This is a genomic window from Paraburkholderia sp. Ac-20342, from assembly GCF_017104985.1.
Classification (GTDB): domain Bacteria; phylum Pseudomonadota; class Gammaproteobacteria; order Burkholderiales; family Burkholderiaceae; genus Paraburkholderia.
Genome location: NZ_JAAGPQ010000060.1, coordinates 1 through 53,947, shown reverse-complemented (window position 1 = coordinate 53,947; position 53,947 = coordinate 1). Strand labels below are relative to the sequence as shown.

The 53,947-nt window shown below is 58.9% G+C and carries 44 protein-coding genes and 1 pseudogene; 11 read left to right on the top strand and 34 right to left on the bottom strand.

What is annotated here, in order from left to right; genetic code table 11:
• Positions 1-187 precede the first annotated feature (187 nt).
• The 3 genes from G3N58_RS22715 (at position 188) to G3N58_RS22705 (ending at position 6,524) form a co-directional block, all read left to right on the top strand.
• Positions 188-1,321 (top strand): porin, encoded by a 1,134-nt coding sequence (locus G3N58_RS22715; RefSeq protein WP_206000278.1) that lies wholly within the window; start codon positions 188-190, stop codon positions 1,319-1,321.
• 1,046 nt (positions 1,322-2,367) lie between these two features.
• On the top strand, positions 2,368-3,291 hold the full coding sequence (locus G3N58_RS22710; RefSeq protein WP_206000277.1) for a LysR family transcriptional regulator: 924 nt from the start codon (positions 2,368-2,370) through the stop codon (positions 3,289-3,291).
• Positions 3,292-5,315: 2,024 nt separating this feature from the next.
• Complete coding sequence (locus tag G3N58_RS22705; protein WP_206000282.1) at positions 5,316-6,524, top strand: porin; 1,209 nt, start codon at positions 5,316-5,318, stop codon at positions 6,522-6,524.
• A gap of 93 nt (positions 6,525-6,617) precedes the next feature.
• Here G3N58_RS22705 and G3N58_RS22700 read toward each other — a convergent pair whose 3' ends face one another.
• The 9 genes from G3N58_RS22700 to G3N58_RS22660 form a co-directional block, all read right to left on the bottom strand.
• Positions 6,618-8,048, bottom strand: coding sequence for an MFS transporter (locus G3N58_RS22700; protein WP_206000276.1), 1,431 nt, complete (start codon positions 8,046-8,048; stop codon positions 6,618-6,620).
• Between the two features lie 64 nt (positions 8,049-8,112).
• A complete protein-coding gene (locus G3N58_RS22695; RefSeq protein ID WP_206000275.1) occupies positions 8,113-9,114 on the bottom strand; it encodes a 3-hydroxyacyl-CoA dehydrogenase NAD-binding domain-containing protein in 1,002 nt (333 codons plus the stop codon).
• 14 nt (positions 9,115-9,128) lie between these two features.
• Positions 9,129-10,118: an ABC transporter substrate-binding protein gene (locus G3N58_RS22690; RefSeq protein ID WP_206000274.1), complete on the bottom strand. Its 990-nt coding sequence runs from the start codon at positions 10,116-10,118 to the stop codon at positions 9,129-9,131.
• Between the two features lie 65 nt (positions 10,119-10,183).
• Positions 10,184-10,960, bottom strand: a complete 777-nt coding sequence (locus tag G3N58_RS22685) for an ABC transporter ATP-binding protein (RefSeq protein WP_206000281.1) — start codon at positions 10,958-10,960, stop codon at positions 10,184-10,186.
• A gap of 67 nt (positions 10,961-11,027) precedes the next feature.
• The gene (locus G3N58_RS22680; protein ID WP_206000273.1) at positions 11,028-11,804 is read right to left on the bottom strand and encodes an ABC transporter permease; all 777 of its coding nucleotides are present in this window, start codon (positions 11,802-11,804) and stop codon (positions 11,028-11,030) included.
• A gap of 133 nt (positions 11,805-11,937) precedes the next feature.
• Positions 11,938-13,044: a Gfo/Idh/MocA family oxidoreductase gene (locus G3N58_RS22675; RefSeq protein WP_206000272.1), complete on the bottom strand. Its 1,107-nt coding sequence runs from the start codon at positions 13,042-13,044 to the stop codon at positions 11,938-11,940.
• The gene (locus G3N58_RS22670) at positions 13,044-13,853 is read right to left on the bottom strand and encodes an enoyl-CoA hydratase-related protein (protein ID WP_206000271.1); all 810 of its coding nucleotides are present in this window, start codon (positions 13,851-13,853) and stop codon (positions 13,044-13,046) included. The genes G3N58_RS22675 and G3N58_RS22670 overlap by 1 nt, the downstream gene beginning before the upstream one ends.
• A gap of 59 nt (positions 13,854-13,912) precedes the next feature.
• Positions 13,913-14,839 carry a dihydrodipicolinate synthase family protein gene (locus G3N58_RS22665; protein ID WP_241017208.1) on the bottom strand — a complete coding sequence of 309 codons (927 nt, stop codon included), beginning with the start codon at positions 14,837-14,839 and terminating at the stop codon, positions 13,913-13,915.
• Positions 14,840-14,968: 129 nt separating this feature from the next.
• The gene (locus tag G3N58_RS22660; protein WP_206000269.1) at positions 14,969-16,093 is read right to left on the bottom strand and encodes a mandelate racemase/muconate lactonizing enzyme family protein; all 1,125 of its coding nucleotides are present in this window, start codon (positions 16,091-16,093) and stop codon (positions 14,969-14,971) included.
• A 267-nt stretch (positions 16,094-16,360) separates the two neighbouring features.
• On the opposite strand from G3N58_RS22660, the gene G3N58_RS22655 reads away from it, so the two are divergent.
• Positions 16,361-17,272, top strand: a complete 912-nt coding sequence (locus G3N58_RS22655; protein ID WP_206000280.1) for a LysR family transcriptional regulator — start codon at positions 16,361-16,363, stop codon at positions 17,270-17,272.
• A gap of 21 nt (positions 17,273-17,293) precedes the next feature.
• Here the strand turns inward: G3N58_RS22655 and G3N58_RS22650 are convergent, their stop codons facing one another.
• The 11 genes from G3N58_RS22650 to G3N58_RS22600 form a co-directional block, all read right to left on the bottom strand.
• Positions 17,294-18,667 carry an MmgE/PrpD family protein gene (locus G3N58_RS22650; protein ID WP_206000268.1) on the bottom strand — a complete coding sequence of 458 codons (1,374 nt, stop codon included), beginning with the start codon at positions 18,665-18,667 and terminating at the stop codon, positions 17,294-17,296.
• 37 nt (positions 18,668-18,704) lie between these two features.
• Positions 18,705-19,727, bottom strand: a complete 1,023-nt coding sequence (locus G3N58_RS22645) for a fumarylacetoacetate hydrolase family protein (protein WP_206000267.1) — start codon at positions 19,725-19,727, stop codon at positions 18,705-18,707.
• Positions 19,728-19,764: 37 nt separating this feature from the next.
• On the bottom strand, positions 19,765-20,760 hold the full coding sequence (locus G3N58_RS22640) for an ABC transporter substrate-binding protein (RefSeq protein WP_277396982.1): 996 nt from the start codon (positions 20,758-20,760) through the stop codon (positions 19,765-19,767).
• Between the two features lie 147 nt (positions 20,761-20,907).
• Entirely contained in the window at positions 20,908-21,987 is a 1,080-nt protein-coding gene (locus G3N58_RS22635) for a LacI family DNA-binding transcriptional regulator (protein WP_206000265.1), read from the bottom strand.
• 159 nt (positions 21,988-22,146) lie between these two features.
• Positions 22,147-23,736 (bottom strand): tripartite tricarboxylate transporter permease, encoded by a 1,590-nt coding sequence (locus G3N58_RS22630; RefSeq protein ID WP_206000264.1) that lies wholly within the window; start codon positions 23,734-23,736, stop codon positions 22,147-22,149.
• 4 nt (positions 23,737-23,740) lie between these two features.
• Positions 23,741-24,202, bottom strand: coding sequence for a tripartite tricarboxylate transporter TctB family protein (locus G3N58_RS22625; protein WP_206000263.1), 462 nt, complete (start codon positions 24,200-24,202; stop codon positions 23,741-23,743).
• A 39-nt stretch (positions 24,203-24,241) separates the two neighbouring features.
• Entirely contained in the window at positions 24,242-25,318 is a 1,077-nt protein-coding gene (locus tag G3N58_RS22620; RefSeq protein WP_206000262.1) for a Gfo/Idh/MocA family oxidoreductase, read from the bottom strand.
• A gap of 57 nt (positions 25,319-25,375) precedes the next feature.
• A complete protein-coding gene (locus tag G3N58_RS22615) occupies positions 25,376-26,350 on the bottom strand; it encodes a tripartite tricarboxylate transporter substrate binding protein (RefSeq protein WP_206000261.1) in 975 nt (324 codons plus the stop codon).
• A gap of 34 nt (positions 26,351-26,384) precedes the next feature.
• Complete coding sequence (locus tag G3N58_RS22610) at positions 26,385-27,566, bottom strand: CaiB/BaiF CoA-transferase family protein (RefSeq protein ID WP_206000260.1); 1,182 nt, start codon at positions 27,564-27,566, stop codon at positions 26,385-26,387.
• 41 nt (positions 27,567-27,607) lie between these two features.
• Positions 27,608-28,405 (bottom strand): enoyl-CoA hydratase-related protein, encoded by a 798-nt coding sequence (locus G3N58_RS22605; RefSeq protein WP_206000259.1) that lies wholly within the window; start codon positions 28,403-28,405, stop codon positions 27,608-27,610.
• Positions 28,406-28,425: 20 nt separating this feature from the next.
• A complete protein-coding gene (locus G3N58_RS22600) occupies positions 28,426-29,373 on the bottom strand; it encodes a dihydrodipicolinate synthase family protein (RefSeq protein ID WP_206000258.1) in 948 nt (315 codons plus the stop codon).
• Positions 29,374-29,630: 257 nt separating this feature from the next.
• Between G3N58_RS22600 and leuC the strand changes: the two genes are divergently transcribed.
• The 3 genes from leuC to G3N58_RS22585 all read left to right on the top strand — a co-directional run bounded on the left by leuC (position 29,631) and on the right by G3N58_RS22585 (position 32,760).
• Positions 29,631-31,034, top strand: coding sequence for a 3-isopropylmalate dehydratase large subunit (gene leuC, locus G3N58_RS22595; protein ID WP_206000257.1), 1,404 nt, complete (start codon positions 29,631-29,633; stop codon positions 31,032-31,034).
• 1 nt (position 31,035) lies between these two features.
• Positions 31,036-31,722: a 3-isopropylmalate dehydratase small subunit gene (gene leuD / locus G3N58_RS22590; protein ID WP_206000256.1), complete on the top strand. Its 687-nt coding sequence runs from the start codon at positions 31,036-31,038 to the stop codon at positions 31,720-31,722.
• Positions 31,723-31,821: 99 nt separating this feature from the next.
• A complete protein-coding gene (locus tag G3N58_RS22585) occupies positions 31,822-32,760 on the top strand; it encodes a dihydrodipicolinate synthase family protein (protein ID WP_206000255.1) in 939 nt (312 codons plus the stop codon).
• 108 nt (positions 32,761-32,868) lie between these two features.
• Here G3N58_RS22585 and G3N58_RS22580 read toward each other — a convergent pair whose 3' ends face one another.
• The 12 genes and pseudogenes from G3N58_RS22580 to G3N58_RS22525 form a co-directional block, all read right to left on the bottom strand.
• Positions 32,869-33,636: a 3-ketoacyl-ACP reductase gene (locus G3N58_RS22580; protein ID WP_206000254.1), complete on the bottom strand. Its 768-nt coding sequence runs from the start codon at positions 33,634-33,636 to the stop codon at positions 32,869-32,871.
• Positions 33,637-33,728: 92 nt separating this feature from the next.
• Complete coding sequence (locus G3N58_RS22575) at positions 33,729-34,742, bottom strand: Gfo/Idh/MocA family oxidoreductase (RefSeq protein ID WP_206000253.1); 1,014 nt, start codon at positions 34,740-34,742, stop codon at positions 33,729-33,731.
• A gap of 136 nt (positions 34,743-34,878) precedes the next feature.
• Positions 34,879-35,835: a D-erythronate dehydrogenase gene (gene denD / locus G3N58_RS22570; protein WP_206000252.1), complete on the bottom strand. Its 957-nt coding sequence runs from the start codon at positions 35,833-35,835 to the stop codon at positions 34,879-34,881.
• A gap of 137 nt (positions 35,836-35,972) precedes the next feature.
• Positions 35,973-37,253 carry a 3-oxo-tetronate kinase gene (gene otnK, locus G3N58_RS22565; RefSeq protein ID WP_206000251.1) on the bottom strand — a complete coding sequence of 427 codons (1,281 nt, stop codon included), beginning with the start codon at positions 37,251-37,253 and terminating at the stop codon, positions 35,973-35,975.
• Positions 37,254-37,257: 4 nt separating this feature from the next.
• Positions 37,258-38,373 carry a sn-glycerol-3-phosphate ABC transporter ATP-binding protein UgpC gene (gene ugpC / locus G3N58_RS22560; RefSeq protein WP_206000250.1) on the bottom strand — a complete coding sequence of 372 codons (1,116 nt, stop codon included), beginning with the start codon at positions 38,371-38,373 and terminating at the stop codon, positions 37,258-37,260.
• A 10-nt stretch (positions 38,374-38,383) separates the two neighbouring features.
• On the bottom strand, positions 38,384-39,163 hold the full coding sequence (locus tag G3N58_RS22555; protein WP_206000279.1) for a carbohydrate ABC transporter permease: 780 nt from the start codon (positions 39,161-39,163) through the stop codon (positions 38,384-38,386).
• 67 nt (positions 39,164-39,230) lie between these two features.
• Positions 39,231-40,097: pseudogene (locus G3N58_RS22550) on the bottom strand (sugar ABC transporter permease); the annotation flags it as partial.
• Positions 40,098-40,217: 120 nt separating this feature from the next.
• Positions 40,218-41,468, bottom strand: a complete 1,251-nt coding sequence (locus G3N58_RS22545) for an ABC transporter substrate-binding protein (RefSeq protein WP_206000248.1) — start codon at positions 41,466-41,468, stop codon at positions 40,218-40,220.
• Positions 41,469-41,611: 143 nt separating this feature from the next.
• A complete protein-coding gene (locus G3N58_RS22540) occupies positions 41,612-42,463 on the bottom strand; it encodes a fumarylacetoacetate hydrolase family protein (RefSeq protein WP_206000247.1) in 852 nt (283 codons plus the stop codon).
• A 32-nt stretch (positions 42,464-42,495) separates the two neighbouring features.
• The gene (locus tag G3N58_RS22535) at positions 42,496-43,176 is read right to left on the bottom strand and encodes a DUF4286 family protein (protein WP_206000246.1); all 681 of its coding nucleotides are present in this window, start codon (positions 43,174-43,176) and stop codon (positions 42,496-42,498) included.
• Between the two features lie 30 nt (positions 43,177-43,206).
• Complete coding sequence (locus G3N58_RS22530; protein ID WP_206000245.1) at positions 43,207-44,016, bottom strand: ThiF family adenylyltransferase; 810 nt, start codon at positions 44,014-44,016, stop codon at positions 43,207-43,209.
• Positions 44,013-45,620 carry a CoA-transferase gene (locus G3N58_RS22525; protein ID WP_206000244.1) on the bottom strand — a complete coding sequence of 536 codons (1,608 nt, stop codon included), beginning with the start codon at positions 45,618-45,620 and terminating at the stop codon, positions 44,013-44,015. Before G3N58_RS22525 ends, G3N58_RS22530 begins: the two co-directional genes overlap by 4 nt.
• A gap of 295 nt (positions 45,621-45,915) precedes the next feature.
• Between G3N58_RS22525 and G3N58_RS22520 the strand changes: the two genes are divergently transcribed.
• Both G3N58_RS22520 and G3N58_RS22515 read left to right on the top strand, forming a co-directional pair.
• Positions 45,916-46,371, top strand: a complete 456-nt coding sequence (locus G3N58_RS22520) for a MaoC/PaaZ C-terminal domain-containing protein (RefSeq protein WP_206000243.1) — start codon at positions 45,916-45,918, stop codon at positions 46,369-46,371.
• A 105-nt stretch (positions 46,372-46,476) separates the two neighbouring features.
• On the top strand, positions 46,477-47,556 hold the full coding sequence (locus G3N58_RS22515) for a LacI family DNA-binding transcriptional regulator (RefSeq protein ID WP_206000242.1): 1,080 nt from the start codon (positions 46,477-46,479) through the stop codon (positions 47,554-47,556).
• A 1-nt stretch (position 47,557) separates the two neighbouring features.
• Here G3N58_RS22515 and G3N58_RS22510 read toward each other — a convergent pair whose 3' ends face one another.
• A complete protein-coding gene (locus tag G3N58_RS22510; protein WP_206000241.1) occupies positions 47,558-48,472 on the bottom strand; it encodes an aldo/keto reductase in 915 nt (304 codons plus the stop codon).
• Positions 48,473-48,681: 209 nt separating this feature from the next.
• Between G3N58_RS22510 and G3N58_RS22505 the strand changes: the two genes are divergently transcribed.
• Both G3N58_RS22505 and G3N58_RS22500 read left to right on the top strand, forming a co-directional pair.
• On the top strand, positions 48,682-49,974 hold the full coding sequence (locus G3N58_RS22505; protein ID WP_206000240.1) for an MFS transporter: 1,293 nt from the start codon (positions 48,682-48,684) through the stop codon (positions 49,972-49,974).
• Between the two features lie 84 nt (positions 49,975-50,058).
• On the top strand, positions 50,059-51,249 hold the full coding sequence (locus G3N58_RS22500; RefSeq protein WP_241017209.1) for a porin: 1,191 nt from the start codon (positions 50,059-50,061) through the stop codon (positions 51,247-51,249).
• A gap of 716 nt (positions 51,250-51,965) precedes the next feature.
• Here the strand turns inward: G3N58_RS22500 and G3N58_RS22495 are convergent.
• Positions 51,966-53,621: a carboxylesterase family protein gene (locus G3N58_RS22495; RefSeq protein WP_206000238.1), complete on the bottom strand. Its 1,656-nt coding sequence runs from the start codon at positions 53,619-53,621 to the stop codon at positions 51,966-51,968.
• Positions 53,622-53,947 lie beyond the last annotated feature (326 nt).

Genomic DNA, 53,947 nt, shown 5'->3' with positions numbered 1-53,947 from the left:
GTTAGCCATGCCGCACACGCTGTCTACTTCCGAAAAAGTCGAACCGATTGGGCACTGAAAAGGCGTCGCCGCCTGAGCAAGCCACAACAGGAACTCGCGCGACAGTCTTTCGTAATTGTTCTTCGGCGGTCGTCGCCGTGGTCGCCCTCATCAGAAATACAACGAAGCATCCGTTTGGAGACGGCAAATGAAAATGAAGCAAATAGCAGCAGCAGCAGTTTTTGCGTTGAGCGCTTCGGCGTTCGCCCAGAGCAGTGTGACGCTCTACGGAATTGTAGATACAGGCATCGAGTACGTATCCCATGCGAATGTCAAAGGCGACAGCGTGATTCGTATGCCTGGCATTACCGGTGAGGTCCCGTCGCGCTGGGGGATGCGTGGAGCGGAGGACCTTGGAGGGGGCTACAAGGCGGTCTTTACGCTGGAAAGCGGCTTCAATGTGCGCGGCGGTGACCTCGGGCAGGGCGGCCGCCTCTTCGGTCGTCAGGCATGGGTTGGAGTCAGCGGTCCGTACGGTCAGCTGTCGTTTGGTCGTCAATACACGATGACGTTCTGGGCAAACACCGATTCAGACATAATTGGTCCGGATATCTACGGGCTCGGTTCACTCGATGCATACATCCCAAATGCGCGTAGCGATAACACGATTGCCTACAAGGGGACCTTCAGCGGCCTGACCATCGGTGCCACCTACTCATTCGGCCGCGACAGCGCCGGCACCGGTAACTCCCCGGGCCAAGGCACGTGCGCAGGGCAGATTGCAGGTTCGCCTACAAACTGCCGTCAATGGTCGGCGATGCTGAAATATGACTCAACGAACTTTGGCCTCGCAGCGGCATATGACGAACAGCGCGGTGGAGCGACTGCCGCGGCAAACTTCTTTAATGGTGTGGCGCCGGTCGCCTTGACCAACGGCGCAGACAAGGACGTCCGTATTCAGCTGGATGGATGGGCGAGCCTGTATGGTGTCAAGATTGGTGGTGGTTGGCTCGGCCGTCGCGTCGCCACCGACTCGCCTGCGGTTCCAAACGTTAACTCCGATTTGTTTTACTTAGGAGCGTCGTACGTGATAACACCTGCCATAATAATCGATGGTGAGGGTTACCGAATCGTGAACGCAAAGCAGAATGCACGCGCAACGATGGGTACATTGCGCGGAACCTATCTCCTTTCGAAACGCACCTCGGTCTACCTGCAAGGCTCGTATCTCGGCAACAGCGCACACGCAGCCTACTCGGTCAGCTCAGGCGGGGGCGGTACCACACCAGCTCCGGGCAATGATCAGGTCGGCATTATGGCTGGCATCCGCCACATGTTCTAACCACACGACCGGTCCGTCGCCTCGGAAACAAGACCAAGCGGTGTTCAAATGGCCGCCGCTTGGCGACCTCCGGCTATGTATGTGACAAGGCAGTCTCTACGTGGTGCTTCTATTCTTGTAGATTTCCCTCCATAATAAACGCGAACTCTCTCAACAATCGAGATTGCTGAAGTTCTTCATTCTGATCAATAGTTTTCACAAGTTATCGATTCCCTCTCTGCTGAAGTAGAAATTGCCATCCGCGTCGCAACCGTCAAACAACTTAGAAGCAATTTTCCAACTCCTCGGGGCCCCGAGCTGATCAGAAAGCTAACCGAGCCTTCTGGTGCTAATCACTCTGTGACAATATCAGGGTTGCCCGGGATCGCGGTCTGAACTCTACATCCTCCGGCTCGCTGGGCTTTGTATCAATATGACGCTAAACAAGTCCAACGATTAGATTAGTCGGAATTCCACCGATTCAATATTCTCACATTTAATCTCTCTCAGGAAATATGGAGATACCCATTGGATGGCGTATCGAGACTAGCTCCTTACCCTAAGGATATCGTCGTCTCATCGAACGAAAAGTTTGCGAGTAGTTGAAGAACTGACTACGTGAGGCACTCGGCGGCGGCCGTGAGACCCGATCTCGGTTCAGTCACGCAGCGCGACAGATCGATGCAACACGCGCGATAACTAGCTTGCGTTGTGCGAACTGCACTAAAGCGCTTAAAGACGACGATTTCACAATGAAATATCAATCGAAGACAGGTGGCGAGCAGCGTTCGCCTTTGCCGTCGGCGAACGCCTGATGAGCAAGTTCTCCGAACGGCCGCAGTCAGCCTCCGCGAATAGGCAAGCCAGTTCGTCTGACTGGGAGAACTACTGCTGCCCTACCCGAGAGCAAGAGACGCGATATACCCGACGCACTAGATCGACTTAAAAAAGAAGAATCATTCTGTCCCATATTTTCAACGTCATCGGAATCCCTAGTTTCCTTCACTCTGTTTTGGCGATATCTTTTGTTGCGCTTGCTACGGCATCTAGCCACTCTGGTACTGACAATGGAAGGCCTTGACCTCAATTTGATTCCCTATTTAGTTGCAATAGAGGAAACACGCAACGTCAGTCGAGCGGCCGAACGGCTCGGGGTGAACCAACCACGGGTAAGCACAGCACTCGGCAAATTGCGCGATTATTTTCGCGATCCATTATTCGTGCGCACTTCGCATGGCATGGAGCCTACGCCGCGCGCGCTTGCGCTGATACCGGCGGCGCGCGATGTTCTGAATCGAATTGAAAAGGGCATGCTCGAAACAGAAGATTTCGATCCAAAGACCTGTGCCCACACTTTTTCTATCGCACTCTCTGATGTAGGTGAAATCGTATTTCTACCAAGACTCCTGCAGGAGTTTTCGGTCAGAGCACCAAACGCAAATCTGCGTTCGGTGTCACTGGCCCCCGATTCTATCGAACGCGGCCTCGAGTCCGGTGACGTAGATCTCGCCGTAGGATATTTTCCCGATCTTGATGGCAACAACTTCTTCCAGCAGCGCCTCTTCACACATCGGTTCATCTGCATGATGCGATCTGACCATCTGCTTGCCAAGCGGGCTATTACGGTTGAGGAGTTCCTTTCCGTCGGTCATGCAGTTGTCCGTGCGGGAGGGCGAAGCCAAGAGGTCCTTGAGCAATATTTAGAAAAAAAGCGATTATGTCGTCGTGCAGTGCTGGAGACACCGCACTTTATGAGTCTGCCGCTTATCCTTACGCGTACCAATCTAATCGCTACCGTGCCGCATGCGATCGGCTTTGCTTACCTCGATGATCACGCATCCATCGTGCTTGCGGAACCACCGTTGCCGCTCCCAAGATTCGACCTGAAACAGCACTGGCATCGGAAGTTCCACAATTCTCCTCGCGGAGCGTGGCTGCGAAAACTTGTCTCCGAACTATTTAACGACGTCATGGACGAGTGGCCGAGATAAGGCGTAGAAGGCCTGCAATCGACGACTACTTTTCTATACCCGAACATGGTTGGCCAGCCTCGGTGCGACGGATTCTCCACTCATTTGTTTGCGCACGCCGACCAAATCCAATGCGAGGTAATTTCGGGTTTCAGACTTCCGTTTGGGCAACAGCCCATTTCATTCGCAGACGACAGTCCTCTTTTCTCAGTCGCGACTCCTGAGTAGCGCAGGTCCGGATCCTCAATCGAGATTCTATCGCTCGGCTGGCTTCTTCTTCCACAGTATCTCGCAAGAGTCGCCAATGTATTGACTATAACCAGAATCGTTGGCTTTCCTGGCAGCTATAAGATCTGGGTGACCATTGATGGCGGTCTCTGGAGGTAGGTTTTCGGGCTTGAGCATCGCCAATCATATCCTTTGGCAATTCAGGCCGCTTAACACGAAGACGGTCTTCGGCTGAGATTTTTTTCAGACAATTCTTTCGAGTCACATCAGGCAGTTCCGCGAGCCAGATGAACCTTGCGCTTCGACCAGGTTGTATGGAATTTCAAGAACATCGAAGGTGCAATAACCAGCGAACTCGACTCTGTGACTTTGGCTACGTGGGTGATCAACAGTACAAAGATTTCTTCAGAACACACCTACGGTTTCTCCGCCAGCTGTATGCTGACATCCATTTATGTTGAGGTTGCCAGGCAATTTGAACATCAAAACAAAGAAACCGCGCTATCCGGTTACCGATCCTATTGCTCAAGATTACTGTATTTACCGCTATCCACTCAGTAATACCAATTTTTCCATCTCCGCGTAGCTCGGGTGCCGTTTGTCTGCGCGCCCGGCTCATTGAATGAGAAAAAGACCTTGCACTATACAGTCTCTGAACACAGAAACCCGTCGATCTGTCGACCGATCAGCCGACGCGCATCCACATAGGGATCCGTCAGAATCTCTAAATGGACACGGACGAACGCTTACCACGCTCCACCACGAAATCTCATTAGACAAAAGTGCGATCGAGTTGTTTCGTCATCCTTGCAGCCGAATGCGTGAACGAAACTATCTACTTGGCCGGCCTTTTTCAGCCTCCATGCCACCAGCAGCCATATAACATGCCACCTTGAGCTTTCCTGAACTCAGAACCGGGCGGCTGCCGGAGTAGTCGTCTGGCAATTGTCAGACATCGCCATTCGGATTAGCATCTTGCACGGCAACAACCTTGCCGTATCAAGCTTGGCTAACGTGTCCTAACGTGTCTTGCCCTGCGCGCTCTTGGTATAGTCGGTACGCGTTTCCAAATCTACCGAACGATCAAACTCGCAGGGGTCGGCACCTTGTAAGGCGAGATTGACGCGCACAGACAGCGATAGAGCGACGGGATTCCACCGCCCTCCCCATCATAGAAGACCAGCGCAATTCGCTTGCTATATGACTGGTCCCTTGGGACGCTCAGTCAGAGGTGACATTACCGCCCCCCGCCCCCGCCGTCGCAGCCCCTCATCAGGTCGCTGGCATCCCAAAGCACCGCATTCCGGCATCGAGGCTTCCGCTTCCGAGCGCTTCCTGCAGAAGTTCGCATCTCCTTTCATGTAATCGCTATCATTCTAGAAACGTCTATGACAAACGTCATTTTTTGTGAGGTGAGATCCCGTAAATATCTGCTTTTAAGGTGTATTCCCTGAATCTAATAGACTCAACAGCGATTGATTTTTTGGCTATCATGAAAGCGATTTCTTGACGCGGCATCTCTTGAAAGGCGGACGCAGCGCAGAAACAGCACGCCCAACAAACCGGGTAGCTAAAACCCGCGCGAACGCACCGGCGGCATATCGCTCACACGAAACGTCCTGTTGCACCTCCACGCATCTAGGAGGCACCCGAGCGGCCGCCGTAACGATCTCGCTACTCATCAAAGAAAATTAGGAGGCCGATCCCGAAAACCCTCACGGTTGGACCTTGATTCATCGGTAACTACTTTCCACCTTGAACATCCACCTCGCATGAGGCATGTGATTGCGAGAATGGAGGAGACTTTCGACATGAAAATGAGATTCGCTATAGGAACCCTGCTGACCACAGGGACCGCTCTCGCAGCAGGTCAGGCGTTCGCCCAATCGAGCGTCACGCTATATGGCGTGTTCGATACCGGCATCGCTTACCAATCCAGTTCGACAACTCTGGGATCGACGTCGGGCGGTCGTTCGGCGATCAAGATGATTTCGGGCGTATGGGCGGGAAGCCGCTTCGGCCTGAAGGGCACGGAAGATCTCGGCGGGGGTACCAAAGCAATCTTCACCTTGGAGCAAGGCTTCACCAGCGGGACTGGCGCACAGTCAACATCCGGGCTGATGTTCAGTCGCCAGGCGTTCGTGGGTATGACAAACGACACCTACGGCACGTTGACCGCCGGTCGTCAATACGCGTCGTACTATCAGTTGATGAGCCCGTATAGTCCGACGGTGTGGCTCACCGGATCGTTCGGCGCTCACCCGGGCGATCTCGACGGGCTCGACACGGTTTATCGCGCGAACAACACGCTGCTGTACATGTCGCCAACGCTGTATGGGTTCAAGTTCAGCGGCTCCTACTCGCTCGGAGGTGTGGCGGGTAGTTTCAACCGCGGGTCCACGATATCCGCCGCCGTCAATTACGCGCAAGGGCCGGTCGGCGCGACGGTCGCCTATTCGCGGATCAACAATTCCACGCCGGGTGGCGGCCCATTCGGTGCGGATTCCACGACCTCGAATGCGGGTGCTCAGGCTGGCGTCTCAGCTGTGACCAACGGTTACCAGACTGCGCAGTCGCAACAACGCTTCGCGGTGGGCGGCCTGTATCGGTTCAGCCCAGAGTTCGATATCTCGGCCACGTATACAAACGTCCAGTACTCACCGGGGGTTGGCTCCTCGTTCCGCAGTGAAGTCGTGTTTAACACTGGCGGTCTGGTGTTGCACTGGAAGCCGCTCGCGAGCTGGGATTTCGGTGCCGGCTACAGTTACACGGCCTCATCGAAAGCGAACGGGATTACGAGCGCGGCGAGATATCAGCAATTCAACCTGTCGCAGTACTATTCCCTGTCGAAACGGACTGGCTTCTGGATTCTCGAGGCTTATCAGCGTGCTAGCGGACAAACGCTCGGCACGAACGGCAAATCGATCATCAACGCCACGGCAACGATCGGCGATGGCTTTTCGAGCACCCCATCGTCGTCGCGGAGCATGGTCGCGGTGGGCGCGGGTATCACGCACCGGTTCTAAAACGGTGAGCCCGGGCGGCGAAAAGACTACGCCGCCACCCGGGCGATTCTCATGCTCGGGGCTTTGCCTGCCGGGTCAACCCCGGCAAGGTTCTCAAGGCTTACTGTGCGCGACCGCTGCTTGCGCGCTCAAAGTCGACCCAGCCCGGGAATCCATCCTGATATAGCCGATGGACGAAATCGCGGCCACTAGAGCCATCGCGAAAAACACGACCCGGAAGTTGTGCATGCTGTAGTGGTTAGCCAATCCGCTGCTGGCGATAGCCCATTGCATCGCGACCGCGCCAAACGCTATGCCCAATGCCATAGCAGCTTGCTGAAACGTGCTGTAGAGTGTGCTTGCGCTATTCATCGCCTCGGTACCGATGTCAGCGAACGCAATGGTGTTGAGACAGGTGAATTGCACCGACCTCGCGACGCCACATCCGAACAGAATCATACCGATCACCCATTCCGGGATTCCGGGACGGATGAGGCAGCATACGCAATACATGAAGCCGACAATCAGCGAATTGCAGGACATCGTGCGTCGGAAACCGAATCTCCGCACGATCTTCAACACAACCGACTTCGTGCCCAACGTGCCCACTGCTGAGGCCAGAAACAGCAGCCCCGCTTTGAATGCGCTGAAGCCGAGCCCCGCTTGCAACAGCAACGGCATGACAAATGGCAATGCGCCGATCGATACGCGTGTCACCGAACCCGTCAGAACCGTAACCGAAAAAGTCGGAATGCGGAAAACGGAAAAATCCGTCAATGGATATCGAACACGGGTCGAATGCCTCGCTGTAGCCAACCCGAGAAATACGCCGGCACCGATCAGTGTCAGGCCCGTCGTCAGCGTATCGGCCGATCCCGCGTATTCGGCGCCGGCGAGAATGCATGTCAACGCCCCGCCGCCCATCAGAAATCCAGTCCAGTCGAAGGGTCTTCGCTGCCTCGTGCAAAAGGACGGCACGCAGCGCAGCGTGTATAGCAATCCCACAATGCCAAACGGCACGTTGATAATGAAGATGCCGCGCCAACCCAGATACGTTGTGATGAAGCCGCCAAGCGGCGGTCCGAGGATCGGCGCGACGAGTCCAGGCATCGTCACCGTGTTCAGCACTTTCAGCAGTTCCTCTTTCCGGCTGACCCTGAGCACGATCAGCCTGCCGACCGGAACCATCGCCGCGCCCGCCATCCCTTGAAGGATCCGCGCCATCATCAGCGATTGCACGCTCCAGCAGAGACCGCACAGCGCCGAGCTGACGCTGAACAGCCCGACCGCGGCAGCGAACACATGACGTGGTTCCCAGCGGTCGGCAATCCATCCGCTCACCGGAATGCAGACTGCCAGCGTCAGCATGTACACGGACATCAGAACGCTGAGCGACGTCGCCGCGACGCCGAACGATCTCGCGATCTGCGGCAATGCAGTGGACAGGATGGTGCCGTCCAGGTTTTCCATGAAGAACGACACCGCTACGACAAAAATGATGACTTTGTTTTGCGAAGGCTGTACCGAGGTCTTGTCTCCGCTCATGATGGTCCGTGTGGCGTCCACTCGCCGCGTGGGTTGCCTGTCATGTCATCCCAAACCCAAGCACTCACTCTGCCTTTCCGCGAAATGACGCCGGCGTGTTGACCTCGAGTTTTGTACTTTTCTCCTCGCTTTCGATAATCGCGCGCGCCCCTTGCAGCGCTTTTTCATATCGCGCCTTCTCTTTTGCCACACGCTCCGGCGTCCATCGGTAAAAGCCGTCTTTCGCTTTCATGCCGATGTTGCCCTCTTCGACCAGCTCGCTCATATACCGACTCGGCGTGGCATCGTTGCAGAGATCCGGATAGATCGTGGCGCCGGCTGCACAGTGGATATCGAGCCCCGCGTGATCGCGTTGCAGCAGCGGGCCCGCGGCAATGTAGCGGAACCCGAATCCATATCTGACGGCGTTGTCGACGTCTTCAGGCGTAGCGATGCCACGCTCGACGAGATTGATCGCTTCCCGTGAAAGCGCGTGCTGGATGCGATTGGCGAGAAAACCCGGAATATCGAGCTTCACGCGCACCGGCACTTTGCCGACGCCGCGGAGATACGCCGCCACGCGGTCGGCGACTTTCACATCCGTCAGACGCGAACACACGACTTCGACTGCCGGAACGATATGCGCCGGCATGAAGTAATGCGTGCCCACCATTCTTTGCTGGGACTTCATGCCTTCTCCGATCTTGCCGATCGGAATGGCCGAGGAATTGCTGCAAAGCGGAGTGTCCGGATTGGCGAGTGCTTCGAGTTCGGCGAAGATTTCCCGCTTGATGTCGATGTTCTCTGGCACTGCTTCGATCACGAGATCGATCTGTTTCCACGGAACGGACGACAATTCCAGATGATGGGTGAATGCCACATCTTCGAACGTTTTCCCAAGCTTGCTCATCGCCGATCGCAGACGCTGCGGCATCGTGTCCAGCATGACGTCCGCCGGATTCACAATGTGAGCCGCCCAACCGCACGCCGCGAAACTGGCCGCGATATCGGCTCCCATCGTGCCGCCACCGATCACGGCAATTGCTTTTCCAGCACCAGAAACTTCTTCAAGATTGTTACTCGCCATACCTTGCTCCATTCTTAGGCGGATTTGATGAACTGATTCGTGTAATAGTCAGTTGCGGGCATATCGGACTTGATGCCGCCGTATTTCCTCATGATATCCAGCGTCTTCTCCATATCGGCCGGATTCATGTAGCCAGTCGGCGTGGTGTTGGTTGCCAGCCCCTGGAATACCTGAAGACTGTCCCGGATCACTTTGATGTTCAGCGGTGTCGTACTGAGTTTCATCAGCGCATCGACAGCGGCTTCGGGCTCCTTGAGCGCGGCCTGCCACGAACGTTGCACGCCTTTGACGACCTTCGCGACCAGCTCGGGACGCTCTTTCAGCGTGTCCACATGAGCGATGACCCCAGAACCGAGGCACGCGACGCCAAGATCCGCATAAGTCACGCACTTCGCGTTGAATCCATTGGCCCTCAGTGTTACCGGCTGGTCCGACGATCCGCCGAAGGACGCGTCGACACGCCCTTCGCGAAGGGCGGCAAGGCTGGCCGTGCCGTCGAGATACACCATTTCGACGTCGCCCTCCTTCATGTTGTTGGCTGCAAGCACGGCAGGCCAGATCTGCGAGTTGCCGTCGCCGGGTGTTGCGGACACTTTCTTGCCGATCAGGTCGCGCGCGGTCTTGATCTCCAATCCGCGACCGGAAATCCACAGCACACCGAGGTTGCTTTTGGCAAGCGTCATCACTTCGACAATCGGGATTCCTTGCCCGCGTGCCACCATGACGGCGCCAGTGTCTGCCCACGCGAACATGTCGTTTTTCGAACCCACCTGCCGGGCCGTCGCACCGGAACCTTTTCCTTGCGCGACTTCCAGGTCGATGCCCAATTCGCGGAAATAGCCGCGCGAGACACCCAATACCACTGGCGAATAATTACCGATCCACGACCAGTTGAAACGGAACGTCACCTTTTCCAACTGCTGTGCTTTCGCGCTTCCTGTTCCCAGTGCAAGCGCCGCCACGGACGCGGCAGCGCCCACCATGAACTCACGTCTCGTACCCATCAATGTCTCCTCGGCCCTTTTGTGAATGCCACGGCCCTGAAAAATCAACCTGTTTGAAAGCCACCTCAATATTTGATGATTCCCCGACGCATGAAGCTCTCGGTGATGCGATCGCAATACTCGACGAATTTCTTGCTGCTCAGGATTTCTTTGGTGCGTGGCCGGGGAAGATCGACAGTAATGATTTCGTCGACCTGTCCGGGGCGTGGCGTCATCACGATGATTCGGTCCGATAGCGCGACTGCCTCGGCAATCCCGTGTGTGATGAAGAGCACCGTCGGACGTCGCTTGAGCCACATTTTTTCGAGATCGATGCGCATCTGCTCGCGTGTCAGCGCATCAAGCGCGCCAAACGGTTCGTCAAAGAACAACACGGACGGATCGTGAACGAGTGCGCGGCAGATCGCGGCGCGTTGCCGCATACCCCCCGACAACTCCGATGGATACTTGTTCGCGAACTCCTTGAGCCCCGTTTGCTCGAGCAGTTCATACGCTCGAATCTGCATGCTTTCTTTCGGAAGACGGCGAATCTCCGCCTGCAGCATGATGTTTTCGAGAACAGTTCGCCATTCGTAGAGCGCATGCTCCTGAAAGACGATGCCGATATCGGTGAAAGGCTTCTGAACGGTCTTTCCGCCGATCGTCACCGATCCGCCGGACGACTTCTCCAGACCAGCGGCCATCAGCAGCAACGTGCTTTTCCCACATCCGCTCGGCCCGAGTACCGACACGAATTCGCCCTTGCCGATCGTAAATGATGTCTCGTTGAGCGCGAGCAGATCGCCGTCGTCGGTTTCATAGACTTTCTTCAATCGATCGATCGACAGTTGCGCATCGGACATCTTCGAACCTGCCTGTGCTGTTTGCAGCATTTCGTCTCCTCCGGCCTTAGATAACAGACCGACGTGTTTACTTGCGCTGAGTCGAACGATAGCCGGTGGTGAAACGCTCAGCTAATTCGACAACGAAATAGAGAACGATACCCATCGCACTCAGGATCAGCATTCCCGCGAAAGCGAGCTTCGTATTCATCTGTCCATTGGCAACGAGAACCAGATAACCCAGCCCTTCCTGCGATGCGATGAATTCACCGACGATTGCCCCGATTGCCGATGAAGCCATGGCCATCTTCAGACCCGCAAAGATATTGGGCAATGCATGAGGAAGTCGGACCTTGAAGAACAGATCCATCCGCGTCGCCCCCATCGATTGCGCGACGCGCAACGGCTGAGGATGCAAGGAGGTGAAGCCCACGGTGGACTGAATCACCACCGCAAAGAACGAGATCAGCACGGCGATCAGAAGCTTCGGCAGAAACCCGAATCCGAACCAGATAACGAACAGCGGCGCGACCGCGATCTTTGGAATGGTCTGGGAGAACACGATCAGCGGGTAGACGGTGCGCCTCGCCAACGGGGAAAACGAAATTAATAATGACAGGGACACGCCCACGATCACCGACACGACGAAAGAAGCGAAGATCACCAGCAGCGTTGCCTGGCCTTGATGTGCCAGCATCCCTGCATTGTCATAGATCACCGAAAAGATCTCCGACGGTGCCGGCAGCAAATACGACGGAATATGAAACAGTCGAACGAGTGCCTGCCAGATCGCAAAGAATGCAGCGACTGCGAGAACGGGATAGAGGCCTGCAATCTTCGACGCCCTGGATCTTTTCTTTTTCATAGAACTATCCGTACGCCAGAGCGTAGATTTTGTAAGTTTGCGATGTGATTCCACAATGTCGTCTCCAATAAAACTTCAATGAGGCTGTCCGACGGCGCGATGGCATGCCTGCTAGTGGCCAACCTCATTTGCTCTATCGCTCAAACCAGCCGTGGTACTTTGGATGACTGGGTCCGATGGGAAAGTCCACGACCGTATGCGTGTCATTGGACATAAACAATGCCGTTACCAGTTCGATCGATGCGCGCGCGTCAGACAGAGTGACCGGAAACGACGCACCTGACTCGAGCGCGTCGTGGAACAATTCGTACTGGCGGGCGAACCATTTCGAGGCGGGCGACAGTTCCGCCATCTTTTTCTCGATCGCATCCTGCAGCTCCGGCTTTCGGGGAATGACAGTCCAGGGATCATCGCCGGGGCGCGACGAGTTCTCGTCGTAACCCACTTTCTCGAAGGTCACGTTCTCGAAGCACAACCGAAGGCGCGTCACCTGTCGCGCCGAGCCAAGCGTCGCGGATAGCGATGCGAGTGAGCCGTCCAACATCTGCAGGCTTGCCACCGCGCAATCTTCCACTTCGATCGGATTGACTCGCGTGGTCTTGAAACACGCGGCCGCCTTGACCGGGCCGATTAGCCACATCAGTACATCGTGAATGTGGATCGATTGTGTGAGCAACACACCACCCAGTTCCGTGGCGAACTTGCCTCGCCAGGCGACCTGATAGTAGTCGGCGTCGCGACGCTTGGCGGTATCGATACTCGATACGAAATGCCGGCCGGCGAGTCCCGACTGAATCACGTGCCGCACCTTGGCAAGTCCGTCGCCGAAGCGGTACTGGAAAATCGGCATCACGCGTGCAGACGACACTTTCTCCGCTTCGATGACAGCATCCACCTCCGCAAGCGACGCGACGAACGGCTTCTCGCACACGACGTGCTTGCCGTGCTTCAGGCACGCCATGATCATCGGATAGTGCAGCGAAGGCGGCGTGCAGATGATCACGACATCGACGTCCGGCATCGCCAGCACCTGCTCAAGGTCGCCTGATACGCGAGGCACGTCGTGCTTCAGCGCAAACGACCGGGCTCGCTCGATATCCTTGTCACAACTCACCAGCACGCGAAACCTGTCTTTCAGATGGGCGAGACCATCGTCGATATGCCAGTCCGCGACCCATCCGCAACCGACAATAGCGGCATTCAACACGCTCGCCTTCAAGTCACTCGCTTTCGACGTCATCACCGAAGCCCCGTGAATTTCGGCTCGCGCTTTTCGGCAAAGGATGCGAGGCCTTCGGCACGATCCGGCGTCGTCTGGTTGCGCACCACCATCATGCGTTCGAACGCGATGCCGTTCTCCTGCGTCGCGCCCACCGCCACACGCATGCACGCCTTCATGGCCTGCACCGCCAGTGGACCGCGCAGGGAAATCGTCTCGGCAATCGCGAGCGCACGCGATACCGTCAGGTTCGGCTCGCAGATCTCGACCACATAACCGAACTCCTTGGCAGTGTGTGCGGTGATAGGCTCCCCGGTCATGATCATGTAGGCCGCCATCGCCGGCCCGACCTTGCGGGGCAGTCGCTGCGTTCCACCGTCCCCTGCCATGCCCGCCGTCTTTGCTTCCGGCTGCCCAAAAAGTGCATTGGAGCCGGCGATCACGAAATCACAGCACATCGCCAGCTCGTTGCCCGCGCCGTAGGTATAGCCGTTTGCGGCGGCGATGAATGGCTTCGGGAAGCGCTCGATCTCCTCCCACGCGGCGGCCCGCTCCACGTCGTTCACGACCTTCGAAGCGCCGAATCGGTGCATGTTCTTCAGATCGGCGCCGGCCGAGAACGCTGTCTCGTCGCCCGTAATCACCACGCACCGAACCTGCGGATCATCCTTGAACGCCCGTAGCAAACGACCAATTTCGATGACCATGCCATTTGTCATCGCATTACGCTTTTCGGGACGTGCAATCCTGATCAGGCGGACGTGATTCGATACGCTGACCGACTCGATGAACTGACTATCGTCGGGGACTGTGCTGTTTGAATCCATCATCCTTGTCTCGTTCTCGTTGAACTATGCTGCGGGTAAGGCGACGCGACAGCGTCGCCGGATTAGCCGGCCGGAAGCATGTCTCGATTACCGAACTGGGTCTCCTCGAAAGCTTCGTCGAGATCTCGCCGGTCACCGGCGGTCAGTTCCGGGAATGGCGCGCGGACCTTCATGCTCGGTATGACGCCTTGACGCATCAACACATATTTGATGCGCACGCGGTAGTCGCGAATGGGTGGCCGCCAGCAGATGCGCGCGATCGGCGCGATCCGGTTCCAGATTTCGTAGGCCTCGGTGATTTTCTTTTCCGCCGCGAGCTCGTACATGTCGACCAGCGCCGCGGTTGCGGTGGCGGCGAGACCAATCAGCGCACCGTTGCAGCCCATCAGAATCGCCTCGAGAACGAACGTATCGCTACCGGTCATCAGGCCAATCGGCCGCTCGATGCGCGAGTTCTCTTTGACGTTCGCCACTGTGTGGTCGACATTGAACGCGGCATCCTTGATCGACACGATGTTCCGGATCTTCGATAGTTCCGAGATGCTGCCGGCCGGATAACTGATGAAGTTCGTTTCAAAAGCGATCAGCGGAACGTCGACTCCCTTCGCGATGTCCGCGTGGAAATCCGCGACCATCGACGCGGATACCGGACCCAGGAAAGCAGGCACCGGCGGAAATACGACCAGCGCTTCGGCACCCGCCTCGACCATCTGGCGCCCCAGATCGACTGCGGCGGGCGCGTTCGTCGTATTGACGCCCGACACCAACGTGCACTTGCCATGCAGGACTTGCTTCGCGCGCCGGATCACGTCGATCTGTTCGGCAAGCGTCAGCGAACTGACTTCGCTGACCGCCATGTTCATCGCGATGGCCTTGGGGCGACCCGCCGCCACACTTTCGAGATACCGGTCGAACACATACCAATCTATGGAACCGCTTTCATAAAAAGGTATCACAGGTGCTGCAATGATTCCAGATGCCAAATCCATCGGTCGAATCCTCCGAATATTCGGTCAATGCCGATTATCCCCAGCACGCGGGCAATGGTTTTATGCGAATGTTTATCTATTGTGAAACCGCTTTCTTATGAGTGTCAATCGGTGACAGCCCGGCGCGTGTCATCGGATCGTCTGCCACTCGCCGTGTTTCTTGACCTGCCCTTCGTCGAAGTTGAATCCGAGCCCGCTCGCCTGATGCAACTGCACGTGCCCATGCTTGAACTCCAGTTGTCGATCGAGAAGCCGGCGGAAATTCAGCACCTGGTCATCCGGGAAGAACTCGACATAGCGTGCGTTGGGCGTCGCTGCGACCAGCGGAGCGTGCAGATCGTGGAACCAGTGCGGGCACAAGACCACGCCGTAGCTTGCAGCGGTCGCCGCGATCCGCTTCCATTCGGTGATGCCGCCGCACACCGCCGCGTCCGTTTGCAGGATCGATGCGCCACCGCTATCGAGCAACGCCTTGTGATACCAGCGGCCGTAGCCGATCTCCGCGGTTGCGATCGGCACGTGCGTGGCGCTCGCGAGCCGCGCATGATTTTCGATATCGTCGGGACCGAACGGCTCTTCGATGAAATACGGGTCGAATTCCTCGATACGTCTCACGTATTGCAAGGCTTCGGTGAGATCCTGCCAGGCGTTGTTGCAATCGAGCATCAGCTCGACATCCGGACCCACAGCTTCCCTCGCCGCGCGAACTCGTGCCGCTTCGTCTTTCGGAGACAGTCGCCCGGTTTTCATCTTGACGGCGCGAAAGCCGAGTTCCGTGTACTTGAGCATTTCTTCGCCCAGCATGGCGTCGGTCTTGCCTTCCAGGTAGTAGCCTCCGCTTGCGTAGGCCGGCACCTCGGTGGCGGCTGCCGCGCCCAGGTACTGATGAAGCGGCAGCTTGTTGGTGCGGGCGTTCAGGTCCCATAGCGCTGTATCGATGGTGCTGATCGCTCTCATCACGACGCCTGAGCGCCCCTGCAATAGCGACTCCTGATACATCGACGACCACAGGTCCTCGATTTCATACGAATCGCGGCCCAGCACGATCGGCGCCAGCAGCGATGCCACGGCTTCGTTGAAAATCCGGCCCGCGGCGCTACCGATGTAGCAGAAACCGATCCCCTCTACACCTTCCTGGGAGCGGATCTTGACGAGTCCATAGTGGCGAATTGCCACGCTTCGGTTCGAGAACGACGTCGTGCGATCCAGCGGAACGCTTGCGGTACAGACGTCGATAGAGGAGATCTTTGGCATCTGGCTATCCCTGCGAATGTTCGAGACGAATAGAGAGTGTCGTGCAGGCAAATTGTGTCGGCTGGCAAGGTTGCGAACAACCGCACACGCTCGTCTTCAGACAACGGAATTTCCTGCTTTCACCTGTGAATGTCGAGGAGCCCGGAAGATGCGGAAAAACCCTTGATGTCCAGCGTCTACGCGTTCAATGGCCTCCAAATAGATAGAACGACACATCGTTTTTTTCGACTACAATCGGTCAACCGCAACTCGCTGGTGTCGTTCGCTATGGATTCCAGATTTCTGCAAAGCTTTCTATGCGTGGTTGAATTGGGCTCGATCGCGGAGGCGGCACGTCACCTGGATCTCGCGCCTGCGTCGATTGCACAACGTCTGAAGGCGCTGGAAGATATTCTCGGAACGCCGTTAATCGTGCGCGTAGGAAGAACGGTCAAGCCGACCATTGCAGGCCTGAAAATCGTCGATCACGCACGCACGGTGCTTCGCGATGTTCGAACACTGAAATCCGCCGCATCTGAAACGGGGCTTCCGGCCGGCCCCTTGCGTCTGGGCGCGACGCCTTCGGCGTTGCTCGAAATGGTCCCGTTGGCGCTCAAGCGATGGGTCGAGCGGCATCCCGATATCGAGATCTTCATCGAGCCGGGATCGTCCACGCACATTTACTCGAGATTGGTCAGCGGAGATATTGATGCCGGCATCCTCGTGCGTCCGCTGTTCGAGTTGCCAAAAACATTCGTCTGGCAGAGCCTGAGAGAAGAAGCGCTGATGCTGCTAACGCCTTCGTCGATGAACGTGAAGGATCCCATTCAGGCAGTCAGAGACCAGCCTTATGTGCGCTATGACCGCAATGTCGTCGGCGGCAAGCTCGCGGACGACTATCTGCGCAGGCTCAATGTACGCCCTCGCGTGCGTTTCGAACTCGATGGCATTCAGTCGATCGCACGTCTGGTTGCCGAAGGGCTGGGCGTGTCATTGCTACCCGACTGGACCTTTGCCGGCTCGCTCGACAGCCGGCTGCAGCGTCATAGCCTGCCCGAACCGTGCCCAAAGCGAACGGTCGGCGTCATGTGGCCGCATTCGTCACCGCAGTCACCGCTGGCGGAGGCCTTTCTGCAGGCGGCTTTGCCATTGTTCTCTCCGCGCTCGTCAGACCATAGGAGAGCGCTTCCGCTGAGTTGAGCTGATGTGGCTGGTCTGTACCTACCGGCTGCCTCGCTCGCAACACATCGTATCGATGAGCGTGCGGATGCCGCTCAGCGATTCCAGCTGGTCCAGCATGCCGATGACTCTCTCGACCGACGATGCGCCCAACACCGGCGTCATCAGCTGTCGTGCCTTGTCCCGGACCTGCGCGTCGGACATCGGATTCTCGATCCGGCCCAATACACACTTGTCCTGCTCCGCGCGCCAGGTCTTCCCACCCGCATCGATTTCGACGCGGGCGGCGAAATAGTCGAGATCCGCGTCGGCATCGAGAAATTCGATGCGCTGTGCTATCCGCACGACGTCTTCCGCTTCCATACGCTCTTTGTCGTGAGCGGCGTCGAACGTCAAGCGCCCATCCAGCAGCGTCACCGCGAGGCAGTAGCGCAAGTTCACGTCGGGCATTCTCGACAGATCGCCGACCACGGTGTACCAGTCCCGGTGGTAACGCAGTCTCACGCGTTCGACCTGACTAGCCATGAAACCATCGTGCGCGAGTATCTTCTCGACTGCCGCGACAGGCGCGGCAATCGGATAGCCGACCGAGTAATACTTGATGTCACTCTGCACGACCGCGTATTGCTCGCCTAGCCCGTCGATCAATGCGTCCGGCCGTGGATGTGCCGTAATGCATTCGAGCATGCTGCGACGGCTCGCATCGAGTACATCGCCCGAACCCGTGAATCCGGAATGCACGAGCATTGCCGCCTTCACGCCATTGCTCGCCGACATACCCGCGAATGCATAGCTTTTGAGCGTATGACTGCTATCGAGCCGCCATGTCGTCAGCCCCGATGCTTCCTGCGACAGATAGTTGAGCAGAATCGCGAACTTCTCTTCGTCGAATTTCAGCAACGCGCCGGCTGCATAACCCGCTCCGAACAACGGACCATACGAGTGACTCGCAAGCGACGCGCGCTTCGAACTCATGTCGGCGCCGAATGCGCTCGCGAAGCGCGTGCACATTTCATAGCCCAGCACCACCGCGCGCATGAAGTCGCGGCCGCTCGCGCCGGTCGACTCTGCGATCGCGAGCGCCGCCGGCAATACGCCGCAGCCCGGATGAGTCATGCTCTGCTGGTGCGAATCGTCGGACTCGTCGGCGTGTGCGGACATGCCGTTTGCCAGTGCGGCTTCGATCAGTGGTGCGCGCAACCGGGTGCCAATGACCGAAGCGCGCGGTTCACCTGCCGTCATTTGCACATAGCGTTGCGCCGCCCGGCCTGCGCTCATCGCCGAACCCGACACGATTGCGCCTATCGTATCGACGATGTGATTTCTCGCATGCCGTTCGACCTCCGCGGACAAATCAGTGGTTAGCGCTCGCGCTGCAAAACCGGCGACAGCCGATCCATACCTGGAAGTCAGCATGACTTGCGTCCCCCAAACGGTTCTAAAAGAAACACGGCTATCGCGGCATCGCCAATGGTGCGTAAGGCTGCTCGCGTGCGCCGATCACATTACGCAGCACGCCGATCCGGGATATATGGAGCCCGACCTCGTCACCCGGCGATAACCTGCGGCCAAGATCGAACGCCGTTCCTCCCGCGAACGCACCTGTCGCTACCACGGTCCCGGGAAGCAGCGTTTGCCCGCGGGACAGAAACGAAATGACTTCAGGCAGATTGCCGCGAATATCCGCGCCGCGCGCACTCGACCAGATCTGCCCATTCACTTCGAGAGCAAATTCGAGTTCGTCGATCGGACCTGCCTCGTCCGGCGTGACGAGACACGGCCCCATCGCGTTGCCCGTGTCGAAGTCCTTGGCCTTGCACATACCGCGTCCCTGACGCATTTCGGCCGGTTGCACGCCGCGTACGCTGGCGTCGTTGAAAATCGTATAACCGGCGATCGCGCGCTCCGCTTGCGCGACGTCCAGGTCGCGTCCACCCACGCCGACGATCGCCGCGAGTTCGCATTCCACGTCGATTTCTTCGGCATATGACGGAATGCGCAGCGCAACACCCGGCCCGACGAACGATGCCGCATTGCCCTTCCAGAATGAGCCCAGATGCACACCATGCTGGGGTGCTGGCATGCTCATACCGTGGCTCGCAGTAGCGTCACGATGACCCGGCCAGAAATTGAAATTGAACATCGCGGGCGGCGCCGGTATGGGCGCCAACAGCACGACATCGTCGATGCGATGCGATATCCGCGCACCGAGCGCCGTCGATGCGAGGCCGCGTCCGGCTACGAACCCGACCGCCTCCGACAGCCACTGCATGCCTGTTTCACCCAGCGCAAGGATCTCGGCAAGATCGGGCGGTGTCTGCGCTGTGCCGATCGCGGCCGCCGCCGCGGGCGGCACGTACTGCTCCATGAAACAGCAGCGCGCCGACGTGACGTCGACGATATCTGACACACCCATCACGCCGACGCGGCGTTGCGGCCCTAGCATCGAGTCAACGGAAAAAGTCACGAGTTTCATCAGCGAATCCCCGGCGTGACGGTCAGTGGCGAACGCATCAGACGAATGCGTTCGTATAGAAATCTTCGGCGCGCTTCTGCTTCGGTAGATCTGAATATTTTTCCAGCAGTGACACGGTTTCAGTCATCGCAGCGGGCGGCGTAAAGCCGAAATCCTGCTGTTTGATCAGCACCTGGTTCAGCGCGGCGTATCCCATTTCGAGATATGGACGTCTGTCCTGCATTCCCGTGTGATCGATCATCGCGTCGATGGCGGCACGCGGGTCTTTCATCGACTCTATCCACGAGCGTTTGGTCGCGGCAACGAAGCGCCGTACCAGATCAGGGTTGTTTTCAAGGAGTTTGCTGCTCGTCGAGATACCCTGACCCAAGGTGGGCACGCCAAGTTCTGAATACAGCATCGTCTTTGCGGGCAGTCCGGCGAGACGCAGCGCAACGGGCTCGCCCGGCGTTCCACCGAGTAGTACGTCGATGCGGCCCTTAGCGAGCGCGGCGACCTTGGTGGCCGGATCAAGGATGATCTTCTGCACCTGGTCAGGGCGGATGCCGTTGACCGCGAGGATCGCGGGAAAGAGCTGGTCGTTGCCGTCGCCCGCCGCCGATCCGATCCGCTTGCCGATCAGGTCTTTACCGCTTCGAATCGAAGTCCGCCCGTCGATCCACACGCAGCACAGCGTATTCATCGCAAACGTCATCACCTGTTTGATCGGCACGCCTTTGGCCGCGGCGAGAACGACCGCACCGGTATCCGCCCAGGCGAAGGTGTCATCGCCGAGCGCCACCATCTTCACGGTGGTCCCCGAGCCGCGGCCTTCGCCGAGACTCAGATCGATGCCGGCATCCTTGAAGAATCCGTTGCGGACACCGTAGAACATCGGTGCCATGCCGCCGAGCCACGTCCAGTGAAATCTCAGCGATGCCTGCGTGGTCGATTGCGCATTCGCGGCGATAGGCAATGCCGTCGAGGCCAGCAAACCCGCCGCTCCAGCGATCCATTTGCGACGCGTGATGCCTGCACGATGCTCGCTGCGCATGTCTCCTCCCTGTTGCGATGCGTCTGAATTGCGCTTCGCTAACGCCCATTGTTCGTGAGCGTCCAGGAATCAACAACCGTCTACGGGCAGATTCACGCGCCGCAAAATACTTCTTTTACGGGCGCCGTGAAGCGTGAGCCGTGCGGTCTAGCGAGACGACGCTGGCGCAGCCGTGCTGCCCCGCACGATCAGATCCGCGGGCAAGGTCGGGACTTTCGAAGTCTCGTTGCCGTTGATGGAATCGAGGATGTATCTGGCGACGGCCTCACCCATTTCCTGCGCCGGAATATGGATGGTGGTGAGCGGCGGACTCAAGTGTGCGGAAGTGTCGATATCGTCGAAACCGACGATGCTCAGATCCTGAGGAACCGGAATGCCCATCGCGTGCGCTTCGATGATGGCACCCGATGCCAGATAGTCGTTCGTGCAGATGACTGCGGTCGGCCTGAGACGTTCGTCCGACATGATCTTTTGAAATCCTTCGCGCGCGCTTGCAATATGCCTGCGGTCGGCGCGCACGAAATGCTGCGGCCGGATGCCGAGCCCGGCATCCGCGAGCGTATCGCGCACGCCGTCGATCCGCTGCTGGATCCGGTCGTTGACGGTGAACTGATGCGCGATCAACGCAAAACGCGTGTGTCCCAAGTCGAGCAGATGCCGGGTGATGGTCGACGCGGCAGCGTAATTATCGAAGCCGATGCAGATGTTTTCAGGATTACGGCCGTTCGTGTAAGTCATCACGTAAGGCACGTTGTGCGCCTTCAGCAGCTCGATCAGTGCGGGCGGCTGCGCCTCGCCGACCAGCACCATCCAGTCGACACCACGCTCGACCATCTTGCGCGCCTGCTGCAGATGCATGGTCGGATCTGGCTCGATGCAGCCGAGAATCAACGTGTACTGCGCCTTACCCAGATGACGCTGCAGGCTTTCGATCAGATTCGCGAAGTTCTGGTGACTGAGCGTCGGAATCAATACGCCGATCGTACGGGTGCGCAATGACGCCAGAGCCTTGGCCGCGCCATTGGGTACCCAGTTCAGGACCTGCGCCGCGCGAAGCACGCGCTGCCTGAGATCCGCGGATACCAGGTCGGGATCATTGAATACGCGAGACACCGAAGCGGGCGACACCTTGGCAAGTTGCGCGACGTCCGACAAACGCACCGGATTCGCGCCGCTCTTTCGAACCCGCTTGCTCACCACCGGTTTCTCGACAATTTTGCTGCCCATAGATCGCCCTTGCCTGCTGTAGCCCGTTGCCGCCGTTGCTCTCGACGGCGCTCGCGAAAGGCGAATACGCCATGCGCAATTATACCGTGGCGCTTCCCTGCCAACTGGCCGTCGCCGGATCCCCGGCGGACTGCCGTTTCTGCTGCATTGCACGCATCGTCAATGGCTTTGCTGCCGCGGAACCGAGTCAGCGACACTTTGCAACGTGCCAGCGCGTCCAGACTCCGGCGACGCCTTTCCGTTCTGCCGCGCACGCGACGATCGGATGCGTGCGCGGGCGAATGCAAAGACCTGAATCAGGATCAGCAGTGCGCTAACCGAAAGAAATGCCGCGCAGATCGGCCGCGATACGAGCGCGATCAGATCGCCACGCTCGAGCAGCATCGCACGCCGGAAGTTCTGCTCCAGCATCGGCCCCAGCACGAAGCCGAGCACGATCGGCGATACCGGAAATTTCAGTGCAATGAAGATCGCGCCGATCACGCCGAATACCGCCACTTCGCCAACCTGGAACAGACTGTTGTTCGTGCTGTACACGCCAACCGCGATAAAAAAGAGTGCCGCGGGATAAAGAAGCCGATACGGCACCTGGAGAAGGCGAACCCACACACCGATCATCGGCACATTGAGAATGACCAGCAATACGTTGCCGATCCAGAAACTGGCGATCAATCCCCAGAAGATATCCGGGTGTTCGGTAATCAGTTGCGGACCAGGCTGAATACCCTTGATGATCAACGCGCCGAGTAATAGCGCCATCACGGCGTCGCCCGGAATACCGAGACTCATCGTCGGGATAAAGTCAACTTGCGTCTTCGAATGCGACGCGGCTTCGGGCGCCGCCACGCCTTCGATCGCACCCTTGCCGAAGCGCTCCGGATTGCGTGCCACCTTACGCTCGAACGCGTAGGCAATGAAGGTTGTAATGGTCGGACCGGTCCCTGGCATCGCACCGAATAGCGTGCCGATGAACGTGCCTCGCAGCATCGGCTTGAACGCCTGCTTGATCTCCGCCCAGCTCGGACGCATCTCCGACATCCGCACACGCGTTGCTTTCGTTTGCAGATGCACGCGGTTGATGCTCGACAGAAAATCGGCCACGCCGAACAGGCCCATGCACAGCGCGCCCAGATCGACGCCATCGGACAGGCTCTGCATGCCGAACGTAAAGCGCATCGCGCCGCTGGTCGGATCGGTGCCGACCACGCCGCAGACCAGACCGAATAACGTCATCGCCACACCCTTGAGCGGCGAACCACGCGACATCGTCGCACCGGCGACGAGCCCCATCAGCATGATTGCGAATAGCTCAGGCGGCCCGAACTTGAACGCAATGCTCACCAGCACCGGCGACAGGAAGATCATCACCAGAATGCCCACCGACGCCGCGAAAAACGAGCACATCATCGTGATGCCGAGCGCCGTGCCGCCCTTCCCCTGCTGCGTAAGCGGATAGCCATCGAGACAGGTCACCGCGTGCGGTGGATGACTCGGCAAATTCAGCAGAATCGCGCCTATCGCGCCGCCGTATTGCGAGCCGTAGAAGATGCCGGCGAGCATCAGGATCGCCGGTACGGGCGGGATCACGTAGGTCAGCGGCAGGAGCATCGAAATGGTCGTGAGCGCACCCATGCCGGGCAGCACACCGATCAGGTTGCCAACCAGCACGCCAAAGAACGACCACATCAGATTGCCAGGTTGCAGCGCAATCCCAAAACCGTAAAGCAGATCGACGATACTGTGTCCCATCTTTTCAACCCCAAGCGAAAAACGGCATCTGCAGCCCGAGTCCGTAGCCGAACACGGCGACGCCGAATACGGTTACCGCCAGTGCGAGAAGCAGGCAGTCGCGCATCGAGTTGCTCTTATCACCGAGCGCGGCAATCAGCACCGTCAGGAACGTCGCGGGAATGAGCCCGCCGTACGTGCCGACCACGACGAACGCCGCGACGCCGGCAAGAATGCAGAACCATCCGCGCCATTCCGGCTTGGCGAATTTCTGTTCTGCCTCACGCTCCTCCTTTTTCTCCGCCAGGATGACCGCGAGACCGATCAGTGTCATCAGCACACCGAGCACCAGCGGGATGAAGCCGGACCCCATGTCGGTCAGCGTGCCCACGTGAAACGACAATCCACCAATCGACACACCCACGCCAAGCAGCATCAGCAAGACGCCGCCCAACTGGTCGCGCGACGGTCTCCATGTGATCTTCATGCCTGCATCTCCCATCGAATCTTCAAATACCGGACACGCTCATTGCGGCGCCCACCCGTGATAGCCGTCGCCGTCCTTCGAGATCGGCAGATGGACCGTCGATCCTGAGCGCGCCGACAGATACAGCGCCGTGACGAGTTCGATCGATGCGCGCGCATCGTCGAGCGTGACCGGGAACGGCGTGCCCGACATCAGCGCCGCATGGAACAGTTCGTACTGACGTCCGAAGTAACTGAACGGGCTCGGCTCGATATCCATCGCGGCGTCGATCTCGCGTTTCACCGCATCCGATCGCGGCAACACCGTCCACGGGTCGTCGGCGATACGCTGCGTTTCATGATCGACCAGACGCTCGAACGTCACGTGCTCGAAGCACATGCGAATGCGCGTTTGCTGTTTGACCGACCCGAGCGTCGCACCGACCGACACCAGTGAGCCGTCTCCCATCTTCAGGCACGCGACACCGCAGTCCTCCACTTCGATCGGATTCACCCGCGTGTCGCTGAACGACGTCACCGCGACGGCCGGCCCGACAAGCGAATAGAGCAGGTCGTGAATATGAATCGCCTGCGTCACCCACAACCCGCCGAGCTCCGTTGCGAACTTGCCGCGCCACGCCTGCTTGTAGTACTCCGCGCCGCGCGTCCGCGCGATCTCGACCGTCGTGACGAAATGCTTTCCCGTCGATCCCGACGCAATCGCACGCCGCACACGTTCCGCGCCATTGCCGAAGCGATACTGAAAAATCGGCATCACACGGCCGATCGAGCGGCTTTCCACTTTGCGCAGATCGTCCACCAGCTCCATTGAACTCGTGAGCGGCTTCTCGCAGATCACATGCTTGCCCGCTTTGAGCGCTTCGACCGCCATCGGATGATGCAAGCCCGGCGGCGTGCAGATCACCACGACGTCGATGTCCTGCATCGCCAGCACTTCCGCAAGCGTTTCGGCCTGCACGGGAATACCGTAGCGATTCGCGAAATCGCTGCGCCGATCGCTGCTGTTGTCGACGCACGCGCGCACCGCGAAGCGGTCCGCGAGCGGACGTAGACCTTCCATGTGAATGTCACCCGCCCATCCACATCCGACGATGGCCAACTGGATAATACGTTTCATGATCTCAACCTGTAGTGCGGGAAGCAGCGACGCGAAACGTCGCTGCGAGCATCAGTATCAGTTCGCGGAGATACCTGTCTGCTTGACGACGCCGGCCCACTTGCCCACTTCTTCTGACATATAGCTGCCGAACTGCTGCGGCGTGTTGCCGACAATGTCGACGCCCAGCTGCCCGAGCTTCGACACGACTTCCGGATCCTTGAGAATCGTGACGAGCGTCGTATTGAGCTTGTCGACGATCGGCGCGGGTGTGCCGGCCGGCGCGAACACGCCGCCCCACGAGGCCGAATCGAAACCCGGAATGCCGGACTCGGCGATGGTCGGCGTATCGGGCAGCTTCGGCGTGCGCTTGGCGGTAGTCACCGCGAGAATGCGCAGCTTGTCGTTGTGGAGGAAAGGCAAGAGTGCCGGCAGTGTGACGATGCCCATCATTACATGTCCGCCGATCATGTCGTTCAGCGTGAACACGTCGCCGGAATACTGCACGTGTGTGAGCTTGACCTTGCCCATCACTTCGAGCAGTCCCGACGTCAGATGCGTCGCCGATCCGATACCGCCCGTCGCGAAAATGGGCGACTGCTTGCTGTTGCGAAGATACGCGAGGAACTCCTGCATGTTCTTGACGGGCAGCGACGCGTTGACGACCACGACCATCGGCACGTTCCCCGTCTGCACGATCGGCGCGAAGCTTTTGATCGGATCGAAGCTCACGTTCTTGTAGATCGCCGGGTTGATCGCGTTCGGGCCGACATTGCCCATCAGGATCGTATAGCCGTCGGGTTTGGCGTGCGCGACATCATCGGCGGCGATGTTGCCGTTCGCGCCAGGGCGATTCTGGATCACGACCGGCTCCCCGAGCGCAGCCGACATTTTCGGACCGAGAATCCGCGCGATCACATCGGACGCGCCGCCCGGGGGATACGGAATGATGAACTGGATGGGCCGCGCCGGATACGTGTCCGCCGCGCTCGCCATCGAGACCGCGCCGAATACCGCCAGGGCCGCGGCCCACATCTTCCACATGCTCTTCATGTTTCGTCTCCTTGCTGTTGTTGTGGTAGTGCGTTCAGCGCGGCGAGCCGACGATGTTTCTCGCGACCAGATCATCGATCTTCGCCTGGTCGTAGCCATGCTCGGCAAGAATCTCGCGCGTGTGTTCGCCGATTTCGAGCCCCTTGATGCGCAGCGGCGGCACCTGGCCGTCGTAGCGGATCGGGTGATTGACGAGTACGACCTTGCGCCCGTTGATGTCTTCGGGACGGAACACTTCCATCGCCGCCACCTGAGGATCGTCGGCGACATCGTCGAAATCGTGCACAGGTCCGTACCAGACCGCCAGCTTGTCGAAGCCCGCCGCGGCCTCGGCGTAGGTCTTGGTCTTCATCACCTTCGCGAACACTGCCGCAATCTGATCGCGATCCTGGTACGGGTCGAGCTGCTGCATCTCGCGCAGCTCGGGACTGTCGAGTGCCTCGGCGAGCTTCGCGACCGGATTGGTCGAGACGGCCATCTCGCCATCCTTCAGCTGGTACACGCCATACGGCGCATGGTGATACCAGGTGGCCAGATGCGGCTCGCGGTTCATCGTCTGCGCACCGGGACGCACCGACATGTAGACCGTCAGCGGCTCCGTCTGCAGATCGAGACCGGCGGTGAACAACGAACTTTCGACGCGGCCGCCCTCGCCCGTCGTCAACTTCTTTACATACGCAGCGACGATACCCATTGCGAGCAACGCGCCCGCGTGCTGATCGACGATCGCGGAACCGACCGCTTTCGCTTCACCATGCTTGTGACCGGTCGCGCTCATCAGACCCGTGCGAGCCTGGATGATCAGATCCTGCGATTCGCGCGCGAGCATCGGGCCCGCGTTGCCCCAGCCGGTGCCGCTCGCATAGATGATGTTGGGGTTGCGCTTCTTGACGTCCTCGTACGACAGACCGAGCCGCGCCATCACGCCGTGGCGGAAATTTTCGACCACCACGTCGGCCTGCTCGATCAGCGACAGGATCACTTCGCGGCCTTCGGGCGACTTGAGATCCGCGGCGAACAAGCGCTTGTTACGGAAGGCCGACAGATACAGGCCACTTGCGCCGCCCATGTCGGCGCCGGCCCACCGGCGCGAGCGCTCGCCGCCGAGCGGCTCGACCTTGATTATGTCCGCGCCCATGTCACCGAGATATTGCGTACAGGCGGGACCTTGCAGGACATGACAGAAGCTCACGACCTTCATTGAATTCAGCAGCACATTTCCTCCTGGAATAGATAGCGAGAGACGTCGCGGCGAAACTATTCGCCGGTGTATTGCGGCCGTCTCTTTTCCTTGAATGCATTCAGACCTTCCTGCCGGTCACGCGATCGATGGTTCCTGAACATCGCCACGCGTTCGTAGGCCAGACCGTTAGATGCGTTTGCACCGACCGCCTCGTTGATGCATGCCTTGGTGAACTGCACCGACAGCGGTGCGCGCTCCGCAATGACGTTGGCGATCTCAATGGCGCGATCGAGCGTGCGCGCCGGCTCACAGACCTCGAGCACGTAGCCGGCTTTCAGCGCGGTTTGCGCGTCGATCATTTCGCCGCTGAGCAGCATGTAGGTCGCGAGTTGCGGACCGAGCTTGCGCGGTAGCCGTTGCGTGCCGCCGTCGCCGGCGAGACCGCCGTTGCGCACTTCAGGCTGGCCGAACTGCGCATTCGAACCCGCCACGATCAGATCGCAGCACAGCACGAGCTCGTTGCCCGCGCCGACCGCGACGCCATTGACCGCGGCGATCATCGGCTTGGCGAACGTGGCGATCGCGTTCCACGCCTCGATGCGGCGCGGATCCGACACCACGTCGATGACGCCGTACTGCAGCATGTTCTTCATGTCGGCGCCGGCGGAGAAGACCTCTTCCCCGCCCGTGATCACGACGCATCTGACCGTACGATCGTCGGTTGCCTCACGCAGCACTCGCCCCATTTCGATCACCATCGGGTTGCTCAACGCATTGCGCTTCGCGACCCGATCGATGCGCATGACCAGTACATGGTCCCCGACGCGCTCGCATGTCACGCATTGCGCGTCTTCCGGATTGCCGTAGTCCACCGTTGCGTCTCCTTGCCGACTTATCGTGCGTATGTCGCGCCGCCCGGACGGAAACGCGGATCGGCCAGATTGTGTTCGTCGAAGATCGCGTCGATGTTCTTGCGGTCGTAGTCGGTCAGCGTGGTGAGCGGCGCGCGCACTTTCATGTTCTGCAGCACGCCCTGCTTCATCAGCGCGTATTTGGTGCGCACCCGATAGTCGCGCAACGGGGTGCGCCAGCAGGCGCGTGCGAGCGGACCGAGCTTGAACCAGATTTCGTACGCTTCTTCCACCTTGCGTTCGGCCGCGAGCTTCTGCATGCGCACGATTTCAGAGGTACCTGTCGCCGCGAATCCGATCAGTGCGCCGTCGCAACCCATCAGCATGGCTTCGAGAATGAAAGTATCGCTGCCCGTCAACACGCCGATACGGCGCTCCGCTTCACGCGCTTCCTTGATGTTCTCGTTGGTTTGTTCGACGTCGAACGACGCATCCTTGATGCCCTGAATGGTCGGAATCTTCGACAGCGCCTTGATCGTTCCCGGCGGGTATTTGCTGAACACGTTCTGGAACGCGAGCATCGGCAGTTTCACGGCGTCCGCCACAGCTGCGTGGTAGTCGTACACCATCTCCACCGTCGGCGAGCCGACGAACGCCGGCATCGGCGGAAACAGCACCAGCCCGTCGACGTCGAGATCCTCGAACTGTTTGGCAAGCGCCACTGCAGCGGTCGTATGGGTTGCGTTCACACCGGATAGCAGCGTCACCGATTTGCCGAGCGCTGCGCGGCAGCGGCGAATCACTTCCAGCTGCTCGTCGACTTCCAGTGAACTGACCTCGCTCAGCGCCATGTTCATTGCGATGGCGCGCGGCTGCGCGGCACCGACCTCGGTGATGTAGCGATCCAGCGTGTTCCAGTCAATCTCGCCGTTTTCGTGGAAAGGCAGCACGGGAGCGGCGACGACGCCTTGTCCGAGGCTCTGACTCATGTTCGATGTCTCCTGAAGAATGCAATCAACTGCGATTGAATGGCCCCGGCACGCAAACGCCGACACTCCGGATTGAAGGCCAGCAGGCCGCGCGCCGAGCCACGAAGTTTGATGGATTATGAAAGCGCTTTCGGTGTCTTGCAAGCTGTTTTTTATGGGGTTAACGTTATACGAAGGAAGCGCTTTATCTGATCGTGAAGCTGATTTAGACTGGCGAGCCTTGCTCGACGGCGGGCGGGAAAGAATCGGAGAGAGAGATGGGACGGACGCTTTATCAGAAGATTGTCGGCAGTCACACGGCGTTTCACGTGGACGAGAACCACGTCGGCCTGTATGTCGACTTGCACATCATGAACGAGTACACGAGCCCGCAAGCGTTTGCCGGGCTCGCCGAAAAAGATCTGCCGGTGCGGTGCCCCGAAAAGCAGATGGGCGTTGTCGATCACGTCATTCCGACCCATCCCGTTGCGCGTGGGGAGCGCTTGATTCTGGTCGACGCCGCTGCGCAGCAGGCCGCGAACTTCACGCGCAATTGCCACAAGCACGGCATTCATCTGTTCGATATCACGGATCCCGAACAGGGCATCGAGCACGTCGTCGCACCGGAAATCGGGCTGATCCGCCCTGGCATGGTCGTGCTGTGCGGCGACAGCCACACGACCACGTATGGCGCGCTGGGCGCGTTGGGTTTCGGTATCGGCACGTCGGAAGTCGAGCACGTGCTGGCGACCCAGACGCTCGTCTACCGGGTCGCTCGCGACATGCGCATTCGTGTCGAAGGCGAGTTGCCGCCCGGCACGACGTCGAAGGATCTGGTGCTGACGATCATCGCGAAAATTGGCGCACAGGGCGCGCGCGGCTACGCGGTCGAATACTGCGGACCGGCCATCGAGGCGCTGAGCGCCGAAGCGCGCATGACGCTGTGCAACATGACCGTCGAGGCTGGCGCGCGCGGCGCGCTGATCGCGCCCGACGACGTGACGGTGGCCTATGTCGCCGAACGCATCCGCGATCTATCGGCGGCGCAGATCGCCGAGGCGGCGTACCAATGGCGTCAGTTGAAATCGGACGACGATGCGCAGTTCGACGTCGCGTTCGATTTCGATGCGCGCGACGTGACACCGTTCGTCACCTGGGGCACGAGTCCCGATCAGGCCATCGCGATCGACGCGCGCATTCCGGCGCTGCCTGACGACGCCGTCGAACGTGACAACATCGTCAAGGCGCTCGACTATATGGGGCTGAGCGCCGGTCAGCGGCTCGACGGCCTGGCTATCGATCATGTGTTCATCGGCTCGTGCACGAATGCGCGCATCGAAGATTTACGCGCGGTTGCCGCGGTCGTCCGAGGCCGCAAGGTCGCCAGTTCGGTGCGTGCGATGGTGGTTCCGGGCTCCGGCCTCGTACGCGCACAGGCCGAACGCGAAGGCATCGCCCAGGCGCTGATCGACGCGGGCTTCGAATGGCGCCAGCCGGGTTGTTCGATGTGCCTCGCGATGAACGACGACGTGCTCGCGCCCGGACAACGATGCGCGTCGACCACCAACCGCAATTTCGAGGGACGCCAGGGACGTGGCGCCCGCACCCATCTGATGAGCCCGACGATGGCCGCCGCCGCCGCGTTGGCGGGATGCATCGTCGACGTACGCAAGGAGGCTTGACATGGACGCACATGACATCATCAGCGGCATCGCCGCGCCGCTGCCGCTGAACAATCTCGACACCGACCAGATCATGCCGAAGCAGTTTTTACTCGGCATCGACAAGTCGGGCCTCGCGCGCGGCGTGTTATACGACTTGCGCCACGACGCCAGCGGCCAGCTGCGCGACGATTTCGTGCTGAACCGCCCGGAATATCGTGCCGCGCGCATTCTGATTGCCGGGGCAAACTTCGGCTGCGGATCGAGCCGCGAGCATGCGGTTTGGGGTTTGCAGCAGGCTGGCTTCGACGCCGTGATCGCGCCGAGTTTCGGCGAGATCTTTTACTTCAACGCGCTGAACAATCGTCTGCTGCTGGTCACGCTGGATACGCAAATCGTTGCGCAACTACTCGAACTGAGCCGCGAACCGACAAGCGCCGAGCTGAGCATCGACGTTGCGCGTCAACAGATCACGACCGCCAGCGGCGATGTGTTTCCATTCGAACTGCCCGCCCGCCAGCGGCGCATGTTCATCGAAGGGCTCGACATGATCGGCATGACGTTGGCCGACGGCGACGCCATCAAGTCGTTCGAGGCGCGCCATTACGACGTGCATCCGTGGATGAATATCGATCTTCCCGCCCAGGCTAACCTCGTGCGACGCAGCACGAACGACTTGTCGCGAGAAAGCGGGCACGGCGAGTTCTGAAGAAGGCTGGAGTGTCTTTTTCGGCGGACCACTCTCGGGAACACTAGATGGGCCTTTCCATCGACCCATCAGTGCCCGTCGCACGAGGAGACACTCGACATGAATTCATCCCATTTGACCCAGCGTGTGCTGACGCCGGTCGTCACACCCTTCGACGCGAATGGCGCACCGTCCGCGTCGCGGCTTGCGCGGCATTGCCGCAGCATGATCGATCACGACGTCGGGCTGGCGCTGTTCGGCACGAATTCGGAAGCGAACTCGCTATCGGTCGCCGAGAAGCGCCATCTGCTCGATACGCTGATCGCAGATGGGTTACCCCCGGCGCGCATGATGCCGGGCACAGGCGCATGTGCACTGCCCGACGCAATCGAACTGACGCGGCACGCGGTCGAGGCGGGATGCGCGGGCGTGCTGATGCTGCCGCCGTTCTACTACAAAAACGTCTGCGACGAGGGGCTGTTCCGCTCGTTCGCGACTGTCATCGATGCGGTCGCCGATGCACGGCTGCGCGTATTCCTGTATCACATCCCCGCCGTTGCGCAGGTCGGCATCAGCCTCGGGTTGATCGAACGTCTGCTGAACGCCTATCCGAGCGTCATTGCGGGCATTAAAGACAGTTCCGGCGATTGGGCGAATACCTCGGCGATCATTGATGCCTTTGGCAAAAGCGGTTTTGACGTTATGGCTGGCAGTGAGACCTTCCTTCTGCAGACACTGCGTGCCGGTGGCGCGGGTTGCATCACGGCTACCGCCAACGTGAACGCTCGGAACATCGCGCAGCTCGCGCGCACATGGCAAACTCCAGAGGCGGACGATCAACAGCAGCGTCTGAATGCATTGCGCGGCATCTTCACCCGCTTTCCGGTTATACCCGCAATGAAAGCAGCGATCGCGTGGCAATCGGGAGACGAGAACTGGTCGCGCGTGCGTCCGCCGCTCGTTGAATTGACCCGGCAGCAGCGAAATGCACTGGAAGCCGATTTGACGGCCATCGATTTCCGTATCGAGAACGCCGGCTCGTTCGCAGAACCGGCCTGAGCGGAAGCGCTTGATTGAGGTGACGTAACCGGACATGACATCGCCGACCTGCTGACACCCATTGCGGTGTCAGCTCGCATACGCACCGGCTCAAGTTCTCTCAATACGTCAGACGCGATGCAGTTGCATGCCGCCGCCCACGTCGATGTGGACTCCCGTGGTGAACGGCAGACCGCCGGTAGCAAGTGTGGCGACCGCTTGTGCGACATCTTCAGCCTGGCCCCACCGCCTCATTGGAACACCACCGGTTTGGATGAAGGGCTCATACCGTTCGGCCGCCGGCGCGGTCATTTCGGTCTCGATTATTCCTGGACGGATCTCGAAAGTCGTGATGCCGGATGATGCGAGCCGACTCGCAAATAGCTTGTTCATCATGGCAAGCGCGGATTTGGTCATGCAGTAGTCGCCACGATTTTCCCCTACGATCGACGCATTAGCCGAACTGATCGTAATAATGGTCTGATGGCACCCTGGCGTTGCTGTGACTAGCATGCGCCTCGCGACAGCTTGCGTGAGGAAAAATGTTCCCCGCAGATTGACAGCAACTGAACGATCAAAGCTTTCGGGTGTAACGTCGAGAAGGTCACCGCGTACCATCGATGTGACGCCAGCGTTATTGACAAGGCAGGTGATCGGCCCAAGAGCGTTTTCAACGCGGTCAATGAGTTCACTATGCCCGTCGATGTCCGCAATATCGTTACTGAAATATTCTGCCGGTACACCGTCTCGTATAAAGTGGGCCAGAGTTGGAGCTTCCGCCTCCAGGCTAACCAAGGCCAGATCGAACCCACTTACAGCGAGGCGGCTGGAGATGGCATGTCCAATCCCTCGCGCCGCACCGGTTACAAGGGCAACGCCACGGCTTCCGCGTTTCATGAGCATGCGTTCCATTTATTAACAGGTAACGTATCAACGATTGCACTGAGGTTCATCGCACAGCGCATCATGACTTGCCCCGCAGGGGCGCCTCATATCTCTCTGATAAACACCTCTGCCCCTGATTGCGCAGATTGCAGGATTGCATCCATCACGTTCATGTTTGCCCGTGCGTCCTCGAGGGGAATTGCCTGCCTGTTTCCGCTCAAGATAGCTTCAGAAAACACCGTGGCTGCGATCGCGTATTGATCGCACACCGGGAGCTCCAGCCAGCGTTCTTCGTTGACGCCCGTACTTGTACGTTGACTCAACAACAGGCGAGTCGGCCGGTCGTTGGGCGCATTGAAAGGAATTTCGACCTCAATGCGTCCTTTCGTGCCATGAAACTGCATTCGTTGATAATTGTGGATCTGTGTCGAATAAAAAAATGTAGCGTGGATACCGTCGAAATCCATTAGCACAGAACCGAGCCGGTCCACTCCGAACGATGGGTCCCGGTTGATGAAGGCAGCGACGCGCGTCGGCTCCCTGCCGGTCACGAAACGTGACGTCGTGATCGGATAACAGCCGATATCGAGCAGACCGCCCCCGCCAATCTCCACGTTATTGCGAATGTCGTGCGGATTGACGTTGTAAAAGGTAAACGCGCCCGTCACCGCCATCAGATCTCCGACCGCCCCCTCCTCGACCAGACTTCGCACCTTGATCCACTGGGGATGCGTGCGAACCATGAACGCTTCCTGTATGTATCGGCCAGTTCTGTCTCTTGCGTCGATCAGCCGCTCGGCCTGTTCCGCGTTCAAACCGATTGGCTTCTCACACAACACGTGCTTGCCCGCTTCGACGCACCTGATGGCCCACTCCATATGGAGATGATTGGGTAACGGGATATAGACTGCGTCGATTTCTGGATCTGCCAGAAGCGCCTCATAACTGTCGTATGCAGTGGATAGTCCATATTTCGTTGCAGCTGCCTGCGCTTTTCCGGCGGTTCGAGATGCGATACCTTTCACCGTGCAGGCTGCCGCGGCGTGCATGGGGACCACCACCTTATCGTTGATCTTCGCCGTTCCCAGGACGCCCCAAACAATCGTATCTTTAGCCATCACATGCCCTTGTAGAACGCCATACGTAGAAGTCAACGAAACATACGGGCCGGCGAGCTATCGAAGCTGCGCGGTTGCCAGATCCGCCGAGCGCAATCGTGCAACGGGTCCGGCCAGTAAGTGGCGCACCACACTGCTACTCGGTCAGATATGCACGGATAACATCCGGGAAATTGTTGTCTCCCGTGAGACCGAGTGCTTGTGCGCGCGAGACATCCCACATGCCAGGCCAGCTGCCAACGATCTTCTCGATATGCTCATCGCGCTGCCAGTCGATCCGGTTGACCGCATCGTCTCCAGCTACTTCACGCAATGCCTCGACCATTTCGTTCACACTGACTGACAGACCCGGCAGGTTGATAACTCGCTGGTCGCCGAGCTTCGTACGATCGATCTCACAGCCCGCGATGAGCGCTTCGATTGCACTCTTCGGCGACAACAGCCACAGGCGTGTCTCTCCGTCGACAGGGCATATCGAGCGCTCGCCCTTCAACGGCTCGCGGATGATGCCGCTTGCGAACGATGACGCTGCCGCATTCGGCTTCCCCGGGCGCACGCTGATAGTCGGCAAGCGCAGCACGCGCCCATCGATAAAGCCGCGTCGCGAATAGTCAGAGAGCAGCAATTCGGCGATTGCCTTCTGCGTTCCGTACGAAGACTGTGGATTGAGAGCAGTGTCGTCCTTCACAACATCGGGCAGTGCGCCACCGTATACCGCAACCGAGCTCGTAAACACGACGCGCGGCACGTGACGCGCCGCGCGCGACACTTCAAGCAACGCCCGTGAGGCGTCGAGGTTGATCTTCATGCCCAGATCGAAATCCGCCTCGGCTTGACCGCTGACAATCGCCGCAAGATGGAAGATTGCCTCCGTTTCCGCATCGATCAGGCGTTCCAGCACGGCGCGATCCGAGATGTCACCCACCTCGGCACGCACACGCTTGTCTCTGAGCAGAAGTTCGTCACTGGGTCGCGTCACATCAAGTAGCACGAGTTCGGTGATTGTCTTGCCATTTAGCTCCTTGCCTTCCAGCAAGCGCTTTGCAAGACGCTGACCGAGAAAGCCAGCACCGCCTGTAATCAGGATTTTCATGCGGGTTGTTCCGTATGTTTCAGAGGTAAAGGTTGAGCAGGCAGAATCTCTCGAACGTGCCGGCCTTTTGGCCGATATTCACAGTCGATTCGCCCGATGTCGGTTTCGTGCTTATCGAACTGGACAAGCCAATGCCATCACAGTGTCTTCAGTGCTTTCGCAAAGAAGTCGCTCGTGCCGAAGTTGCCAGATTTAAGCGCAAGCGCGAGAGGCGCTTCGTCGTCGTTTCCGCCAATGGATTGCGTCGCCGGGACGCCCGGATCAATCTGCGGCCCAATGCGCAACGAACGTACATCGAGTGCCTGGACGACCGCGCCTGACGTCTCACCGCCCGCAACGACAAACTTACGCACGCCTTCGTCACGCATCCTGCGCGCGACTGCCGCGAGCGCATCTTCGACAAGGCGCCCTGCTTTCTCGACGCCCAGTTCACGCTGTACCGCCTTCACTTCTTCGGGTGACGAAGTCGCGTAGATCAGAACAGTTTCATCGCTGCGAAAGTGGTTGCGCGCAAATTCAACCGCACGCTCGACAACAGGCTCCCCGCGCGACAGTGCAATCGGATCGATTCGAAACGCAGGCCTCGAAGCACACCACTCTCCGACCTGCACGTTGGTCGCTTTCGACGCGCTGCCCGCGAGCACCACGGCCTTGCCTGTGATTTTGGGCAGATCGGCCGCATGTCCAGTGTTCTGAAGGAGCCTCGCTGCGCGGAAATTGCGCGGCAAGCCGAGCGCGATGCCGGAGCCGCCTGTGATCAACGGTAAATCGCGGCACGCTTCGCCAAGCACGTGGAGGTCCGCATCGGACACAGCATCGGCAATTGCCAGACGTACGCCGCTCTGCTTCAGTTCGCCGATACGTGCGCGGATTGCGTCCGCGCCGTTCGAAATCGTGTCGTAGCTGATCAACCCGATCTTCGACTCGGTCTGACGCTGCAGTACGCGCACGAGATTGGCATCGGTCATCGGCGTGAGCGGATGATTTTCCATCCCCGATTCGTTGAGCGGCACGTCGCCGACGAACAGATGGCCACGGAAAATCGTGCGGCCGTTCTCGGGAAACGCCGGACACGCGATGGTGAAATCGCTTTTCAATGCGTCGAGCAAAGCATCCGCGACGGGGCCGATGTTACCCTTGTCGGTCGAGTCGAACGTCGAGCAATACTTGAAGACGAACTGTCGGCAACCCTGAGCGCGCAGCCATTCGAGCGCATTGAGCGACTGGCGCACGGCGTCGCCGACGGGAACCGTACGCGACTTCAGTGCGACAACGAGCGCATCGGCATCGATCGGCGCGCGCGCCGCCGGAACGCCGATGGTCTGAACCGTACGCATGCCGCCGCGCACGAGCATGTTGGCGAGATCGGTTGCGCCCGTGAAATCGTCGGCGATACAGCCGAGCAGTGCCTGCGCCATGCCTTTACTCCCCAATCCGCTGTTCGGTTGCCGGATCGAAGACGACCGCTTTTGACGTATCGAAGATCAGCGTCGCATTCGAACCCGGGTGAGGTGACGCGGCGGGATGGACGCGGCTGACAATGCGCTTGCCATTGATCTGGGCAAACACGAGCGTATCGGGGCCTGTCGGCTCCACGACATCGACACGGACGTCAAACGCCTGCAGCGCGCTACCGCTTTCACCATGCGCACTGCGCGCATCGCTGATACGTTCGGGCCGGATTCCGACGATCACCTCGTCGCCGATCTGGCTGCGAAGCGATTCCGACGGCAAACGCAGGACACCGCGCGCGACGCCGGTATCGATCTCGATGCCCAATCCCGCACCTTCGGCCACGAGTCGGCCCGAAATGAAGTTCATCGGGGGCGCGCCGATGAAGCCCGCGACGAAGAGATTGGCCGGTGTGTCGTAAATCTCCTGAGGCGGCCCGAATTGTTGGACCACGCCGTCTTTCATCACGGCGATGCGGTCTCCGAGCGTCATCGCCTCGATCTGGTCGTGGGTCACATACACGATGGTTGAATTCAGACGCTGATGCATCAGCTTGATCTCGGATCGCATTTCGATCCGCAGTTTCGCATCGAGGTTCGATAGCGGCTCATCGAACAGGAACAGCGAAGGATCTCGGGCGAGCGCCCGTCCCATCGCCACGCGCTGCCGCTGACCGCCGGACAGCTGCCCCGGCTTGCGATCGAGCAGATGCCCGATCTGCAATGTTTCCGACACGCGATCGACGATACGCGCCTGCTCGTCCTTCGCTACTTTGCGAATCTTCAACCCGAACGAAATGTTGTCGCGAACGCTCATCGACGGATAAAGCGCGTACGACTGGAACACCATCGCGATGTCGCGATCCTTAGGTGACAGCTCGTTGACGCGCCGGCCGCCGATGCGAATTTCGCCGTCAGTGACGCTGTCGAGTCCCGCGATCATATTGAGCAGCGTCGACTTCCCGCAGCCCGATCCGCCGACGAGAATCAGGAACTCGCCGTCGTTGACGTCGATATTGACGCCCTTCAGCACCGCCGCGCCATTCGAATAGCTCTTGTGTACGTTGTCGATCGAAAGACTTGCCATCGTTATCCTCTTAACCTTTCACTGCCCCCGCCGTCAGGCCGCGCACGAAATAGCGCCCCGCCAGCAGATAGATGACTAGTGTCGGCAGCGCCGCGATGATCGCCGCCGCCATGTCCACGTTGTATTCCTTGGTGCCCTCGGACGTATTCACGAGGTTATTCAGTGCGACCGTGATCGGCATGGAATCCGCACCGGCGAACACGATGCCGAACAGAAAGTCGTTCCAGATCTGCGTGAATTGCCAGATCAGGCACACCATCAGGATCGGCAACGAGACCGGCAACAGCACGCGCGTAAAGATCGTGAAAAAGCCCGCGCCGTCGATGCGTGCGGCTTTCACGAGTTCCGAAGGCACGCTCACATAGAAGTTGCGGAAGAACATCGTCGTAAAGGCGATGCCATAGATCACGTGCACGAACACGAGGCCCACTGTCGAATTGGAAATGCCGAGCGCCCCTTCGAGTCGCGCCATGGGCAGAAGAATCGCCTGGAACGGGATGAAACAACCCACCATCAACATCCCGAACAGCGCATCCGCGCCGCGAAAGCGCCACAGCGTCAACACGTAGCCGTTGAACGCGCCAATCAGCGTCGACAGCAGAACGGCCGGAATCACCATGCGCACCGAGTTCATGAAGAACGGCTGCATGCCTTCGCAGCGCACGCCTGTACATGCCTGCGCCCATGCCTTGACCCACGGCGCGAGCGTCCACTGCGACGGCAGCGTCAGCAGATTACCGGTACGCAGTTCGTCGATCGTCTTGAACGAGGTGCTGAACATCACATACATCGGCACCAGAAAGTACAGTGCGAACAGCACCAATGCGGCGTAAATGAGTACGCGGCTAACTCGAGCATTACCTTGCAAGACGCGCGCTCCTGGATTCGAGATACATGAGCGGAACGAGCACCGCGACGATGGTCGCGAGCATCATCATCGACGCGGCTGCGCCGACGCCCAGTTGTCCACGGTTGAAAGAGAAGGTGTACATGAAGATCGCCGGCAAGGACGACGAGGTGCCGGGGCCGCCCGCCGTCAACGCGACGACGAGATCGAAGGTCTTGATCGTGATATGACACAGGATCAGCAGCACCGAAAAGAACACCGGCCGCATGCTGGGAATCACGATCTTGCGGTAGATGGTTGGCAGCGTTGCCCCATCCACCTGCGCAGCCTTGAAGATTTCTCCATCGACACCGCGCAGACCAGCGAGAAAGAGCGCGGCGGCAAAACCGGTCGACTGCCACGCGGCCGCCAGCACGATGCAGAAGATCGCCTTATCGGGGTCGCCAAGCCAGTTGAACGTGAAAGCCGTGATGCCGAAATCGTGCATGACCTTGTTGATGCCCGAATCCGGATTGAGAATCCATTGCCAGGCCGTTCCGGCGACGATCGAAGAAAGCGCCATCGGATACAGATAGATCGCGCGCAGTCCGCCTTCAACGCGGATTTTCTGATCGAGCAGAATCGCCAGCAGCAGACCAACGCCGACGCAGATGGCGATAAATGGAATACCGAACCAGCCAAGATTCGCCGCCGAAGTCCACCACACTTCATTGGCGAATAGCTCCCGATACCGGCCCACGCCGACGAGGGTATAGCGCGGCAGCAGACGCGAATTCGTGAACGATATCCATGCCGTCAGGCCGATAAAGCCGTAGACAAACACGAGGCTCACGACGATGCTCGGCGCGAGCACGAGCTTCGGTAGCCATAGATCCGCGCTGAAAGTGGCGCGCGTAGGATGCGGCTCGCGGTGAAGGCGAGCGCGTTCGACACTGCTCACGGGTGCTCCTGATCTGAACGCGTGATGGTTGGAGCGCCGTAGCGCTCCAACGAACCCTTAGTTAGCTTTCGCGGCAGCGGCGAGAGCCTGCACGGCGCTCTTGCTGTCTTCGTTCGAATGGATGAACTTCGTCACGACATCGGTCATCGCACCCGCCACCGCTTCGCTTTGAGCCATCCCTTGCGCGAGCGACGGCACGATCGTGTTTGCCTTGATGGCCGCCTGTTCATCGGCGTACGAGCGCTTTGCGCAATCGTCGAACTTGTCCATCGGAATGCCGATGCGTGCCGGAATCGAGCCTTTGTACAGACTGAACTGCTCCTGGAAATCCGGCGCCATCACAGCCTTCGCGAGCACGAGTTGTCCGGGCGTGGCCGTCTTCTGGCCGTTCACGCTAAAGAACGCGAGCGAGTCCGAGTTGAACATGTAGGTGCCCGTCGTGCCCGGACGCGGCACACAGACGTAGTCCTTGCCCGGCACCTTGCCGGCGCGTGCGAATTCGCCCTTCGCCCAATCCGCCATGAACTGCATGCCGGCCTTGCCGTTGATGACCATCATGGTAGCGAGATTCCAGTCACGCCCGGTCGTGCCGTTGTCGAAGTACGTCGAGATTTTGCGGACCGTATCGAATACCTGCACCATCTTGTCGGAAGTCAGCGCTTTCGGATCGAGGTCGATGATCGCCTTCTTGTAGAAGTCCGCGCCCTGCGAGAGCACTACCCCTTCCCATAGGTTGGTGTCCTGCCATGGCTGGCCGCCATGCGCGACCGCGATATAGCCAGCCGCCTTCATCTTGTCCGCCAGCGCAAAGAATTCCGGCCAGGTGGTCGGCGGCGTCCCACCCACCTTATCGAGCACCTCTTTGTTGATATACAGCCAGTTCATCCGATGAATCTCGACGGGTACGGCGACGTAGTGCCCGTCGTACTTCAGAAACTTGCCGACCTGCGGCGGGATCAGCTTGTCCCACCCCTGAGTAACCGGGTCGATATCGACAAGTACACCCTGATCGGCCCAGTCGTGGATGGACGGCCCTTTCAGTTGTGCCGCCGACGGCGGATGTCCCGCCACGACATTGGTTTTCAGGACCGTGAGCGCGTTGGTTCCAGAGCCGCCCGCTACGGCAAAGTCCTTCCACGTCACACCCTGCTTTTCGACGTCCTGTTTCAGCACGCCAACCGCTTTTGCCTCGCCCCCCGAGGTCCACCAATGGAGGACTTCAACCTGGTCCGCACTCGCCGATGCGCAGAGTCCGCTCATCAGCAGGAGCACGGCTGCGCGCGCCCAGGAACTGGAAATTTTCGTCATCGTTTGTCTCCTCGCTTAATGGTTACGCGACCGCCGTACCGCTTACCGCCGACAGCCGCGACTCACTCCGATCTGCACTACTAGAACTGGCCCAACGCCTTGCCTTCTTGTCCGTTTCAGTACGCCGGGCCAGTGATTGCCGCCTACTGATCGCCCCAACGGCCAACGATCTGCTCCTGCACGCCGAGACCTTCGACGCTCAGCCGCATCACATCGCCGGGTTTCAGGTACTTCTCCGGCTTCATACCGAGTCCGACACCGGGCGGCGTGCCCGTCGTGATCACGTCACCGGGCTCCAGCATCACGAATTCGCTGATGTAGGAGACGAGCTTGCGAATCGGGAAAATCATGTCGGACGTCGACGAGTTCTGGATCCGCTTGCCGTTCAACTCCAGCCACAACGGCAGGTTCTGCACGTCTTCAATTTCGTCGCTGGTGACGAGCCACGGGCCGAGCGGCCCGAAGGTCGGCGCCATCTTGCCTTTGACCCATTGGCCGCCCTGTTCGAGCTGGAACGCACGCTCGGATACGTCGTTGCATACGCAGTAGCCCGCGACATAACTCAGTGCATCTGTCTCGCTGACGTTGTGCGCGCGCTTGCCGATCACGAATGCGATCTCCACTTCCCAGTCCGCCTTGGTGGACTTCAGCGGCAGCAGCACACGGTCATTCGGCCCGCTGATACACGAAGGCGCCTTGTTGAAAAGAATCGGCTCGTTGGGAATCGGCGCATTGGTTTCAATTGCGTGCTGCACGTAGTTCAGGCCGACCGCGATAAAGTTGCCGGGGCGTGAAATGCACGCGCCGATGCGCGGGTTTCCCTCGACGACAGGCAGCGTCGCGCCGTCCACCGCGCGAATCTTCTCGATGCCGTTTTCAGCGAAGAACGCCGGATTGAAATCGCTCACATGCTTCGACAGATCGCGAAGCTTGCCGTCCTTATCGATCAGACCAGGTTTTTCCTGTCCGACGTTACCGAAACGTACCAGTTTCATGATGGTTTCCGTTATGCAAAGGTGAAGACGGATCAGCGCGCTTTGCCCAGCCTGCTGATCTCGAGGGTATAGGTCTGTGCCGACTCGCCTGCCGCCGCGCACTGGGTCCAGTCGATCGTATTCAACACGCGGACCGTTTCGCTCGCGCCGTGTTCGGTCGTGCATTCGATCAGCAGCACGCGCGACGGCACCGCAAATACACCGCCGCGATGTTGTGCTTCGGTGGTCTTGACGTTGCTCGCGTCAGTGTCCGCGACGAACAGATGCGCGGCCACCACATCGGGCCGCTTCAGAATGCGCGGAAATAGATCTTCGGATACGAACTCGATGAGCCGTGCGGCCGAATCGTCTTGCACTCGCAATTGCAGCGTGATCGCGTACGCGCCGGTGCTTTCTCCACGTGAGTGTTCAATCTGACAGATGGAGCGCGCGGTATTGCGGAAGTGCTTGACGTTGGCTTGCGTTGCGGGCGTCGGATTGTTCAGACGCTCGAGATAGGCGGGGCCAGTCAGCGTATCCAGACCGGCGGCTTCGTAAACCGTCAACCATTCGGGCGCCGCGCTGGCGCCGCGATAACGCCGGCCGCGCAGAAAGCCGTCAAGAGACAGACGCTCGGGAATATGTTCCTTGTTGTGCCACTCATAGAAATCCGTCCGCGCTTTCTCATCGACATCGTTCCAGATCAGAACGACCGCAGAACCCAATAACGACATGATCAATGCCTCCCGTTCCGGTGAACGCGGTTAGCGAATATGAAAGAACTCGAGAATTGCGTCGATCTGTCCCGAGTGCATATCGACGCCGCTAACGACCGGACAGCCGTACTGGCGTGCGTGCGCGATCAACGCTGTGGGACTCTCCGCCGGGCGCAACACCACATCGCCGACGATGACCGAGCTATCGAGCGGACCGATATCCACCGGCATGCCGTCGCCGTCGCGCATACCGACCACCGACGCGTTGATGATCAGATCCTTGCCGACCACGCTCGCCGGCCCGGCGTGAACATCGCAATGGCGCGATTCCTGTGCAAGCAGTCGGGCCAGCGTCGACGCGCGCGCTTCATCCTTATCGAACAGCGCAATTTCCTTCACGCCCGCGTCCATCAACGCGCCTGCGATTGCGCTGCCCGCACCGCCGCATCCGATCAACAGCGCGCGCTTTCCGCCGACGCGATGTCCGTGCGCGAGCAGACCACGCACGAACCCTTCACCGTCGAACATATCGCCGAACCAGCTACCGTCCGCGTCGCGACGTAACGCATTGACCACGCCGACCCGCTTCGCCCGCGGATGCACGCGATCGGCAATCGCGAGAGCGTCGGCCTTGAATGGCGCCGTCACCAGCACACCGTCGAGATTGCGAAGCTTCAGCAACGCGGGAAACACGTCGTGGATGTCGGCAGCGGCGATGTGAACTGGCACCAGCACGGCATCGATACCCGCCTTTGCCAATTGCTCGCAATACACTTCAGGAGAGCGCACCTGAACAATCGGATCGCCGACGATCGCATACAGGCGCGTTTTGCCGCTAATCGAAGGCAGCGCGTTCATGCACGGCTCCGATACCATTCGGCGACGCGCTCGGAGCGATAGCGACATTCCTTGCGCGATGTCTCTTCGGCGATGCCCATCAGCCCCGGCGCGAAGATACGCGCATCCATCTCACGCAGATCCGCTGCGACTAGCGTGCGGAAATCCATCTGCCCGAAGATGTCGCGCTCGATATCGATACCCGGCGCGACTTCGATCAACTCCAGCCCTGATGCGCCGACCCGGAACACTGCCCGCTCAGTTACGAACAGCGCCGAATTACCGCGCTTGTTGGCGAGCGCCGCGTTGTAGCAGATCTGCTCCAGCGAGCGGACGAACTTGCGATGCCGCCCTTCCTGCACGATCGTTGCACGCCCATCGTTCCACTGCACGTCGAGCCCGCCGGCCGTCAACGTGCCGCTGAAGATCACGCGTTTCGCGTTCTGACTGATATTGATAAAGCCGCCGACGCCGACGATCTTGTCGCCGAAGCGGCTGATATTGACGTTGCCGTGCGCATCGACCTCGGCAAACGAAAGAAACGCGAGATCAAGGCCACCGCCGTCATAGAAATCGAACTGTGACGGCTGCTCGATCATCGCTGCGAAGTTCTGCGCGCCGCCGGAATCGCGCCCGGTGATCGGCGCGCCGCCAATCAGCCCCTGCTCGTTCGTCAGCATCACGGAATCGAGCAGACCCTCCTCGGCCGCAACCGTCGACAGACCGGTTGAAATACCCGCACCGAGATTGCAGACCGCCGATGGATACAGTTCCATCGCCGCGCGCCGCACGATGACCTTGCGCGGCCCGAACGGCAGCGGTTTGATTTCGCTCAGCGGCACGCGCAGTTCACCGGCATAGCTCGGGTCATAGTCCGTCGCGTAGGTTTGACGCTGCTCCGCTTCGACGACCACGAAGTCGACCAGAATGCCGGGAATCTTCACCTGCTTCGGCGGCAGCGTGCCGCTGCGCGCCATTCTTTTGACCTGCACGATCGTGATGCCGCCCGCGCGACGCGTGGCCTGCGCCATCGCGATCATTTCGCCGAGCACCGCCTCCTGTTCCATCGTGATGTTGCCGTCCTCGTCGGCGGTCGTGCCGCGCAGGAACGCGACGTCGATCGGGAAAGGCTTGAAACGCAGCCATTCTTCGCCGTCCAGCTGGATCACTTCGACCAGTTGCTCTTCGGTGCGCGGGCTCTGCCGCGCGCCTTGCTGACGAGGATCGACAAAGGTATCGAGACCTGTCTTCGTAATCAGCCCCGGGCGGCCGCCGGCCATTTCGCGCATCAGTTGGGACAGCACGCCTTGCGGCAACGTATAGGCCTCGATGCGGTCCTGCGCGGCCATGTCGAGCAGTCCCGGCGAGTCGATCAGCGCGCTGGTGATCGCACGCTTGAGCAGGCCGTCGTGAGCGAGATGACTCGCGCCGAGCGCCGCGCGGTCGCCGATGCCGACGACGCTGATCGACGTGAGATCGCGCGGCTGCTGCTCCGCGAGGAAGCGCCGTTCGACCGCGGCAAGCAGTGCTTCGGGGACCGCGTGTCCCCCGCCCGATCCGCTGATCACGACCGAGTCGCCGGTGCGCAGCAGGTTTGCCGCTTCGTCAGAGGTAATTCGTTGCATAAGAATGTCTGCGTTCGCTTGAGGTTGGAAAGCCCCGATATCGTGGCTCGCTGAACCCAATGTAACCGGTCTCATTAAAACCTGCAACGGCCGGGGTGGCATTCCAGGGAAGACCCCTATTTTTTCGTCTTGATCCGTATATTCACGAAATTTTCAACAAATATTGTTGCTTGAAATGAAATGTAACCGGTATCATTGGTGCGTGCCGATTCAATGAATCATGCGGTTCATGTCGGCCCGCTCACAGGTTTTGCCATCGCGCAGGCCTACCCCAACCGCTCTGCAGGAGTTAGAAATGGCAATCACAGGTGTAGAAATCGGCGACGAATACCGGTTCGCGAAGACGGTCGGCGAAACCGACGTGACGTTGTTCGCCGGCCTGACGGGCGATTTCAGCGATACGCACATCAACGAGCAGTACATGCAGGAGAAGTCCGCGATCGGCCGGCGCATCGCGCACGGCGCGCTGCTGGTCGGCTATATGTCGACGGCGTCGACCATCAGCATCGCGCACATCATCCACCGGACCGATCTGGATGAATTCCCGGTATCGGCCGGCTACGACCGCATCCGCTTCATCAAGCCGGTGCTGCTCGGCGACACGGTGACGGTCATCTACCGGGTCGCCGAAATCGACGAAGAGAAGCGCCGCAGCACGGCCGACATGGAAGTCATCAACCAGCACGGCGAAGTCGTCGCGGCTGGCCGCCATCTGATGAAGTGGGCGAAAAAACTGTCTAACAAAAGCTGACCTTCGCACGGTCGTTCATGCCTGCACCGCAGTATCGTGGCGCGGGCTTGGCCCGTTTATCGGGTCGGTATAATCGCGGAACTAGCGCAATCGACTGAGTCACGCATGGTAAAAGCGAAAACGACGACTGAAGACACTAGCCACGGAAAGAAGGCGCGCTCATCAGGCGTCACCCTGAGGGACGTGGCCAGATTTGCTGGCGTGTCTTCGGCGACGGTGTCTCGGATGATGAATACGCCGGAAATCGTATCGGACGAACTCCGGGCGCGCATTACCGCTGCGATCAACCATCTTGGATGGGTGCCGCATGCCGCCGCGCGAGCGCTTGCGACACAACGCACAGGCACGATCGGCGCAGTCTTCCCGACTGTGTCGAACGAACATTTCGCGACGGCGATTCAGGAGCTTCAGGATGCTTTGGAAGCCGCGGGGTACACGCTGCTGCTTGGCTGTTCCCAGTACGACATCCACCGCGAATACAATCAGGTTCGCAACATGCTTGAACGCGGCATTGATGCCATCGTGCTGGTGGGCGAGTCGCATCACCCCGATCTCTATCCGCTACTGTCGCAGCGACAAGTGCCTTTCGTCAACTCGTTTACTTTTCGATCCGACAGCGAAAATCCGTGCGTCGGTATCGACAATCACAAGGCGTTCTTCAATTTCACGACCTATCTGCTTGGTCTCGGACATCGACGCTTCGCGATGTTGTCCCAGACCGCGGATTCAAATGATCGTGCATTGGCTCGCAGGGAGGGTGTGCGCGACGCACTGGCGGAGCACGGTCTCGGCATCATCGCAGCACATATGGTTGAAGGTTTCTGGGGCGTCCGCGTCGGGCGCGACCTTTTCTCGAAGGTCATGAGCACGCCTCAACCGCCGAGCGTCATTATCTGCGGGAACGGCTCGTTCGCCATCGGCGCAATGCTCGAGGCGATGCAACACGGTTACGAGATACCGAAAAACCTCAGCATCGTCAGCTTCGACGACTTCGAAATCATGTCGGAACTGCCCATTCCGATCACGACCGTCGGCGTTCCCAGCGCCGAAATCGGCCGCACCGCGGCGAAGATGATTCTCACCGAGCTTTCGGGCAATGAACACGCGACAAGCATCGAGTGCGAGGCGCAGATCATCATCCGTGCGTCGTCCGGACCGCCGCCTCGCACCAGGAATACCCGCTAGGTCATGCGACCGCGCAACCTCGTGCAGCCTCCAGGATTTCGTACCACTGCTCCCGCTGCAATTCCAACTGCAATCCTTCCAACGCATCGCGCAGAGCGTCCTCCCGCCGGCTACCGGTAATCACATACGGACAGCCTGGCAGTCGAAAAATCCATGCGTAGGCCACGGCAAGCCAACTGTGCGCACCGCATTGCTGCTGAATCGACTGCATCACGGTGCGAACACGAGCGGCGACCGGGTCCGTTTCGGAAAACAGACGGCCACCGCCAAGAGGTGACCAGATCATCGGGGACACGGCGGCCTGAGATAGAACCGCAAACATGTCCTCTTGCATCGCCGCACTTGCAAATGGAGAAAACTCGATCTGATTGGTGGCAACGGCAGTCTTGGTGCGAAGCAGATCGAATTGCCGCACAGAGAAGTTCGACACGCCGAAAGCCCGTATCTTCCCCTCCTCCTTCAGAACCTGAGCAACCTGTGCAACCTCATCCATGCAAGCAAGGAGATCCGGGCGATGAATCAGGAACAGATCGAGATAGTCGGTTTTCAGGCGCTTCAAGGAACCCTCAACGGCCCCGCGCAAATAGCCGGCTCCCGAGTCGTAGTGCTTGGTGCGCACGCCGCCCGCAGAACCAGCCAACCTGATGCCTGCTTTGCTGACAATCTGCACCCTCTCGCGTAGTCCCGGATTGGCTGACAATACATGGCCGAAAAGCGTTTCGACCTCTCCGCGGCCGTAAATATCGGCATGGTCGAAAGTTGTAATCCCCAGATCCAGACAGGTATCGACGAAATCCGAGAGCTCGCCCGCAGACATCTTCCAGTCGAGAACTCGCCACATTCCCGCGACTACGCGCGAAAAGCCTAGCGATCGAAGGGTGTCCACACGGGCACCACGGCTCTCAGAATTACTCATCCTTACGTCTCCAATGTAAACGCTTTCATTACAGCAAAGCTATCATAACCAGAATAGCAGCATCGTTCTTCTATGCGAAAGCAAACGGCATGATACATAAATTCCCTGGGTCACGTTGGTTTTTCCCAAATAGACGTTGCCGCATGATATGAGACCGGTTACATTAGGAGCCGACTTAGATAGTACTCAAATTCATGGAAGGAGACACAATGCAGTCCGACATCGCTGCGGCCACGCACTCGACGAAACGCTGGTATCGCGAGATTACGGCGGCGCAATGGCGCGTGCTCATAGCCGCCTGGGGCGTGTGGGTCAACGACGCGCTCGACTTTCTCGCCATCACTTTCGTTTTGCGTGACATCGCCCGCGCTTTCGGGGTCTCGCTGGACACGGCCTCATTACTGCTTCTTGCAACTTATGGCGTGCGCTGGATCGGCGGCCTGCTCTTCGGCGGTCTCAGCGATCGGATCGGCCGCAAGATCCCTCTTCTGATTACCTTGACGTGGTTCACCGCGGGCGCGGTCGCAACTGGCCTCTCCTGGAACTTCATGTCGCTGGCGGTGTTCCGGTTGTTGCTGGGTTTCGGGATGGCGCCTGGCTTCTCGCTCGGCGCTGCGATGGTCGCGGAGTCATGGCCGGAGCGATACCGGGCCATCGGTATCGGTATTCTCGATACAGGCTGGGGCGTAGGGGCTATTGGTGCCGCACTTGCCTATGAATTCGTTTTCCCCGTGTTTGGATGGCGCGGCATGTTCTTCGTTGGCTTGCCGCCGGCACTACTGCTCGCGCTTTTTATCATCTTCTTCGTGCCTGAATCCGCTGCCTGGAAAGAAGCGCGTGCAAAGTCGGACACCCAAGGCCGGAAGAATCCTGTCCTGCAGTTGTTCAGCCGTTACCCCGGCCGCGTCGCCTATCTCGCGCTGCTGATGTTCGTACTGTGCTTCGGTTCGTGGCCATTTCAGGCGCTGCTGCCCACGTACCTGCGATCGCTCGAACTTCCGGCGGCTTTCGTCAGCTCGGTAGCGATGGCTTCGGCGGTCGGCCAGATCTTTGGTTTCGTGGCGTCTGGATTCATCGCTGAACGGCTCGGCAGACGTCTGGCCATTTCGCTGATGATCGGCCTGGGCGCGATATGCGTTGCGGGCGTCGTTGCAATGGCTAACAGCATCCTTCCCGCTCTGGCGTGCGCCTTCCTGAGTGGATTCTTTCTGGTCGGATCGTCGGGAATCTGGGGCACGATTTTGACAGAGAACCTACCTCGGGACGTTCGAGCCTCCGGCGTCGGCTTTCTCTATAACTTCGGCGTGATTGGTGGCGGGGTCGCACCGTTCATCGTTCTCTCGACCATACACCGGCTTTCCATGTCCATGGCCTACGGCATCGTAGTGTTCACGATCGGCGCGGCACTCCTCGGCATGGTTCTTTTGCGCTTTGCGAGGGAGACCAAAGGCCTCAATCTTTCCCAGATCGATCAGGAAACACAGGCAGTTCAAACGAGTTGAAAAGTAGTTAACCACAAACGAGGACCGCAAGTCCTTGCATCCAATGGAGGAGAAGACCTGATGAAAGTACGGACGAATGTAGCGATGTTGCTGGCGGCGGGCACTGGCCTGTTCGCCATCCAGGCATCGGCTCAGAGTAGCGTCACCCTGTATGGCGTGGTCGATACCGGCCTTGGTTATCAGTCGAGTTCGACGTCGCTGGGCTCGACCTCGGGGGGCCGTTCAGCCGTCAAGATGATCAACGGTGTGTGGGCCGGTAGCCGCTTCGGCCTGAAAGGCTCCGAAGACCTGGGCGGAGGTACGAAGGCGATCTTCACCCTTGAAGAGGGTTTCAATAGCGCTACGGGCGCGCAGTCGGTGAACGGCGTGATGTTTAGCCGTCAGTCCTTCGTGGGTGTCACCAACGATACCTATGGTTCGCTGACGGCGGGCCGCCAATACGCGTCGTACTACCAGCTTCTGTCGCCCTATAGTCCGACGACGTGGCTTACGGGCTTCTACGGCGCACATCCGGGCGACATCGATGGGCTCGACACGGACTTCCGTGCGAACAACACGCTGCTGTATATGTCGCCGACGCTCTACGGCTTCAAGTTCAGCGGCTCCTATTCGTTGGGGGGCGTGCCGGGTAGCGTGAATCGCGGTTCAACGTGGACGGCGGCGATTCAGTACGCCCAGGGCCCGGTCGGCCTGGCAGTCGGGTTCTCGCGCATCAATAACTCGACGCTCGGCGGTGGTCCGTTCGGTCCGGACTCGACGACATCGAATGCCGGTGCGCAGATCGGGGTCTCGGCGCTCACCAACGGCTACCAGACGGCTCAGGCGCAGCAGCGCCTTGCCGTGGGCGCCGGTTATACGTTCAGTAGCCAGTTCGACATCACGGCAATTTACTCGAACGTGCAATACATTCCGGGCGTCGGCTCGTCGTTCCGCGACCAGGCCATCTGGAACACGGGCGGCCTGGTGCTGCATTGGAAGCCGGTCACGGTGTGGGACTTTGCCGCAGGCTATAGCTACACGCGAGCAACCAGCGCGAACGGCATTGCCAGCGCCGCCTCCTACCAGCAGTTCAACCTGTCTGAGTACTACAACCTTTCGAAGCGCACCGGCCTCTATGCACTGCAGGCCTATCAACGGGCGGGCGGCCAGACACTCGGCTCTAACGGCAAGTCCATCATCAATGCAACGGCGACACTCGGCGATGGCTTCAATTCGACGCCGTCGTCATCTCGCAGCATGGTGGGTATTGGCGTCGGTATCGTCCACAAGTTCTGATATCTGACTCACTCAAAGAGAGGCCGCGCATTTAAAGCAAGATTGCGCTGACTGGCTGCATAGTCCTCGCAGACAGGCTGTTTGCCGTCTCGGTGGCCGATCATGCGGATGGCTTAAGCGAGCCGAGAGCATGATCGGTCTTTAGCCGTTGGAGCGATGAATGGCGTGTTAAGGTAGCGTGCGAGAGCGCGACCTATTCGGCCCGGATAGATCCGGGCTTTTTTTTGGCGGCGTTTGCAGCACTGATGTCCGGTCACCTCCCAAAGTGACGCCATCTGGCGAATGAGCATCATCGCCGCTTGCGGGCTTCAAAGCCAATGCGTGTCCGCAGGCTAGAACTACCTGAACGTGCGCCTGCTCTATAGAAATCCGCGAGAGCGTACCTTGCTAATGTAAATGGGAGATTGTCTACGGAATCTCAGCGGACTACGCCAGAAAATCGATCGCTTACGATGTCCGATACCGGTGAAGAGTCGCGAAATTGCAATCGGAAGCGCCTCGGTGCGCTTAAGGAACCCTGAGACCGCATATCGTGATAACGCATGAGTGCCTGTATGTGGCGCACGGCCACCGCCGACGTCACCACAGTCACAATCTGGACTCATGTGATCATGCGATCAATCCTACTGCGCGCGAGGCAGGTATGCAGCAATCAGAGCTTCAACCAAAACTGATGGCACTCCGCTGTTACAAGCCGGAGTGCCCATAAGTCACATCTAGTATGATCGACCGCTTGCGGGCTTAGTTGCCCAAAAGTCGCAATGATGCGCTGTAGTGATGTCTACGTTATTGCGGATAGGCGTTGCAAAAATCATCCCCGTACCGCCACCCGTGCTCACACTGTTCCAGGCTGGAAGCGAGGATCCATTCGGATTTCCGCTCACTGCGAAGTTGTGCAAATACTGTCGCATGGTAGATGACAGCGCCAAATTCGATGACGTTCGCTCAGAGTCTGCAAACTGGCTGAACCAGTAGGGATTGTCCGCAGAATGGAAGTTCCCCCAGGGCCCAAAGAACGAAAGCACGGGGCCCGGATAGCTTGATGATCCGTCAGGAATAATCTGAGCCTGATTCTGCTCCGCAAACTCGTAGCGCCAGATCGACGCCGAGTACTTCGACAGATTCTGAGCATCGATCATTGCACCACAGTACCACCCAAAATCGCCAACGGCTTCGGTGGTCGCATGAGTCGGATTTACATAGTTAGAGGCCGGATACAACTGCAAAATGTCTGCAGTTGTTGCAACAGGAAATTCAACATTGAGGGCAGTTGCTGCGGCCTGAGCATAGTTATCCGCGGTCAACGGTGCCGCCGCATAGTTCTTCGCAAGCAAACTGCGTTCGTTCTGCATGCTCCCAAAGATGATTGGCATCTTGTTGAATCTACCCGCCGCAAACGCATCAGACGTAGATTCAGTCAGAAATACCCCATCAACAACAGGAGCCCATGAATTGCTCGGAGCCGCCGCGTGCGTTCCACTACGAAAGGCGGCAAAAGGAATGTTGCGCAAACAGTCTAAAGTCGCTTGATCGGTTCCCGGGCAACCAAGTGCGGCCGCATCATTCACCCCCTGTTGCTCGGCATTGGCAAGCGAAGCGTCGCGTCGAACAGGCCCATTGCTAATGACCATAGCTTTCTGAAAAAGTCCTGCTGACGAAGTCGATGTCAGTTGAGCAGTCAGAGACATACCCCCAGCAGACTGACCAAAGACTGTGACATTTGTGGGATCTCCTCCGAAAGCGTCAATGTTAGTCTGAACCCACTTCATGGCCGCTTGCTGATCAAGTAATCCGAAGTTGGCCGGAGCCTTCGGATAAGCGGCCGTAATCGCCGGATGTGCAAAAAATCCAAGGCCTCCCAGTCGGTAGTTAATCGTCACAACGACAAAGCGGTTCTCTCCAGCCAAGGATGTGCCGTCCCAAATGCCGCCCGAACCATTAGCAAACCCACCGCCGTGTATCCAAAACAAAACAGGTAGCTTCTCTCCCGCCACGGCATCGGCCGGTTTCCATACGTTCAAGTAAAGGCAGTCTTCTTGAACCGCACAGCTCCCGCCTGGGGCCGTGGCCACCAAGGCCGAGCTTCGCTTCGGAGCTGGTTGAGGCGCTTGAAATCGCAAAGCTCCTACAGGAGCTGCCGCATAAGGAATACCTTGAAACGAGATGATATTGTTTGTTTTTACGCCCGAGACTTGACCTTCCTGAGTCATCGCGACTGCCGGGTCGGAACTTGCTTGCTGGGTCGGAGAGGTTGAATTGACGCCGCCGCCGCAACCATAGACCGTTACAAGCGCTGCGATGCATCCCACGGTAGCCAGTTTAGTGAAAGAGGATGTACGTACAGAACGCTTTTTTTCCAGATTCGACTTCATCGAACGGATTTCAGCCTCACGAAAATTCAAAATTGCCTCCTGATTGTGATTTTCAATGTGAAACGCTTAAAACATAGGTCGAATCCTTGCCGCCACATCGAATCGAACACCTCCTCCCGCCGGTATAGCCTCGGCCGCCGCCAGCACTAAACAAATACGCACCAGTAGCTCTGGTCGACAGGTTGAACGGTCGCAAGTAGACTGCCATTCTCTTCAACATCAAATAGGTTTAAGCAAACGCCGACGCAACTTGGCGACAAAGCACTGTTCAGTGTTGAGGGGGTTCGATGTCTTCGGAAATGGACATGGTGTGTGGCATGACCAGT

Excerpts from the sequence above, each read along its gene's own strand:
- G3N58_RS22715 (WP_206000278.1), top strand. The coding sequence starts at position 188 with ATGAAAATGAAGCAAATAGCAGCAGCAGCAGTTTTTGCGTTGAGCGCT.
- G3N58_RS22710 (WP_206000277.1), top strand. The coding sequence starts at position 2,368 with ATGGAAGGCCTTGACCTCAATTTGATTCCCTATTTAGTTGCAATAGAG.
- G3N58_RS22705 (WP_206000282.1), top strand. The coding sequence starts at position 5,316 with ATGAGATTCGCTATAGGAACCCTGCTGACCACAGGGACCGCTCTCGCA.
- G3N58_RS22700 (WP_206000276.1), bottom strand. The coding sequence starts at position 8,048 with ATGAGCGGAGACAAGACCTCGGTACAGCCTTCGCAAAACAAAGTCATC.
- G3N58_RS22695 (WP_206000275.1), bottom strand. The coding sequence starts at position 9,114 with ATGGCGAGTAACAATCTTGAAGAAGTTTCTGGTGCTGGAAAAGCAATT.
- G3N58_RS22690 (WP_206000274.1), bottom strand. The coding sequence starts at position 10,118 with ATGGGTACGAGACGTGAGTTCATGGTGGGCGCTGCCGCGTCCGTGGCG.
- G3N58_RS22685 (WP_206000281.1), bottom strand. The coding sequence starts at position 10,960 with ATGTCCGATGCGCAACTGTCGATCGATCGATTGAAGAAAGTCTATGAA.
- G3N58_RS22680 (WP_206000273.1), bottom strand. The coding sequence starts at position 11,804 with ATGAAAAAGAAAAGATCCAGGGCGTCGAAGATTGCAGGCCTCTATCCC.
- G3N58_RS22675 (WP_206000272.1), bottom strand. The coding sequence starts at position 13,044 with ATGACGTCGAAAGCGAGTGACTTGAAGGCGAGCGTGTTGAATGCCGCT.
- G3N58_RS22670 (WP_206000271.1), bottom strand. The coding sequence starts at position 13,853 with ATGATGGATTCAAACAGCACAGTCCCCGACGATAGTCAGTTCATCGAG.
- G3N58_RS22665 (WP_241017208.1), bottom strand. The coding sequence starts at position 14,839 with ATGGATTTGGCATCTGGAATCATTGCAGCACCTGTGATACCTTTTTAT.
- G3N58_RS22660 (WP_206000269.1), bottom strand. The coding sequence starts at position 16,093 with ATGCCAAAGATCTCCTCTATCGACGTCTGTACCGCAAGCGTTCCGCTG.
- G3N58_RS22655 (WP_206000280.1), top strand. The coding sequence starts at position 16,361 with ATGGATTCCAGATTTCTGCAAAGCTTTCTATGCGTGGTTGAATTGGGC.
- G3N58_RS22650 (WP_206000268.1), bottom strand. The coding sequence starts at position 18,667 with ATGCTGACTTCCAGGTATGGATCGGCTGTCGCCGGTTTTGCAGCGCGA.
- G3N58_RS22645 (WP_206000267.1), bottom strand. The coding sequence starts at position 19,727 with ATGAAACTCGTGACTTTTTCCGTTGACTCGATGCTAGGGCCGCAACGC.
- G3N58_RS22640 (WP_277396982.1), bottom strand. The coding sequence starts at position 20,760 with ATGCGCAGCGAGCATCGTGCAGGCATCACGCGTCGCAAATGGATCGCT.
- G3N58_RS22635 (WP_206000265.1), bottom strand. The coding sequence starts at position 21,987 with ATGGGCAGCAAAATTGTCGAGAAACCGGTGGTGAGCAAGCGGGTTCGA.
- G3N58_RS22630 (WP_206000264.1), bottom strand. The coding sequence starts at position 23,736 with ATGGGACACAGTATCGTCGATCTGCTTTACGGTTTTGGGATTGCGCTG.
- G3N58_RS22625 (WP_206000263.1), bottom strand. The coding sequence starts at position 24,202 with ATGAAGATCACATGGAGACCGTCGCGCGACCAGTTGGGCGGCGTCTTG.
- G3N58_RS22620 (WP_206000262.1), bottom strand. The coding sequence starts at position 25,318 with ATGAAACGTATTATCCAGTTGGCCATCGTCGGATGTGGATGGGCGGGT.
- G3N58_RS22615 (WP_206000261.1), bottom strand. The coding sequence starts at position 26,350 with ATGAAGAGCATGTGGAAGATGTGGGCCGCGGCCCTGGCGGTATTCGGC.
- G3N58_RS22600 (WP_206000258.1), bottom strand. The coding sequence starts at position 29,373 with ATGAGTCAGAGCCTCGGACAAGGCGTCGTCGCCGCTCCCGTGCTGCCT.
- leuC (WP_206000257.1), top strand. The coding sequence starts at position 29,631 with ATGGGACGGACGCTTTATCAGAAGATTGTCGGCAGTCACACGGCGTTT.
- leuD (WP_206000256.1), top strand. The coding sequence starts at position 31,036 with ATGGACGCACATGACATCATCAGCGGCATCGCCGCGCCGCTGCCGCTG.
- G3N58_RS22585 (WP_206000255.1), top strand. The coding sequence starts at position 31,822 with ATGAATTCATCCCATTTGACCCAGCGTGTGCTGACGCCGGTCGTCACA.
- G3N58_RS22580 (WP_206000254.1), bottom strand. The coding sequence starts at position 33,636 with ATGAAACGCGGAAGCCGTGGCGTTGCCCTTGTAACCGGTGCGGCGCGA.
- G3N58_RS22575 (WP_206000253.1), bottom strand. The coding sequence starts at position 34,742 with ATGGCTAAAGATACGATTGTTTGGGGCGTCCTGGGAACGGCGAAGATC.
- denD (WP_206000252.1), bottom strand. The coding sequence starts at position 35,835 with ATGAAAATCCTGATTACAGGCGGTGCTGGCTTTCTCGGTCAGCGTCTT.
- otnK (WP_206000251.1), bottom strand. The coding sequence starts at position 37,253 with ATGGCGCAGGCACTGCTCGGCTGTATCGCCGACGATTTCACGGGCGCA.
- ugpC (WP_206000250.1), bottom strand. The coding sequence starts at position 38,373 with ATGGCAAGTCTTTCGATCGACAACGTACACAAGAGCTATTCGAATGGC.
- G3N58_RS22555 (WP_206000279.1), bottom strand. The coding sequence starts at position 39,163 with ATGTATGTGATGTTCAGCACCTCGTTCAAGACGATCGACGAACTGCGT.
- G3N58_RS22545 (WP_206000248.1), bottom strand. The coding sequence starts at position 41,468 with ATGACGAAAATTTCCAGTTCCTGGGCGCGCGCAGCCGTGCTCCTGCTG.
- G3N58_RS22540 (WP_206000247.1), bottom strand. The coding sequence starts at position 42,463 with ATGAAACTGGTACGTTTCGGTAACGTCGGACAGGAAAAACCTGGTCTG.
- G3N58_RS22535 (WP_206000246.1), bottom strand. The coding sequence starts at position 43,176 with ATGTCGTTATTGGGTTCTGCGGTCGTTCTGATCTGGAACGATGTCGAT.
- G3N58_RS22530 (WP_206000245.1), bottom strand. The coding sequence starts at position 44,016 with ATGAACGCGCTGCCTTCGATTAGCGGCAAAACGCGCCTGTATGCGATC.
- G3N58_RS22525 (WP_206000244.1), bottom strand. The coding sequence starts at position 45,620 with ATGCAACGAATTACCTCTGACGAAGCGGCAAACCTGCTGCGCACCGGC.
- G3N58_RS22520 (WP_206000243.1), top strand. The coding sequence starts at position 45,916 with ATGGCAATCACAGGTGTAGAAATCGGCGACGAATACCGGTTCGCGAAG.
- G3N58_RS22515 (WP_206000242.1), top strand. The coding sequence starts at position 46,477 with ATGGTAAAAGCGAAAACGACGACTGAAGACACTAGCCACGGAAAGAAG.
- G3N58_RS22510 (WP_206000241.1), bottom strand. The coding sequence starts at position 48,472 with ATGAGTAATTCTGAGAGCCGTGGTGCCCGTGTGGACACCCTTCGATCG.
- G3N58_RS22505 (WP_206000240.1), top strand. The coding sequence starts at position 48,682 with ATGCAGTCCGACATCGCTGCGGCCACGCACTCGACGAAACGCTGGTAT.
- G3N58_RS22500 (WP_241017209.1), top strand. The coding sequence starts at position 50,059 with ATGTTGCTGGCGGCGGGCACTGGCCTGTTCGCCATCCAGGCATCGGCT.
- G3N58_RS22495 (WP_206000238.1), bottom strand. The coding sequence starts at position 53,621 with ATGAAGTCGAATCTGGAAAAAAAGCGTTCTGTACGTACATCCTCTTTC.